At 42.0% G+C, this 57,671-nt stretch carries 47 protein-coding genes and 1 other RNA gene (1 of these 48 running past the window's edge); 24 read left to right on the forward strand and 24 right to left on the reverse strand.

Annotated features, from left to right (window positions below; all coding sequences use genetic code 11):
* Positions 1 to 171 precede the first annotated feature (171 nt).
* The 4 genes from AC5JMF_RS01620 to AC5JMF_RS01635 all read right to left on the reverse strand — a co-directional run bounded on the left by AC5JMF_RS01620 (position 172) and on the right by AC5JMF_RS01635 (position 6,527).
* Positions 172 to 1,500 carry a flotillin family protein gene (locus AC5JMF_RS01620; protein WP_495793975.1) on the reverse strand — a complete coding sequence of 443 codons (1,329 nt, stop codon included), beginning with the start codon at positions 1,498 to 1,500 and terminating at the stop codon, positions 172 to 174.
* A 112-nt stretch (positions 1,501 to 1,612) separates the two neighbouring features.
* Entirely contained in the window at positions 1,613 to 1,933 is a 321-nt protein-coding gene (locus tag AC5JMF_RS01625; protein WP_495793976.1) for an NfeD C-terminal domain-containing protein, read from the reverse strand.
* A 337-nt stretch (positions 1,934 to 2,270) separates the two neighbouring features.
* Positions 2,271 to 6,074 carry a CHAT domain-containing protein gene (locus tag AC5JMF_RS01630; RefSeq protein ID WP_495793977.1) on the reverse strand — a complete coding sequence of 1,268 codons (3,804 nt, stop codon included), beginning with the start codon at positions 6,072 to 6,074 and terminating at the stop codon, positions 2,271 to 2,273.
* A gap of 201 nt (positions 6,075 to 6,275) precedes the next feature.
* Positions 6,276 to 6,527 (reverse strand): hypothetical protein, encoded by a 252-nt coding sequence (locus AC5JMF_RS01635; protein WP_495793978.1) that lies wholly within the window; start codon positions 6,525 to 6,527, stop codon positions 6,276 to 6,278.
* Between the two features lie 200 nt (positions 6,528 to 6,727).
* On the opposite strand from AC5JMF_RS01635, the gene AC5JMF_RS01640 reads away from it, so the two are divergent.
* The 4 genes from AC5JMF_RS01640 (at position 6,728) to AC5JMF_RS01655 (ending at position 12,140) form a co-directional block, all read left to right on the forward strand.
* Entirely contained in the window at positions 6,728 to 7,465 is a 738-nt protein-coding gene (locus tag AC5JMF_RS01640; RefSeq protein WP_495794019.1) for a phycocyanobilin:ferredoxin oxidoreductase, read from the forward strand.
* A gap of 1,002 nt (positions 7,466 to 8,467) precedes the next feature.
* On the forward strand, positions 8,468 to 9,892 hold the full coding sequence (locus tag AC5JMF_RS01645) for an HlyD family secretion protein (RefSeq protein ID WP_495793979.1): 1,425 nt from the start codon (positions 8,468 to 8,470) through the stop codon (positions 9,890 to 9,892).
* A gap of 163 nt (positions 9,893 to 10,055) precedes the next feature.
* Positions 10,056 to 11,210, forward strand: coding sequence for an ABC transporter permease DevC (gene devC / locus AC5JMF_RS01650; RefSeq protein ID WP_495793980.1), 1,155 nt, complete (start codon positions 10,056 to 10,058; stop codon positions 11,208 to 11,210).
* 219 nt (positions 11,211 to 11,429) lie between these two features.
* Entirely contained in the window at positions 11,430 to 12,140 is a 711-nt protein-coding gene (locus tag AC5JMF_RS01655; protein ID WP_495793981.1) for a DevA family ABC transporter ATP-binding protein, read from the forward strand.
* A gap of 57 nt (positions 12,141 to 12,197) precedes the next feature.
* Here AC5JMF_RS01655 and AC5JMF_RS01660 read toward each other — a convergent pair whose 3' ends face one another.
* Positions 12,198 to 13,007 carry a hypothetical protein gene (locus AC5JMF_RS01660; protein ID WP_495793982.1) on the reverse strand — a complete coding sequence of 270 codons (810 nt, stop codon included), beginning with the start codon at positions 13,005 to 13,007 and terminating at the stop codon, positions 12,198 to 12,200.
* A gap of 99 nt (positions 13,008 to 13,106) precedes the next feature.
* Between AC5JMF_RS01660 and AC5JMF_RS01665 the strand changes: the two genes are divergently transcribed.
* The 5 genes from AC5JMF_RS01665 to AC5JMF_RS01685 all read left to right on the forward strand — a co-directional run bounded on the left by AC5JMF_RS01665 (position 13,107) and on the right by AC5JMF_RS01685 (position 17,334).
* The gene (locus AC5JMF_RS01665; protein WP_495793983.1) at positions 13,107 to 13,913 is read left to right on the forward strand and encodes an HAD-IIB family hydrolase; all 807 of its coding nucleotides are present in this window, start codon (positions 13,107 to 13,109) and stop codon (positions 13,911 to 13,913) included.
* 129 nt (positions 13,914 to 14,042) lie between these two features.
* Positions 14,043 to 14,783, forward strand: a complete 741-nt coding sequence (locus AC5JMF_RS01670) for a Uma2 family endonuclease (RefSeq protein WP_495793984.1) — start codon at positions 14,043 to 14,045, stop codon at positions 14,781 to 14,783.
* A gap of 846 nt (positions 14,784 to 15,629) precedes the next feature.
* Complete coding sequence (locus tag AC5JMF_RS01675; protein WP_495793985.1) at positions 15,630 to 15,989, forward strand: Mo-dependent nitrogenase C-terminal domain-containing protein; 360 nt, start codon at positions 15,630 to 15,632, stop codon at positions 15,987 to 15,989.
* 141 nt (positions 15,990 to 16,130) lie between these two features.
* Positions 16,131 to 16,238 (forward strand): cupin domain-containing protein, encoded by a 108-nt coding sequence (locus AC5JMF_RS01680; protein ID WP_495794020.1) that lies wholly within the window; start codon positions 16,131 to 16,133, stop codon positions 16,236 to 16,238.
* Between the two features lie 349 nt (positions 16,239 to 16,587).
* The gene (locus AC5JMF_RS01685) at positions 16,588 to 17,334 is read left to right on the forward strand and encodes a creatininase family protein (RefSeq protein ID WP_495793986.1); all 747 of its coding nucleotides are present in this window, start codon (positions 16,588 to 16,590) and stop codon (positions 17,332 to 17,334) included.
* 95 nt (positions 17,335 to 17,429) lie between these two features.
* Here the strand turns inward: AC5JMF_RS01685 and AC5JMF_RS01690 are convergent, their stop codons facing one another.
* Entirely contained in the window at positions 17,430 to 19,721 is a 2,292-nt protein-coding gene (locus AC5JMF_RS01690; RefSeq protein WP_495793987.1) for a metallophosphoesterase family protein, read from the reverse strand.
* Positions 19,722 to 19,926: 205 nt separating this feature from the next.
* Positions 19,927 to 21,318 carry a malic enzyme-like NAD(P)-binding protein gene (locus AC5JMF_RS01695; RefSeq protein WP_495793988.1) on the reverse strand — a complete coding sequence of 464 codons (1,392 nt, stop codon included), beginning with the start codon at positions 21,316 to 21,318 and terminating at the stop codon, positions 19,927 to 19,929.
* Between the two features lie 1,144 nt (positions 21,319 to 22,462).
* Here AC5JMF_RS01695 and AC5JMF_RS01700 point away from each other — a divergent pair.
* Entirely contained in the window at positions 22,463 to 24,418 is a 1,956-nt protein-coding gene (locus AC5JMF_RS01700; RefSeq protein ID WP_495793989.1) for a choice-of-anchor Q domain-containing protein, read from the forward strand.
* Between the two features lie 175 nt (positions 24,419 to 24,593).
* Here the strand turns inward: AC5JMF_RS01700 and AC5JMF_RS01705 are convergent, their stop codons facing one another.
* The 7 genes from AC5JMF_RS01705 to AC5JMF_RS01735 all read right to left on the reverse strand — a co-directional run bounded on the left by AC5JMF_RS01705 (position 24,594) and on the right by AC5JMF_RS01735 (position 28,810).
* Positions 24,594 to 25,145 (reverse strand): L,D-transpeptidase, encoded by a 552-nt coding sequence (locus AC5JMF_RS01705; protein ID WP_495793990.1) that lies wholly within the window; start codon positions 25,143 to 25,145, stop codon positions 24,594 to 24,596.
* A 453-nt stretch (positions 25,146 to 25,598) separates the two neighbouring features.
* Entirely contained in the window at positions 25,599 to 26,111 is a 513-nt protein-coding gene (locus AC5JMF_RS01710) for a L,D-transpeptidase (protein ID WP_495793991.1), read from the reverse strand.
* 46 nt (positions 26,112 to 26,157) lie between these two features.
* Entirely contained in the window at positions 26,158 to 26,790 is a 633-nt protein-coding gene (locus AC5JMF_RS01715) for a bifunctional 4-hydroxy-2-oxoglutarate aldolase/2-dehydro-3-deoxy-phosphogluconate aldolase (protein WP_495793992.1), read from the reverse strand.
* 29 nt (positions 26,791 to 26,819) lie between these two features.
* On the reverse strand, positions 26,820 to 27,095 hold the full coding sequence (locus AC5JMF_RS01720; RefSeq protein ID WP_495793993.1) for a hypothetical protein: 276 nt from the start codon (positions 27,093 to 27,095) through the stop codon (positions 26,820 to 26,822).
* A 63-nt stretch (positions 27,096 to 27,158) separates the two neighbouring features.
* The gene (locus AC5JMF_RS01725) at positions 27,159 to 27,707 is read right to left on the reverse strand and encodes an NUDIX hydrolase (protein ID WP_495793994.1); all 549 of its coding nucleotides are present in this window, start codon (positions 27,705 to 27,707) and stop codon (positions 27,159 to 27,161) included.
* Positions 27,708 to 27,839: 132 nt separating this feature from the next.
* A complete protein-coding gene (gene folK, locus AC5JMF_RS01730) occupies positions 27,840 to 28,328 on the reverse strand; it encodes a 2-amino-4-hydroxy-6-hydroxymethyldihydropteridine diphosphokinase (protein ID WP_495794021.1) in 489 nt (162 codons plus the stop codon).
* A gap of 314 nt (positions 28,329 to 28,642) precedes the next feature.
* Positions 28,643 to 28,810, reverse strand: coding sequence for a hypothetical protein (locus tag AC5JMF_RS01735; RefSeq protein ID WP_495793995.1), 168 nt, complete (start codon positions 28,808 to 28,810; stop codon positions 28,643 to 28,645).
* Between AC5JMF_RS01735 and AC5JMF_RS01740 the strand changes: the two genes are divergently transcribed.
* Together AC5JMF_RS01740 and psb35 are read left to right on the forward strand one after the other, a co-directional pair.
* Positions 28,795 to 31,059, forward strand: a complete 2,265-nt coding sequence (locus AC5JMF_RS01740) for a transglycosylase domain-containing protein (RefSeq protein ID WP_495793996.1) — start codon at positions 28,795 to 28,797, stop codon at positions 31,057 to 31,059. The genes AC5JMF_RS01735 and AC5JMF_RS01740 overlap by 16 nt on opposite strands.
* A gap of 164 nt (positions 31,060 to 31,223) precedes the next feature.
* Entirely contained in the window at positions 31,224 to 31,451 is a 228-nt protein-coding gene (gene psb35, locus AC5JMF_RS01745; RefSeq protein WP_495793997.1) for a photosystem II assembly protein Psb35, read from the forward strand.
* Between the two features lie 267 nt (positions 31,452 to 31,718).
* Here psb35 and AC5JMF_RS01750 read toward each other — a convergent pair whose 3' ends face one another.
* From AC5JMF_RS01750 to AC5JMF_RS01765, 4 genes are all read right to left on the reverse strand, one after another.
* Complete coding sequence (locus AC5JMF_RS01750) at positions 31,719 to 32,141, reverse strand: tellurite resistance TerB family protein (RefSeq protein WP_495793998.1); 423 nt, start codon at positions 32,139 to 32,141, stop codon at positions 31,719 to 31,721.
* 57 nt (positions 32,142 to 32,198) lie between these two features.
* The gene (locus AC5JMF_RS01755; protein ID WP_495793999.1) at positions 32,199 to 33,551 is read right to left on the reverse strand and encodes a 16S rRNA (cytosine(967)-C(5))-methyltransferase; all 1,353 of its coding nucleotides are present in this window, start codon (positions 33,549 to 33,551) and stop codon (positions 32,199 to 32,201) included.
* 83 nt (positions 33,552 to 33,634) lie between these two features.
* Positions 33,635 to 35,083 carry a glycoside hydrolase 100 family protein gene (locus AC5JMF_RS01760; protein WP_495794022.1) on the reverse strand — a complete coding sequence of 483 codons (1,449 nt, stop codon included), beginning with the start codon at positions 35,081 to 35,083 and terminating at the stop codon, positions 33,635 to 33,637.
* Positions 35,084 to 35,639: 556 nt separating this feature from the next.
* Positions 35,640 to 35,756, reverse strand: coding sequence for a type II toxin-antitoxin system HicB family antitoxin (locus tag AC5JMF_RS01765; protein ID WP_495794000.1), 117 nt, complete (start codon positions 35,754 to 35,756; stop codon positions 35,640 to 35,642).
* A 55-nt stretch (positions 35,757 to 35,811) separates the two neighbouring features.
* Between AC5JMF_RS01765 and AC5JMF_RS01770 the strand changes: the two genes are divergently transcribed.
* Entirely contained in the window at positions 35,812 to 37,011 is a 1,200-nt protein-coding gene (locus tag AC5JMF_RS01770; protein WP_495794001.1) for a Coenzyme F420 hydrogenase/dehydrogenase, beta subunit C-terminal domain, read from the forward strand.
* A 35-nt stretch (positions 37,012 to 37,046) separates the two neighbouring features.
* Here the strand turns inward: AC5JMF_RS01770 and AC5JMF_RS01775 are convergent, their stop codons facing one another.
* The gene (locus AC5JMF_RS01775) at positions 37,047 to 37,424 is read right to left on the reverse strand and encodes a GxxExxY protein (protein ID WP_495794002.1); all 378 of its coding nucleotides are present in this window, start codon (positions 37,422 to 37,424) and stop codon (positions 37,047 to 37,049) included.
* A gap of 38 nt (positions 37,425 to 37,462) precedes the next feature.
* Positions 37,463 to 38,707: a methionine gamma-lyase family protein gene (locus tag AC5JMF_RS01780; RefSeq protein WP_495794003.1), complete on the reverse strand. Its 1,245-nt coding sequence runs from the start codon at positions 38,705 to 38,707 to the stop codon at positions 37,463 to 37,465.
* Positions 38,708 to 38,793: 86 nt separating this feature from the next.
* Between AC5JMF_RS01780 and AC5JMF_RS01785 the strand changes: the two genes are divergently transcribed.
* From AC5JMF_RS01785 to AC5JMF_RS01795, 3 genes are all read left to right on the forward strand, one after another.
* A complete protein-coding gene (locus AC5JMF_RS01785; RefSeq protein WP_495794004.1) occupies positions 38,794 to 39,612 on the forward strand; it encodes an acyl-CoA desaturase in 819 nt (272 codons plus the stop codon).
* A 219-nt stretch (positions 39,613 to 39,831) separates the two neighbouring features.
* Entirely contained in the window at positions 39,832 to 40,893 is a 1,062-nt protein-coding gene (locus tag AC5JMF_RS01790) for a fatty acid desaturase (protein WP_495794005.1), read from the forward strand.
* A gap of 318 nt (positions 40,894 to 41,211) precedes the next feature.
* Positions 41,212 to 42,291 carry a fatty acid desaturase gene (locus AC5JMF_RS01795; protein ID WP_495794006.1) on the forward strand — a complete coding sequence of 360 codons (1,080 nt, stop codon included), beginning with the start codon at positions 41,212 to 41,214 and terminating at the stop codon, positions 42,289 to 42,291.
* 177 nt (positions 42,292 to 42,468) lie between these two features.
* Here the strand turns inward: AC5JMF_RS01795 and AC5JMF_RS01800 are convergent, their stop codons facing one another.
* Positions 42,469 to 42,666 (reverse strand): hypothetical protein, encoded by a 198-nt coding sequence (locus AC5JMF_RS01800; RefSeq protein WP_495794007.1) that lies wholly within the window; start codon positions 42,664 to 42,666, stop codon positions 42,469 to 42,471.
* A 65-nt stretch (positions 42,667 to 42,731) separates the two neighbouring features.
* Between AC5JMF_RS01800 and AC5JMF_RS01805 the strand changes: the two genes are divergently transcribed.
* On the forward strand, positions 42,732 to 43,358 hold the full coding sequence (locus AC5JMF_RS01805) for a Uma2 family endonuclease (RefSeq protein ID WP_495794008.1): 627 nt from the start codon (positions 42,732 to 42,734) through the stop codon (positions 43,356 to 43,358).
* 1,031 nt (positions 43,359 to 44,389) lie between these two features.
* Here AC5JMF_RS01805 and AC5JMF_RS01810 read toward each other — a convergent pair.
* Complete coding sequence (locus AC5JMF_RS01810) at positions 44,390 to 44,836, reverse strand: HetP family heterocyst commitment protein (RefSeq protein WP_495794023.1); 447 nt, start codon at positions 44,834 to 44,836, stop codon at positions 44,390 to 44,392.
* Positions 44,837 to 46,047: 1,211 nt separating this feature from the next.
* Positions 46,048 to 49,185 carry a cysteine peptidase family C39 domain-containing protein gene (locus tag AC5JMF_RS01815; protein ID WP_495794009.1) on the reverse strand — a complete coding sequence of 1,046 codons (3,138 nt, stop codon included), beginning with the start codon at positions 49,183 to 49,185 and terminating at the stop codon, positions 46,048 to 46,050.
* Positions 49,186 to 49,876: 691 nt separating this feature from the next.
* Here AC5JMF_RS01815 and AC5JMF_RS01820 point away from each other — a divergent pair.
* The 3 genes from AC5JMF_RS01820 (at position 49,877) to AC5JMF_RS01830 (ending at position 50,932) form a co-directional block, all read left to right on the forward strand.
* Positions 49,877 to 49,999, forward strand: a complete 123-nt coding sequence (locus AC5JMF_RS01820) for a hypothetical protein (RefSeq protein ID WP_495794010.1) — start codon at positions 49,877 to 49,879, stop codon at positions 49,997 to 49,999.
* Positions 50,000 to 50,439: 440 nt separating this feature from the next.
* Positions 50,440 to 50,670 (forward strand): hypothetical protein, encoded by a 231-nt coding sequence (locus AC5JMF_RS01825; protein ID WP_495794011.1) that lies wholly within the window; start codon positions 50,440 to 50,442, stop codon positions 50,668 to 50,670.
* Entirely contained in the window at positions 50,651 to 50,932 is a 282-nt protein-coding gene (locus AC5JMF_RS01830; RefSeq protein WP_495794024.1) for a type II toxin-antitoxin system RelE/ParE family toxin, read from the forward strand. The genes AC5JMF_RS01825 and AC5JMF_RS01830 overlap by 20 nt, the downstream gene beginning before the upstream one ends.
* Positions 50,933 to 51,046: 114 nt before the next feature.
* Here the strand turns inward: AC5JMF_RS01830 and AC5JMF_RS01835 are convergent, their stop codons facing one another.
* Positions 51,047 to 53,473, reverse strand: a complete 2,427-nt coding sequence (locus AC5JMF_RS01835; RefSeq protein WP_495794012.1) for a GH116 family glycosyl hydrolase — start codon at positions 53,471 to 53,473, stop codon at positions 51,047 to 51,049.
* 195 nt (positions 53,474 to 53,668) lie between these two features.
* Between AC5JMF_RS01835 and ssrS the strand changes: the two genes are divergently transcribed.
* The 4 genes from ssrS to AC5JMF_RS01855 form a co-directional block, all read left to right on the forward strand.
* Positions 53,669 to 53,852, forward strand: a non-coding RNA gene (gene ssrS / locus AC5JMF_RS01840) — 6S RNA.
* Positions 53,853 to 54,207: 355 nt separating this feature from the next.
* Entirely contained in the window at positions 54,208 to 55,449 is a 1,242-nt protein-coding gene (locus AC5JMF_RS01845) for a M16 family metallopeptidase (protein WP_495794025.1), read from the forward strand.
* 198 nt (positions 55,450 to 55,647) lie between these two features.
* Complete coding sequence (locus AC5JMF_RS01850) at positions 55,648 to 56,919, forward strand: M16 family metallopeptidase (RefSeq protein ID WP_495794013.1); 1,272 nt, start codon at positions 55,648 to 55,650, stop codon at positions 56,917 to 56,919.
* 91 nt (positions 56,920 to 57,010) lie between these two features.
* Positions 57,011 to 57,671: the 5' portion of a peptidoglycan-binding domain-containing protein gene (locus tag AC5JMF_RS01855; RefSeq protein ID WP_495794014.1), read on the forward strand. The gene runs 404 nt beyond the window's last position; only the first 661 of its 1,065 coding nucleotides appear in the window; its start codon is at positions 57,011 to 57,013; the stop codon falls past the right edge of the window.

A 57,671-nucleotide genomic window follows, 5' to 3' on the forward strand; every position in this document is an offset into this window, starting at 1 on the left:
GAACGAAAAAATAGGTTTTTTCAGACTGAATATGAAAAACCTACCCTTGAAAGGTGGGGAGTAGGGAGTAGGGAGTGGGGAGTAGGGAATTGGGAATTGGGAATTGTCATTTGTCATTTGTTATTATTCTCCGCGTCCCCCAGTCTCCGCGTCTCCCTCATCTCCAGTCGCTCATCCCCTAACATCAATCCCAAGGGTGCGGTTGACGTTTTCTAGGAACTGATGGATGATTTCGGGATAAACGTTGACTAAACTGGCTACAGATTTACCGTCGCCGTTGTCGATGACGTTGACTTTCTCTAGGTGAATGCGCTTGGGAATTTGCACTGCTTCTTGGAGTACGGTTTCGATTTGTTGAATTAAGAACAACTTAGAAGCGTCTGTTCCGGTTTGCTGCCAAATCTGGGAAAGAATATCGTTGACTAAAGCTGCTGCTTTGGCGTTTTCTTCTAGGTTGGCGGCTTCTCCCTTAGCACGTAGTTCTTGGGCTTGGCGTTGTGCTTCGGCTGGGAGAACTTCATCTGCTTGTAAGCGTAGCCGTTCTAATTCTGCTCGCAATGCTTGTAAGATTTGTTCGGCTTTGGCTTTCTTTTCTTGAGCTGCTGCTGTGGTAATTTCTTCTTCACAGCGGGCTGTTTGTTCTAGCTTGGCTTTAATTTTGCGGAGTTCGTTTTCTTTCTCCAGGACAATAATTTGGTCTTGAGTTTTGGCAACTTGAGCATGTTCTTCTGATTGAGCTTCTATTTGTTCTGCTTGAGTAATTGCATTAGATTCGGCAATTTCTGCATCTCGAATCACTAAAGCAATTTGCTTACGTCCCCAAGATTTGAGATAATCTACATCATCGGAAACGCTTTGAATTTTGAGAGTATCTAGTTGCAATCCCAGTTTGTTAAGGTCGCGGCTAACGTCAGAGGCAATACGTTGAGCAAAACTTAAACGGTCTTCGTTGAGTTCTTCGGGTGTGAGAGTGGCAACTACACCGCGCAGATATCCTTCAAGAGTTTCGCGAGAGACACGGGTTAATTCGGAGCGATCGCGATCTAAAAAACGTTCAATCGCATTACCCACAACAGCCGGATCTGTAGATATTTTCACATTGGCGATCGCTTGAATATTTAAAGGCGTTCCCCCTTTAGCGTAAGCGTTCCGCACCTCCACTCGTACAGGCATTGTCGTTACATCCATCCGCCTAATACTTTCCACAATGGGAATACGAATGGCACGTCCACCTACTAGCACTCGATAGCCTACTTCCTGTGCATCTTTAGTACGCCATTTCCGCCCCGAAAGAATTAAAATTTCGTTTGGCTTACAGATACACAAAAATGATTTCAAAAACCAGACAAATATAATGCTGCTAAAAATAAAAGCTGCAATCGGAATACTCGTCAACAGTAATCCTTCAATTGTATTGTTTTCCTCATTATTAACCCGCGTGTTGACATCAATCTGTGCTATCGTTACAGGCGCTACATTTTGTTGAAGAAATAATTTCATAGTTTGTTATTTGTCATTTGTCATTTGTCAAAAATCAAGAGTCAAAAGCTAAGAGTTATTCTCTTCCCCTGCTTCTTCATCTCCCTCATCCCCCTCATCCCCCTCATCTCTTCTACATCGCTACCACCCATACTTTATTGCCTTTGGTTCTGACAACAACGATGCGATCGCCTTGATTTAATTGTTGAGTTTCTTCTGTTAAAGCAATAAAATCTACTAGAGAACCTTTAAGATTAATACGCACTTTGCCCGGACTTTTATGATTTAAGGGAACTTCCACAGTTCCGAAACAGCCCACCACATTATTGACGCGTATAAGGCTATCTACTACTTGGCGTCGCCGTTGAAGATAAATCAATCCAACGATTAATACACCACCAAAAACACCTACAGCAACTGCAATCACAGCAATAATCAAGATTGGATTATTCATTGCCTCGCGCCCATATTGCAAATTTTTGCATCTAAAAAAATTCCTGAGTGCAGCAGAGTCCTATAAGTTATTCGATAGCAGCAGGACAAATTTCTCGATTTTGTTACAAATCGTTACTGAGGTTAGGGGAGTAGGGAGTGGGGAGTGGGGAGTAGGGGGAGATGAGGGAGATGAGGAGGCAGGGGGAGAATAAATAATTACGAATTACGTTAGCGCAGCGTTAGCGAGTCCTCGATAGCGTTAGCGAAGCGGTAGCGAGGTACGAGCGTCAGCGTAAAGCCTACGGCATAGCTTCGCTTAGAGCGACGCAGGAGCGTCGCTCTAAGCGAATTACGAATTAATTCGGCTTGCCTGCGATCGTAAAAGCTGCCCAATAATAAGGATGACTATAAAGCTTTTTATTTGGTTGCTGTTTAGTAGTTTTATACAGTTGAGCTTCTAAATAATTTTGAACTTCCAAGTTATCTAAATGTAAATTATTGAGTAAATCTTCATACCATTTTCTAAGTTCTTCAACAGTGAGTTCTTTTAGCCATGAGGTGGTTTCAGTTAAGGCTGTAGGTAATGATTGATTTTGTTGTAATCGCCGATAAAACTCTATCATTACCAAAGCATTAGCTGGTGATTCTACTATCCAGAGAGTACTTACTACATGGGGAACTCCCAAACTTAGAAAAGCAGTGGATAAATCTACATATTCAGTGCTGATAGAGTAGTTATTAGTAATAGAATTTTCACATGCAGGAAGAGTAATTAGGTTATAACTTGCCAGCGTGTTTTGACAAATTTGCTCTAAAGTAAGTTTGTCTTCACCTGTTAATACTAATTCTGTTTTTTCTGGTTCCAGTAAATTATTATTAACGTAACCTGTAAAATTGAATATATTGTAATCTTCTGATAAAGCTTTTTCTACAAAATTCTTCGTAGCTTGCGAGCCTGTTAATTGTTGGACATTATTAAACATTTGACTAATAATTTCCGACTCAAATTTAGCAAACTCTAGTTGAGAATAACCTCTACTTTTGGGATATTCTACACTCAGCAAAAACTGATTTTGCCACTGCCAAATACGTTCATTCTTGAGTGATAAACCTACTTGGACACTTGGTAAATAGATAATATTAAAATCCGATTCTCTATTTAGTAAATCTTCTCCAGTTGCAGAAGAGAGATTAAAAAGTACATGAATGGGTAATCTATATAAATCGCGATGCAGAATTAAAATTAGTTGAGTGATACCTTCCAATTCCTGAGCGATGGTGGAAATATTTAAGATTTTTTTGAGTTGTAGCAACTTTTGTTCCATATCCTTTCGCCAAGAGTGTTGCTCTTGACTGTTGCTACGATATTCTTGATATTGTTGATGCCAATCTTCTAACCAATCTTCAAATTTGTTGAGACGGCGCACTGCTTCAGGTAAAGGTAATTCATGTAGACGTGTAACTGTTTCTTCTGAAGATATCACTCCGATATCTTGTATGGGTGTAAACAGTAAAATAGGTGATGGTGCTTGGTCTTTAAGAATAAAAGTTTGTAAGGCAACTGGGCTAATGTGCCAATAAACGATCGCAGTTGTGGGATTAAGCAGTTTTTGCACTGCATCATAATAAGGTGAGTAAATCTCTTGATTCCAACCAAAAAGCAACAAGTTTAAACAAGCGTTTTTACCTTGTTCGGCAATTTCCCAAGCTTCCACCAAATCACCAGATTCTACAGCTAAATCAACTGCCAATTGATTCAAGCCTGCAAATTTCAAAGCTAGCTGTTTTTTATTTTCATCGGTGCGGGTAGTTTCACTAAGCAATTGATGTAACAAATCTATACCGCGTTGCTGCAATTCCTGTACTTGTGTTGTTTGTCCTAAACCCACAAAGGTTTTGACGAGACATTGCAAAATTTCTAAGTGCAAGAGAGCAAAATCTTCCGATGTCAAAGTTAACAGCGCTTGATGGTATCCAGCTACGGCTTTACGCCAATAATCGCGGGGTTTGGGTTGTTTTTTGCCTTGTTCGTAGTAAGTATTACCGATCGCAAAATGTAATCTTCCCCATCCTTCCGGGTGGGTGTCGGAACGCAGATATTTTAAACCTTCCTCATAACTAGCTAATTTTCCGGCATAACCTATCTGTTTGAGGGCAGGATTTTTCTTGACTATGCTGCTTGACAAACTCAGCAAGGTATCAGCATCAACTACATGTCCAGCGGTGTTTCCACGACTAATCCAAGCTTCCCAATAGTCTTGCTTGATTTCTATAGCTCGATCATAGCAAGCGATCGCTTCAGTGAATTGTTCTAAATAAAACAAAGCAGTTGCCTGATTATACCAAGCCAAATGGAAATCAGGTTTAATATTTATGGCTCGGCGATAGGAAGCGATCGCTTCTTCCCGGCGTCCCAAATTATCTAAAGCTATACCCCGGTTATACCAAGCCAAGTAAAAATCAGATTGAATTGATAATGCATGATCCCAAGAGGCGATCGCTTCTGACCACTGTTTTAAATTAAACAGCACTACACCCCGGTCTATCCAAACTTCGTAATAATCGGGTTGAATTTCTAATGCTTGATCATAAGAGGCGATCGCTTCTGTATACTGCTCACTGACAGCCAGTGCAATACCTCGGTAATACCAGTTTTCTTGGTCTTCTGGTTGCAGATTTAGCGCTTGTTCGTAACTAGAAATTGCCTCACTCAGCCATCCTAACTTGAGCATCGCCCAACCGCGACTAGACCAAGCTTCGTGTTCATCAGGCTTAATTTGTATGGCTTGATCAAAAGAAGCGATCGCTTCTTCAAAATTGCCTAATTCTCCCAAGGTTCCACCCCGTTTGTACCAAGCTTTGTAGTAGTCGGGTTTGAGTTCAATGGCTTGATTATAAGATGCGATCGCCTCGGTAAACCGCTTTAAGTGAAACAACGTCAAACCGCGATTAAACCAATATTCTGAGATATCGGGTTGAAGTTCTACAGCTAAATCATAAGAGGCGATCGCTTCAAACAAATTACCACTTTTCGCTTGCTGAAGACCTTGATAAAATAATGCTTGTGCTTGATTAATCCGATTTAAATGATGGGTGTGTTCCTCAATCACATTTGGGTAATTACCGGTTGAAACTGCCAAATTAGTTACAATTTGTTGCACTAAATTTGCACTTTGATCCAACCTCACCCACAATTCATCTAAAGCATACGCGACATTTGGGTCTGCATTTGCCAGAGAGTTATCTAAGATTTCTTCTGTGGTGCTGTTGCTGTGAGTAACGAAACTTGCTGATGGTGTTTGAGCTTTCTCTGTAGTGCTGTTGCTGTGAGTAACGAAACTTACTGATGGTGTTTGAACTTCCTCTTCATAGTCCCACCTCAGTTCTGTTAGGCTAGTGATTGAATCTTCTTTTGCAGGGATCAGCAGATTTGCCGCTGTTGTTTGTATATCTTCTGCTTCATGCTGCAATACATATTCCCTTGAGTTATCTGTTAAAGTTTCGTCCACAGGGGTGTTCGGGGGTGCTGATGTTCTTGTTTGTGCCTCTGGCTCATCATGTTCCCATAACTGTTCACCTAAGTTACGGATCAACTCTTGTCCAGGAGATGTTGATGTAATTTCTTGTGGTTCATCTTCATCATATTTCCATAACTGTTCGCTTAAGTTATGGATCAACTCTTGCCCATTAGAAGTTGGTGTTACTGTTGATGTTGCAGTTCCAATATCATTGGCTACTTGATTTTCCTCATGCTCTGTAGTTGGATTTTGCATTAACAGTTGTGTACCAATGTCATAGGAAATATCTCCTATGATGCCAATATCCAGTTCTCCCAACTGTACCAACCGTGTTGCTACTTGATGATTTGGTGCAGGTGAAGTGAGCAACCTCTCACCATACATTAGCAGCCAATCTAGCCAGCGCTCAGTCGGAACGTAAATTTCTATCCGCTGTAAATACCTGAGTACCCATTCTTGCCCTCGTCCTTGATGCACGCCTTCCAGCAAACGAGCAAACAGACGTTCCAGCTCTGCGTTAGACAGTTCTGGTAATGATCCTACTTGCTGGTATTGCCTTGCATCCCTTGGAGAACTAATTTGTTTACTGCCAAAGACATGCGTCAAGAACCGACTAAGCCACTGCAACAGCCACCTGAGCATCTGCCCCACTCTTGGATTTTATATTTTTTAGATTGTAGCCATCGTTGTGTGCAAAAGGTCACGATTTAAGTAAATACACACTATAGCAGAAGGTGGGGGGCAGGGGAATCTTTTATGAGTAGGTTTTTTAGATTTCGCGTTTTGGTTGACGCTTAAGCAAGCTATGCACAGCATCACCTAGAGGGAGAAAGCATCACCCCGTTACATAAACTCTCTCGTGTGTAAAATTACTTCCCCATGATCAGGAATCCAGGCTAGCCACTTATCTGCTGATACTGGACACAATAACAGTGCTTCATCAAAACTAAATGGGCTTGGAAGCTCCAAAAGCTTTACCCAATCAGCAGGAGGGAAACTCTGTGCTAACTGTTTAGTATAAAACTGGCTTAACAAATCCAGATTTTGCTTTGTTTGGGCTAATGCAAAACCCGGTTTTTCAGAATCTAGTTTCATAACCCGATACTAGCCATTATGAATGGGCTAATCTAAAATTATTTCTGTATCTTAGACTACAAAAATTTAATCATTTTTAAAAGCAAATTTCTTATAACTTTACTTTCGCTGAGTGCAACTGTTTGCATATATTGCGAAGTAGAACAGGTGTGGCGCGGCTAGTTGTAGACTGGCCACTAGATAGCATTTCTAACGAGAACATGTCATTTACTTCCATTCCCTCGCTACGTGAAAGACAACATCCCCTAGTTCGTCGGCTAGCTGATTGTATTGAGGCAGCATGGCATAAGCACCTAGAACTGTCGCCCTACCAATTGCCTGTTGAGTTAGGGTATGTAGAAGGTAAATTAGAGGGTGAAAAACTGACGATTGAAAACCGTTGCTATCAAACACCCCAGTTCCGAAAAATGCACTTAGAACTGGCCAAAATAGGAAATATGCTGGATATTTTGCACTGTGTCATGTTTCCTCGTCCAGAATATAATTTACCGATGTTTGGTTGTGATTTAGTTGGGGGTAGGGGTCAAATTAGTGCTGCGATCGCAGACCTTTCTCCTGTCAACTTAGAGCGTACCTTGCCAGAATCTTATGCTTTAGAACTAGCAGAGCTACCAGTGCTGGAATTTTCGCAACCCCGCGAGTTACCCGATTGGGCAAATATTTTCTCAGATTTCTGCATCTTTGTTCGTCCCAATTCTCCAGAAGAAGAAACAATGTTTCTCTCCCGCGTCCAGGATTTTTTAGAGATTCATTGTACCCAAGCGATCGCATCTAGTCCTGTTTCACCCGAACAAGTCACACAAATTATCGCCGGACAACACAACTACTGCACCAAACAGCAGCAAAACGACAAAACCCGTCGCGTACTAGAAAAAGCCTTCGGCTCAGCCTGGGCAGAAAATTACATGACCACAGTTTTATTCGATCTGCCAAGCTAAATTTGGGGGAATTGGGAATGGGGAATTGGGAATGGTCATGACGCGACGCTCCTGTGTCGCTCTAAGCGAAGCTATGCCGTAGGCTTTACGCTGACGCTCGATGACTCGCTCTAAGCGAAGCTATGCCGCAGGCTTTACGCTACGCTATCGCTACCGCTACGCTAACGTCATTTGTTATTAATTATTCTCCGCGTCCCCGTGTCCCCGCGTCCCCGCGTCTCCCTCATCCCCCTCATCCCCCTCATCTCCCTCATCTCCCTCATCCCCCTCATCCCCCATCTGTAGGTTCTGCTACGTTTTCTGGCAACTGATAAATGTAGAATTCATTCAACGATAGTTTGATAGAGTGCCAAAGCAACAAAGTCTTTGTAGTAAATATTCAAAGATAGTTGATTGCTTTGCTAAAACATCTAGCGTTGCACATTCAGTGTAAGGGTTGTTGACTACCGAAATGTCAAGTCGCTACGCTCCAATTCGTAATTATTACCCCATGATTCCAATCGGGGGCTTGAAACCAGAAATTACGAATTACGAATTATTTGGTCAACTGCGAAGACTGAAACTGTCTTGGGTGCATCTCGAAGTATTCATATAATCTCGTACCAAAACACATACCAATTCTCTAAAAGAAAACTACAGATTAAAACCTGGAAAACTAGATTACATGTGACGATTCTCTTAATTACAAATTACGAATTGGTATCAAAATATCTAGACGGCGAGCGATCGCCTGCTCTGTCCTGTCTTGAAAATAGGGGACTAGGGGCTAGGGATTGGGGAGAGGGATTTTCATGCGATCGTTGTGTGATTTCTTACATGGGCATCTAGCTTGAACTCACAACACCCTATTACTAGGAAGCCCCACGCCTTCAGGTTTCTGAAAAATGGCTCTGGGGTGTGTTGGCTATTGTTTTTACTAAAAACCCTTTTTGGCTAATCTAACTGCACCTAACTAACTTTTTTACTGACATCAGCACAATTTAGAAAAGCAGGCAACATACCATGTCAAGGGTGACTGAGAAGCCAAAACCAAGCGAGCAGACACTTACTCGTGAACAACCTAAAATTTGGTGGAGCATCGCTATGGCCCTGCCAGTATTAATTGCTGCTGGGGTACTAGGTACAGCCAAAATCGAGCAGTTGAAAAAACTAACTACATCTGTACCCATAGCGCCGGTTACTAACAGTGTTAGTGCCGTGGGGCGTCTAGAACCACGAGGCGAAGTTGTTAAACTATCTGCTCCTGCTTCAGGATTGGCAACAGGATCGCGAATTCAGCAACTGTTCATTAGAGAAGGAGAACGGGTAAGACAAGGCCAAGTAGTTGCGATATTAGACAGCCGTGATACCCAAACAGCAAACGTAGAAGAAGCCAAAGCCAAACTGCAAGAAGCTCGTGCCAATTTAGCGCAAGTCAGAGCCGGATCACCGAGAGACGTTCAAGCTCAAAGAGCAGTTGTTGCTCGCTTACAAGCTCAGTTACTTGGTGAGCGGGACGCAATGCAAGCGATGATCGCTCGAATTGCAGCCCAATTAAACGGAGAAAAACTTGCTCAACAAGCAACAGTCAATCGCCTAGAAGCGGAACTGAGTGGTCAAACAGATGCTTTAAGAGCCACATTAGCGCGTATCAAAGCAGAGCAACGCAATGCTCAAGTCGATGCTGGACGCTATGAGTTTTTATACCGAGAAGGTGCAATTTCGCAGCAGGAACGAGATAAAAGACGCTTGAGTGCAATCACCTCTAATCAGCAAGTAGTCGAAAGCCAAGCCACCCTCAGACAAACACTAGCAACCTTACGACAGCAACTAGCCGAAGCCAGAGCCAACCAGGTAAAAAACATAGCAATTTTACAGCAGCAACTTGTTGAAGCCAGAGTTAACCGGGACAAAACCGTAGCAACATTACAAAGACAAATTGACGAAGAAAAAGCCAAACTGAGTCGAATTTTAGAAGTTCGTCCTTCTGATGTACAAATGGCCCAGGCTCAAGTTAGCAATGCGATCGCTCTTGTGAGAAAAGCAGAAGCAGAACTTAGGCTAAGCTACGTTCAAGCACCAATCTCTGGCGAAATTTTAAAAGTTTACACCAAATCCGGCGAAGTTATCAGTCAAAATGGCATTGCCGAAATTGGGCAAACCGATCAGATGTTTGTGATTGCTGAAGTCACCGAAGACAGTATCGGTAGAGTGCGTATTGGTCAAAAAGCCACAGTCACCAGCGATAACGGAGCCTTTAACGGAGAACTCCAAGGAACCGTCACCGAAATTGGCAGAAAAATTGGTAAAAAAGACGTACTCAACACAGATCCAGCCGCAGATGTAGACGCCAGAGTTGTAGAAGTAAAAATTGCTCTATCACCAGAAGATAGCCAGCGAGTTTCCGGCCTAACTTACGCCAAAGTTATCGTCGAAATCAACAACTAATACCAATTCGTAATTCGTAATGACGCTCGCGGACTCGCTACCGCTGCGCTAACGTAATTCGTAATTAAAATATGGTTTGAAAAATTGGTATATAAGTCTCTTGTTACTCTCTGCGCTTCTGCGTGCAAAACAAAATCCTTATAACTGCTGAAAATCTTCAATAATGAATCAAAGAATCCCTCTGTCGTGGCTACAACTGACAAGAGAAAAAACTCGTCTAGCCGTGGCTCTGGCAGGAATTGCCTTTGCTGATATTTTGATGTTTATGCAACTCGGTTTTCGAGATGCTCTGTATTATAGTAACGTGCGATTCCATACCAGCTTACAGGGGGATATTGTTTTAATAAATCGTCAATCTAACGCTGTATTAGCAATGAAAAGCTTTTCTGGGCGACGATTATATAAAGCTTTAGAGTTACCCGCAGTCCAATCAGTACATCCCATATATTTAGACTACACAAGCTGGAAAAACCCCGTCACCGGTCGCCCTCGTAATATCCTTGTCTTTGCCATGAACCCAGAAGTTAACCTATTAAACTTACCTGGAGTTCAGGAAAACCTAGATAAACTGAAACTGCCTGATGTGGTTTTATTTGACCGTTCTTCTAGATTAGAATATGGGCCTATTGCTGCTAGTTTTGGTCAAGGTCAAACTGTAACAGCAGAAGTAAGAAGAAGACGCATCAAAGTAGGAGGACTATTTACTTTAGGTGCATCCTTTGGAGCAGATGGAAATTTAATTACCAGCGATGTTAACTTTTTGCGGATATTCGCCAATAGACAACGTGGATTAATTGATATTGGTTTAATTAGATTAAAACCAGGAGTAAACTCTAAAGTTGTTGCCCAAAACTTACGAAATTATTTACCTCAAGATGTCAATGTTTTAACCAAGCAAGAATTTATTGATTTTGAGCGAGATTATTGGGCAAGTGGTACAGCGATCGGGTTTATCTTCACATTAGGAACAGTCATGGGTTTTATTGTAGGAACTGTGATTGTTTATCAAATACTTTATACAGAAGTCACAGACCACTTAGCAGAGTATGCCACTCTCAAAGCAATAGGTTATACGCAAAAATATTTATTAATCGTCATTTTACAAGAAGCCTTACTATTAGCAGTTTTAGGTTATCTCCCTGGCATTGCTTTCGCTCTATTTATGTATCAAAGAGCTAGAGAAGCAACACTATTACCAGTTTTCATGAGTTTTGATCGGGCAATAATGGTGCTAATTTTAACTATAATAATGTGCTTTATTTCTGGTGTAATTGCTGTACGTAAATTACGTTCCGCAGATCCAGCAGATATTTTCTAGTGAATTTAATTGAATATAAATTCAACGTTAAGCCTGATCAATTATTAATTAAAAATATTTTATAATTGAAGCAGAGCCATCGATTTCAATCATTACATTTATTCTCTGCAAAATTCTTGGTATCAAATTGATAAAGAATGTAGTTTTTGAAAAAATCGATTAATGTGTTGTCAAAAAACTATAGCAATCTTTATCTGTGTATCTTAATTAAGAATTAACATGAAGCAAAAACCTGTAATTGCCATTAAAAAGCTTAACCATTACTACGGTAGAGGCGCATTAAGAAGACAAATTTTATTTGATATTAACCTGGAAATTTATCCAGGGGAAATTGTAATTATGACTGGGCCATCAGGGTCGGGTAAAACCACATTACTCAGCTTAATTGGTGGTTTGCGGTCTGTACAAGAGGGAAGTTTAAAATTTTTAGGTCAAGAACTATTTGGTGTCAATCAGAATCAGCTAGTGCAGATACGACGTAACATAGGTTACATTTTTCAAGCTCACAACTTGCTGGGTTTTTTGACTGCTAGGCAAAATGTACAAATGGCCGTGGAATTGAATGAGGCGATTTCTCACCTACAAGCGGTGACTAAATCAGAAGCCATGCTCAAAGCCGTTGGATTACAGGAACGAATTGACTACTATCCAGATAATCTTTCAGGTGGACAAAAACAAAGGATAGCGATCGCCCGCGCCCTAGTCAATCGTCCCCCACTAGTACTAGCAGACGAACCCACAGCAGCCTTAGATAAACAATCGGGACGCGATGTTGTAGAAATCATGCAGAGTCTTGCCAAAGAGCAGGGAACCGCCATACTGTTGGTAACACACGACAACCGCATTTTAGATATAGCCGATCGCATAGTAGAAATGGAAGATGGACTTCTCGCCCGCGATTCTCAAAGTATAGTTATGGTTCCAGAGTGATATTGGAGAGTGGGGAGTGGGGAGTAGGGAGTGGGGAGTAGGGAAAGATTTATTAGCCTAGCCAAGTTTTTTTATCCCATCTGGCTTTGATTGAGCTATGGCATTTGGCTGGCGACTAGTGCGAAAAGTGACATTCACGCCTTCATTCGATTGCTCTAGCACCAGCAGCGGCGTAGGCTTAGCCTTCTGATCCCAATGCATATAAGCAATACGACCTTGAATAGTCGGTTGCCAAGTATCTTCGTCTTCCATGGGGCTAAGATAAGTTTCAATACAATCAATAATTTGACTAATAGTTGCAGAAGTTGCTTGCGTCGGTAACTTCATCAACCTGATTTGAATCCGAAACAATACTCGCTTAGCAATATTTGGTGGAGTACCACTTTCATACTCTACATCAAAAATTTCATCCACCTGCCGTCCAGCGCTATTGGCAATTCCCACAGTCCCTTGTTGGGCTTGATTGGGACGCAAAGCTTGAGAAATTTTATCTTTGACCTTGATTTTGACTTGATTCAGGATCGCAAAATGAAACACCTCTTCTGACATCCGCATCCGTAGATAATCCAGATTAAAGTCCCGTGAGTTGACCAAATCGGGATTAGTTTCCATTTTGCGAATTGTTTCCAGTGCCAGCTTAAACTTTTTTTCTAGTTCGCGAGCGCGAAATTTTTCAAACTTGAGTTTTTTCTCCAGTTGATTCAGCTGGAGCTTACTATAGACAATTAAAGCAATCACCGCTAAAGCCAATCCTCCAGAACTAGCCACCAAGAATGGTGGTATTTGAGGAGCATTTATTGGCACTTCCTGAAATGCCTTTTTAGGTTTTGACCCTGGAGATTGGGCAATAAACATCGAAGAAAGCATATTGGGCAAACTAAAAAATTTGACTATTGATTTTTAGGATGCCCAAATCTTCAATATCATCTTGCTGTATTATTAGTATTCTTTGCAGCTTCTTTTATAATGGTCGTCTCTGCTGGATATCTCACAAACCCCAGACCACTATCTGAGATTTCATTGACTTGCTTGAGTAATATTCGCCTCATAGCTACAGATATGGATGGCACATTGACTATGCAAGGAAAATTTACCCCCGCATTGCTGCAAGCATTAGAAGATCTAGCCGCAGCTAACATTCAGGTATTAATTGTAACAGGACGTTCATCTGGGTGGGTGAGTGGGCTAAGTAGCTTGATGCCCATTACTGGCGCTATGGCAGAAAATGGTGGTTTATTCTTTCCACCTGAAAACCAAAAACCGATAGTTTTAACACCCATTGCCGACTTAGCTAACCACCGCCGAGATTTAGCAGCAGTTTTTGAGCAATTACAAAGTAAATTTCCCCAAATAGAGGAATCTATTGATAATCGCTTTCGTCTTACCGATTGGACTTTTGACGTAGCTTCTTTGAGTTTAGATGAGCTAAAGCTTCTAGCTGAACTCTGTCAACAAATGGGTTGGGGATTCACTTATAGCAACGTGCAGTGTCATATAAAACCCCAAGGACAAGATAAGGCTGTTGGATTATTGCAAGTAATGCGCGAATACTTACCACAGTACTCACCAGAACAAGTTCTGACTGTTGGTGATAGCCCCAATGATGAAAGTTTATTTAATCGGCGTTATTTTCCCGTTTCTGTAGGTGTAGCCAACGTACTAGACTATACGCATCAATTACAGCATCAACCTGCTTACGTCACAACTGCCGCCGAAGGTGAAGGATTTTGTGAGCTATCTAATTATTTGTTGAAAAGTCTAAAAATATCATAAGTTAAAACCAGCCAGAACAGGGGGATGAAAAGAGCGATCGCAGGGTACGCTCAGTACAAGTTCCCCAGTACCCCAATTCCCAAAACAAATTTGCTCTAGAATAGGGTTGGTAGCAATGAGTTTCAAACTATGACAGCTACTCTAGGAGTCAACACCGAGTCTGATATCTTCTACCCCAGCGCTGATGGCGAACCAGTGGCAGAAACATACGACCATCTTTATGCTTTACTCACCACTCTGGAAGTGCTAAAACAGTACCTGGCAGATCGTCAGGCGACGGTATTAGGTAATCAATTTCTTTACTATGCACAAGGTTTTCCCAAGTTACGGGTTGCTCCAGATGTGATGGTAATTTTTGATGTCGCACCAGGCGGTCGAGACAACTACAAAATTTGGGAGGAAGGTCAAGTACCTACGGTTATTTTTGAAATGACATCCTTTGGAACTAAGGAGAAGGACGAAATCTTTAAAAAGATTCTGTATGAGCAGCTAGGTGTCAAGGAATACTGGCAGTTTGATCCTAAAGGCGAATGGGTAGAACAACAGCTACGCGGTTATCGCCTCAGAGGAGAAACTTACGAACTCATTCAAGATAGCCGCTGTGAACCCCTAAAGCTGCGCTTGATAGTTGAGGGACGCCTGATTGCGTTTTATCGGGAGGATACAGGTGAAAAGCTATTGATCCCCGATGAACTCACAGAGGCTTTAAAGCAAGAGGTTTTAGCAAGACAGCAAGCAGAAGAACGAGCTGAACAGGAACGTCAACGAGCTGAACAGGAACGTCAACGAGCTGAACAAGCAGAATTGCAAGTAGAACAATTAAAGGCAAGGTTGCGTTCGCTTGGTGTAGACAATGATCCCCATATTTAAAAGGACAATTCAATAGCTATGCAACCATAAAATGGTATCTGCAATAGCAAAAGATTTAAACTAAAAATGTGAGCGCGATCGCACAACGTCTTCAAGGAAAAATCGCCTGTTATCCCTCATCTCAAGCAGAATAGCCAAAAACTATCTCATAAACGTTTCTTGATAAATTAGCATTTTGTAGGAACATACACAGTGGGTATTTTGTCAATAGATATTAGTGAACCGATGGTCTATTTACCTTTATAGATTTCGGTACTATTTGGGGACAAAATAAGTATTCGTCCTGCGTTAAGTTAGCCTATTTGTTCTGAATTTTATAAGTTACCCGAGCGAGAACATTAGGTTCTACTTATCAAAGATATTTTGCTAGTTGTTAGATAAAAATTAGGTTAAGTTATGTAACATCTATAACATCTTTTGTGTATTTCCTGATCGAAAATTAACTGTTATTGCTGGTTCATCCTAGCGAAATCTAGCTGTAGTGAGAGGTAAACTATGCTTGTGTCTACAAAAGTCCATCTCAAGGTACTGTGTAGTTTCCAAACCAGGCATTTATATTAGAAATATGAGAATGCTATCTGCAATATCAGCAATTAATAAGTTTTGGGAATACCATTTTTATAATTTCTTTGTTATTTTGTATTTAACGGGACAGTTCTTCATCATTTGGTGGGTTTAAATAACAATTAGTTAAACCGTTCTTCCCCGAAAACCCATGTAAATTCTTGTATTTGCGCTTGTTTTCCTTCAATTTAGAAGTGTAATGCAAATAGCAGAAATCAACTGCATGGTAATACTCCAAACTGGCAAATAGTTTATCCAAACAAGGAAATCTGGCTTACTACTATGGTTAAAACAAATAATCAGCAAATCATCATGCCTGCTTTTATTAAACCTATGGAGACAACCCATCAAATAGCAAGTAAAAACCCCTTTGCTCTACCTAAATGGGATTTACTACAACCATTACGCCAATGGCTTGATGAACTCGAAATTCAGAATCGCAAATTAGCCAAATTTATTGCTAAGCTAATTCCTGCTCAGTGTCCTTTCGAGCGCGATATCATGCTATTTGGTCGTACAGTAGCTCATATTCCTCCAATGTGTAAGCTGAATCCTCTTTATGAGCAACTTGTGGGCTTACGTTTTCGTGCTTTGTGTTATTTAGTAGATCAATGTGGAGAAGATATTCAATCATACTGCTAAACGCAACCGAAGTAAACGCAACATCGAAATTAAAATTGAGCATTAACCCATTCAAGAATGTTTCAATGAGTTGGGGTGTCCAAAAAGGCAATTTGGTAACATGAAGTATCTAAATTTCCTGGGACTTATGATACTCAAGAAATATGTGATTTATTAGCAGATAATGTGATAGGTACGCCCAATGATGGGCAATCATTGCAAACAAGGCAAGGAGATCTAGTTACTTTTGCCGCTGGAATATCCTGGTAGGTGGGAAATTATAAGCGACGGCACTAAACATTATTACTTTGATTAATAGAGATAAGTCAGTCAACCAATTTTCGATTTTGGATTGATCTCACTGATGAATCCGCTTTCTTGGAAGTTTTGGATTTATTGCATGGCAAGTGGGAAATTTAAAATCTTTCGAGATTTTGAATGATTCAATGCCAAATCTGTCTGATTCGTTTAAACGCAAACATCTCATTTCTTAAATGGATGGTAGGGAGATAGAGGTTAACAACGATGTCATAGGATAGAGTAGCAGAGTCAGGAAATTGCTGATATCCGCATCTGACAGAATTCTTTGTGATCCCATCTCCTAGACAATATTTGTACGATGTTATTGCATTTAAGTACTTGGCAGGAAGTTGAAGCTTATCTTAAGCAGTCCCAGGGGATTATTTTCCCTATTGGTTCTACAGAACAACATGGGCCTACAGGATTAATTGGTACTGACGCTATTTGTGCAGAAGCGATCGCTCATGCTGTAGGTGAAGCAACCCAAGCAATAGTTGGCCCTACAATCAATGTGGGAATGGCATTACACCATACCGCCTTTCCCGGCACAATCAGTCTGCGTCCCAGCACTTTAATTCAAGTGGTGCGAGACTATTTAACTAGTTTAGTCAAAGCTGGTTTTACCAAGTTCTACTTTATTAACGGCCACGGTGGAAACATTGCCACTCTTAAAGCTGCTTTCTCTGAAACTTATGCTCATTTAGAAGATTTGCAAATTAGCAATGCCCAATTAGTGCAATGTCAAGTAGCAAACTGGTTCATGTGCAGTTCAGTTTATCAGCTAGCCAAAGAATTATACGGGGATCAAGAAGGTTCTCATGCAACTCCAAGTGAAGTAGCACTCACCCAATACGTTTATCCAGAAGCGATTAAGCAAGCACCCTTCTCACCAGAAGTAGGAACAGGACACAAGATTTATAGTGCAGCTGACTTTCGCGTGCGTTACCCAGATGGACGCATGGGTTCCAACCCCGCCTTAGCAACGCCAGAACACGGTAAGCAGTTTTATGAATTAGCTGTCAAAGAACTTAGCAATGGGTATTTAGAATTTTTGAATGCCGAGTGATAGGGAGTAGGGAGTGGGGAGTAGGCGACTGAAATCGCTATATCCCTTTTCTGTTCCCTGTTCCCTTACCTAAATAGATAATTTATTTTGCACAACTACTTGTCATTTAACAACGATTGATTAGGTGTTAACTGAGTCTCAAAACGGCTATACACAATTTGGGTTGGATACCAGCAAGAAAGCCAATACACATCTTGAATAACTTGGCAAGAGCTATTTTCATCAATCCTCTCAAACTGAACCAAGGCTAAGTTATTCATTCCAACCACTTCTCGTCCTTGTTGAAACCAGCGAGATTTCCAAAACATTAACGGCTGTAACCATTGCCATTTAGCATTTTCTGCGCGTTTCCAGGGTGGTATTAAACTTGATATATCGTTGGCGATGCTATTAGTTTGAGTACTGTGTCGTGGAATCCACTCTAATAAGCAATACCAGTCGGGGTTGACGAGTGGGCGATCGCTATCTTGTTGTTTTGCTGAAAGTTCTTGCATATTGGTTGGATGATTCCACCCAATCCACCGCCGTACCTTTTCTGGTAATAAAAAATCTTTTAATCGTGTATGGATAATTCTGGTTAAAGTTTCTTCGTTTTTCAATGCACTAGAGGTTAGCTGTACCAAGACAGACTGCGATTGATCATTACGTGCATGAGACAAGCGAGTCACATAACTGTAGTGAATGTCCCCAGACAGAACAATGATTTGCTGACGTTGCTCAAACAAGATGGAGAGAAACTTTGCTAGTGCTTCAGTGTTGATGTTCCAGGCATCACCAACATCCGTGGAAAAAACTTTGTCGCGTCGCAAATGCCAGTGATGAATCCAATCAATTACTTGTAATCCAAATAGATTAGTAGGCGCAATCACAAACGTAGCTGGAATGTTAGTCTGTGCTGTTTGTTGTAAAGGTAGGAGTATTTGTTGCTGCAAAGCTTGGGGACATAGCAGCATCGGCGGCGCGATTGGTTTTTGGTCGGCAGGGTAGCCACGCCAAGTGCGTGTATCTAGCACAATGACTTCATGACAATCACTCCGAACTGTGTAGTGCCATGTGAGTGTCTGCGGATATCGAGCCAGAATCAACACTTCCTCATTTTGGGCAAAAGTGGGTAAGTCTGTGCGGGGATCGCTGGGTGGTATGCCAACATAACGAGCGATCGCTTCATAGGCAGCTGTATCTGTCCCTTGGGAAGTTGACCAAGCTTGTGCAGCAGCTAGCAGTTTCTCACCAGGTTGATTGGCTGTAAATTGCTCAGGTGTATTGCCCCAGGCTTGATATACTGCATAGGCTAACATGGCATTCTGAACTATCCGCCGCCCTAGAGGACGACCCAACACTCGTAAACACCAAGCTTGATTGAGGTTCCAATCATCACTGACATCATGGTCATCAAAAATGGTGTAAACGGGAATATTGGCAAGGGCGCGGCGCACTTTCCACAGTGTATGGATAAATTGCCGTAAATTACGCACTGAGCGATCCCAGTTTTGGCTAGCTTGGCGATCGCTTGTTACTTGGTGTCCTCGTGGAAAGGAAGTCGGCCAGCACACCGGAGACCAAGTTAGTAAATAACTAGCGTAATACTCTCCCAAACTCAGAAGATGGCTAGCAACTTTGTCCTGTTTATTGTGTAATCCCGCAGTCAAGCCGGCTTGAATCGTCGCTACTCCAGCTCGCTGTCCGGGAGGCAGCTGTTTGGGCGTACAATACACTACGTTATCAACTGGTTTCTTTTGACCCACAGGCAGCTGTTCTTCCCAACCCAGCAGCGCATCACCAAGATTACTAGCCACCCACAACGACGGATGTGCAACATCGTCTCCGTAAATTTGGTCTCCGGTTAGGAACAACTGATGAGGACGGCGGCGGGGCTGATTTGCTGCTGCCTCAATCAAGCAGTCGAGAATTGGTAGGGCATCAAATCCTTGACCATGAGGCTTGCGACAGGAAGCATGGATAATTTGCAAGTCTTGGAGACGGTTGGGTGGTAAGACAAAAGTTGGCTGCTGATGTTCAAAGTAGCTAATACAGTTTGAGTTTAATGCTTGTTGTAAAGTTTGGACAGTTCCATCAGTAGCTGTGAATTGGAGGTCATATGCATAGATGCGATCGCTACTTAAACGATACCCAACTTGAGACCTAGCTGTGACAGCAACCACATGCAGATACTTGCCCAAAGCAACAGTAGAACGTTGTCCTTCCCACAAAAAATCTCCCAAGGTTTCACCATGATTCGTTGTTTCGTAAACCTTGAGTTTGGCTTGGCAAGACTGTTTTAGTGCAACCCAAACCGTCACTGAATCCGGTTCAATCTTTTTGAGAATTGGCCCGGCTAAAATCAGCGGCAGTTCTTGAAAAAATTCGCCCCCAGCTTGATAATTCATTGCAAATAGGGAATGGGGAATGGGGAATGGGGAATGGGGAATGGGGAATGGGGAACTCGTGGCTCGCACGTTAGCGAAGCGGGGCGAAGCCCAGTGGGGATTAGGGGAATGGGGAGTTGTAATTATCTTTCTCCCCCAGCCTCCCCAACTTCCTCAGTTCCCCCAGCTTTCTTACTCCCTCATCTCACCAGTCCCCAGCCCCTAACTAATTCCGAGCGATACCTTCTTCACGCGCGGCTCGTTGGACGGCGGCAGCGACGGCGGTAACGACTCGCTCATCAAAAACCGAAGGAATGATGTGTTCTCGATCTAAATCTGAAGGTTTGACTAAAGAGGCGATCGCGCTTGCTGCTTCTAAGTACATGGTAGTGGTAATTGTCTGGGAGCGACAATCCAAGGCACCACGAAATACTCCAGGAAAAGCTAACACGTTGTTGATTTGATTTGGGTAGTCACTGCGGCCTGTGGCGATGACAGCCACATATTTATTTACTAATTCTGGCTGAATTTCTGGAATGGGATTGGCCATTGCAAACACAATTGGATCTTTTCCCATTGATTGCACCATTTCTGGTGTTAAAACTCCTGGAACGCTGACACCGATAAATACGTCTGCTCCTTGCATTGCGCCGGCGAGAGTACCTTGGGCTTTCACAACAAATTCGCGTTTTTCTTCAGTTAAATCAGTGCGACTCGTGGAGATAATTCCTTTAGAGTCGCACATCCAAATTTTTTCTGCTCCAGCTTTTTTGAGTAAGCGGGCAATCGCCACTCCAGCTGCCCCAGCACCATTAATCACGATGCGGATTTCTGCAATGGTTTTATGTACTAGCTTTAAAGCATTAAACAAAGCTGCCAAGGTGACAATGGCTGTACCATGTTGGTCGTCATGAAAAACGGGGATATCTAACTCTTTTCGCAATCTCTGCTCAATTTCAAAACATCGTGGTGCAGCAATATCTTCTAGATTTATACCACCAAAAACTGGAGCTAAATTCTTCACTGTCCGCACAATTTCATCTGTATCTTGGGTAGCAAGACAGATGGGGAAAGCATCAATTCCAGCAAATTCTTTGAACAGCATTGCTTTACCTTCCATTACAGGTAAAGCAGCGGCTGGGCCCAAGTTACCTAACCCCAAAACAGCACTCCCATCAGTCACAATGGCAACAGTGTTTTGTTTGATGGTTAAATTATAAACTTCTTCTGGTTTTTGGGCGATCGCATTACAAATTCGACCAACTCCCGGTGTGTAAGCCATGGCTAAGTCGGAAACACTTTTGAGGGGAATTCTACTGGTAATGCTGATTTTGCCACCACGATGCAAATTAAAGGTGCGATCATAAACATTCAGCACCGTAATGTCTGGTAATGCTTTGATTGCTTGCACAATTGTTTCGGCGTGTTCGGTGCTAGCAGCATCAACTGTAATATCACGAGTGGATTCTTTGCGGGTTTGCTCAATTAAATCAATTTGTCCCAGATTACCACCATTGATGGCGATCGCCTGCGTTACTGAGGCTAACATCCCCACGCGATTAGGAATCTGCAAACGCAGTGTCAAACTAAAACTAGAATTTGGAGTTAGGTCTGCCATTGTGATTCTCAATTTTAAGTTTTAGATCTTACTATTGAATTGATTGGTAAAGATCTAGACAAAAGCTAAAATCTGAAATCGGCAAGTTTTGTGTTGGGGTCTGTCTAACAAAGTTGAGGCAGTTGTTCATGGGGGTTTCCCCCATGAACAACTGCCGTCAGAGCGCAGGTTTCCCCTGGTGACTTTGCGCTAAATCCCCATTACAAAACTTAATTACGTTAGCGAAGCGGTAGCGAGTCCTCGAGCGTCATTACGAATTACGAATTATTTAATTACTTCTCTCCCTGCCCCTCTTCCTCTTCCTGATAAGCGATCGCACTTAACACTACTTCAGGAGGGCATTATATTTTATCATTCTTCGAGCAAGCCGATAGGTAGTGTTCGATAAAACTTTCTGATGTAGCTTGTTGACACTATTATCAACTACTTGGGTTTTGCAAATCAGCATGAGTTCACATAAATCTGCGATTGAGTATTAGAAGTTTTGCAGATTGTGATCAGTCAAACCAGATGAACAGAGCCATTAAATAATTCGTAATTCGTAATTCGTAATGACGCGACGCTCCTGTGTCGCTCTAAGCGAAGCTATGCCGTAGGCTTTACGCTGACGCTATCGAGGACTCGCTCTAAGCGAAGCTATGCCGCAGGCTTTACGCTACGAAGTGCGTAATTAAGTTTTGTAATGGGGATTTGATCCCAACACAAAACTTGCCGGTTCTATAACCGGGGGACTTAAACCCACGGAACTTGTTAGTCATCACAATATAAAGTCTCTATCAAGCAAATAGGCGTAAATCTTTATGTTCATGTAAAGAAATATAAACTTTTAGGTAAATTAGGAAGCTGAGTTTGGTAAATTTTACAAAAATTCACTCACTTGTGTCTAATTATGCCTACTTTCTTAACAAAAGCTTGACAATCAAGATTCAGCTAGATGACAACGAATAGCCAGAGAACGGAAGCGTCATTTGCAAAAATTTCTAGCTTCCATCCAGACAAGTCTAAGTTTTATGGGGAATAGAGCCAAGACATAGCACTAAAGTGCTTTGAATCACTCTTCCCCGCAGCGAAAGGTAAGTGATTTCTGCTTGATGCTTAATTAGCAAGAAACGTTTGGTAAAGCACAATTTTGGAGGAATACTAAATGTCCATCATCACTGTCACCAGCGCCAACAATAGTGGTTCTGGTTCTTTGAGAGAGACAATTGCTCGGGCTAAAGCAGGTGACACAATTAAATTTGCAGCTAATCTGGCTAACAAAACGATTACCCTCACCAGTGGTCAAATAGAGCTGAATAAGAATCTCATTATTGATGGTTCTGGTGCAGCAAATATTACTATCAGTGGCAACAAAGCCAGTCGGATTTTTAATACAACGCAGGGAATCAGGTTAACTCTAAAAAGCTTAAACTTTGTCAATGGTAGAGCAGTAAGTAGTGATCCCAAGTCTGAGATTAGAGGCGGTGCGATTAATCTCAATAACTTCAGTAGATTAACGGTATCTGATTGTAAGTTTGAGGACAACGTTTCTAATCGGGGTGGAGCTATTCATGTTGGCCGTTCTTGTGTTGTCAAAGTATCGGATAGCACCTTTGACAACAACGATGGCAGCGTCGCTAATAATGGCTTTAGTGCAGGTGCGATCGCGGCTGGAAGCACTGGATTATTATCGATCAAAAGTAGTCGATTCACCAACAATCGTGGCGTTTCAGGTGGAGCGATTTATAAGCTTTTAGGCCCCTTAGTAGTAGAAGATTCCGTTTTCCTCAAGAACAAATCCTCTTACGGAGGTGGTGCAATTTATACAGACGGTGCAAATATTGATGGCCCCAAAAATGACTCAGAAACAGTGGGTGGCACAATTAGAATTAGTGGGAGTCGATTTGAAGGCAATGAAAGCAGAAGGGATGGGGGAGCGATCAATCTTTATATCTACTATCCAGATAAGGCGATTATTGAAGATAGCATAATTATCAACAACAAAGTCAAACCCGACTCCAAAGGAATTGCTTTGGGGGGAGGAGTAAGAGCTAATGGGAATATCACAATCCGCAATGTCACCTTTGCCAACAATATTGCCGAAGGACAAGGCGGTGGATTGTGGCTAGATGGGTATGTAAATTCTAAAAATGCTCGCGCTACTGTTGAAAACAGTACTTTTTCTGGAAACAAAGCAAGTAGTACCAAAGGTTATGGTGGAGCAATCACCATCAATCCTAGTGCATCCGCCAATATCGACATCACCAACTCTACAGTTGTCGATAACTATGCTCAAACCTATGGAGGAGCTTTTTGGATTGTTGGTAAGCAAATAGCCACACTCACCAATTCAATAGTTGCCAATAACAAAGCAAACAACTCTTCAGGACTTGCTCAGCAGGTTGCATTTCAGTTACGGGATGGTGGCGGTAATATTGAGTTTCCTTCCCCAGTCAATAGCAAGAATAAAAAAGTAACTGCTGGTTCTCTGATTGCTAATCCCAAACTTGGTTCTTTGCAAACTATAAATGGTGTACTGGTGCGTCCGATATTAGCGGGAAGTCCTGCTATTGATGAGGGTGTGACAACAAAGGCACCAAAAACCGATATCCGAGGCTTTAATCGTGACAGTCAACCTGATGTTGGAGCATATGAGTATGGTGCAAAAGCGGCCAGCAGCCTCACAAGTACAGCCACACAGGCAACTACTACCAGTTCAACTAGTAGCCTGAAAAAAGCAACTTCTGGTAATGATGTGATTATTGGCACATCAGTTAGCGATCGCATTATCGGCTTAGCAGGTGCAGATAAACTCACTGGTCGTGAAGGTAATGACCAATTTGTCTACACTAATATTAGCGATCGGGGCGATACAATCACTGACTTTGAGATTGGTAAAGACAAAATAGTCTTTACCCAGTTGCTCGATAGCCTCAGCTACACCGGTACTAATGCCATAGCCGATGGCTATGTCAAAATCATACAAGGCAATATTTCTAACAACTTCAGCGTGCAAATTGATGTGGATGGTTCCACAGGCAATGAAAGCTTCAGTCCTTTTATTACGGTGGATGTAAAAGGTACAGGCACCCTAAATAACGCTAGCAACTTTGTGTTTTAAAGCTGAAGTGTCAATTTTGATCAGTTCTCCTTCTTTACCTTTATCAATTATTGAAAGGGGAACAGAAAACACGTCATTCCTCGCTATTGCCTGTTTCCTGTTCCCTGTTCCCTTCGTATTGAACTTATGAAGTGATTCTTGGGAATCCCCGTACCTTTTAGGTTAACGGAGGATGTCAACGACGTACTACAACTAAAGTTCCTGTTGAAGTCCAGTTATACAGCTTGCGGGCTTGTTGGACTGGCAAATTTATGCAACCATGGCTGACTGGAGTACCAAAACGGTTATGCCAAAAAGCTCCGTGAATCGCATAGCCTTTGTAAAAATACATCGTGTAAGGCACATTGGGAATGTTGTAGCCTCTACCTCGCATTCGATGAGTGCGATATTTAGAATTAATCCGAAACCTACCTATAGGTGTGGGGGTCGAACGCTTACCTGTAGAAATTCGGTATGAATGAACAAGTTTTTTGCCTTCCCAGGCAGATAACCGTTGCTCGGACAGGTCAATTTCAATCCAGCGGGGTCGAGTCGTTTGCCGGACATCAGATACATTAATGCTGTCGTTATTAAATACTGCAAAGTTGCGTTCAGATATTCTATGCGATGTAGCTCTAGCTATAGCTGAGTTGGAATTAGCCGTGGTGGATGACAAAGACAAGAAAGTCGCTAGTACCAGCGTCACACCAGTACAAAAAGTTCCGCAGCAACGAATCCAAGTTTGCATGATGCATCACCTTGATAAGACCGTTTCACTTTGAGGAGTAGGGGCATGAGGGGGACGCGGAGAATAACCAATTCCCCGTAGGCTAAGCGAAGTCGTACCCTGCGGGATCTTGCTAGCAAGAGCGTCTCCGACAGGAGAAGCCAATTCCCAACTCTATGCAATCAATCACATAGATATGTTCCCACTATTCTTTAGCGGATATACGCAACTCTTCCATGAATACTGCTAAACAAAATTCAAAATTACTCTCTTAATTTTTTTTGAATTTTGAATTGAAAAATGTCAGGACTTACGCTTATTTCTTGAGAGCAAACTATGTGAGTGCCTTCTTCTATATACTGTTTCTTGTTCAGTTATCTCCAGTCCGGAGATTCCCAGCAGAAAATACTGCTGAGAACCACTGATTTGTCTTGTTTTATAGATATTTCTACTCTTGCTCAAATTACCTTTTCATTATCTATGAATGACTACTGGAGTCCCTATTGAGGCCCAATTGAATAGCCATTTCGCATGTTTGGGTGCGAGATTTACACAGCCGTGGCTGACTGGAGTCCCAAACTTGCGATGCCAATATGCGCCGTGAATGCCGTAATTTCCCTGATAAAACATTGCATAAGGAACATTAGGAACGTCATAATTCCTACCCTGCATTCGAGTAGATTTGAATTTGGATTGAATTCTAAAACTACCAATCCGCGTGGGGGTAGAGTTTTTACCAGAAGAAATCGCTGCACCATAAACAACCCTATCACCCTGCCAGGCGATTAAACGTTGCTTTGCTAAATTAATCTGAATCCAGCGCCGCTCAGATTGTTGTAATGTCTGAATTGTTTGAGCAATTATCTTATTTTGAGGCTTTGCCCACACCTGAGCTGAACCAGTAGTTACCAAACTACAAGAAAGTACTGTACTAACAAGGAGTATTTTTAAGCGACGCACCCAATTAGGATAAATTAGGCTTTTCATAGTAAATACACTCAAATGACCAAGTTTTTGATGATTTTATCCTAGACTAATGTAACTTTTGTATCAAAAATTTGGCGTTTTGAGCGATCGCTTGCCAATTTCTTGTTTCTACTAGTTCTTTGGGGAATAATTGGCTACTCAAACCCACAGCAATTGCACCTGCTTGCAAAAATTGTTTGGCATTTTCTGGAGTGACGCCGCCAGTGGGAATTAAGGGAATTTGACTTAATGGCCCTTGCAGATTTTTGATATACTGAACTCCACCTAATGCTTCTACGGGAAACACTTTGACGCAGCTTGCACCTATATTCCAAGCATTAACGATTTCTGTAGGAGTCAACGCTCCTGGGATGATGGGTATATCTTGCGCTACTGCTAGTTGAATCATTGCAGCATCAACATGGGGTGTGAAGAGGAATTGTGCCCCAGATGTAATTGCTGCTTGTAGTTGCTTTACATTGAATAATGTACCTGTACCAATAGTACAGTTAGGTAATTTTAAGCGGAGTTGACTAATTAATTCTGCGGCGCGATCGCTATTCCAAGTAATTTCGATGAGCTGCATTCCTTGAGAGGCTACAGCCATTGCCATTTGCTGTCCCCACTCGATTTTGGGAGCGCGAATAACGGCCACTGCTCTATGTTTTTGTAATTGCGATAACCAAACTTGATTTGACATTTTGATTACCAATTTTAATCAAAATGTCGTTATGAGCGCTGCAATATTTCGTTAATTGAACTAATATTCTGTTGAATTTGTTCTGATAGATACGTTTTTAATGAATCAAGTGTTTCTAAAGGTAAATTTCCTAAACCCACAGCAAACACTAAGCTGAGAGTACCAAGGGTTAAAGCTAATAACCTACCAAAACAACCCGGATTAATTTCGACAAAACCTAATTTAGAGTTACCAATAACAGCAATTATTAAACAAACAATTCCTGCTATTAATAAAATATTGGTTAATTGAGAATTAATAATCATATTTTTTGTAATCAAGAGTTGTAGAGACGAGCCATGGTGCGTCTCTATCAACAGTTTTGTTGTTTAAACTAACAAAGGACGTGCCAACATAAAGCTGGCAATTGATTTGGCATCTACTAGTTCCCCGTGGAGAATAGCTTGCTCGAATTCTTCAGGAGTTAATAATACTGTTTCGATATCTTCATCTTCCTCTGGCGCTGGGGGTGTATCTAGCTTTTCTAAATCTTGAGCGAGGAAGGCATAAATAATCTCATCTGAATAACCAGGAGCGAGGAAAAACTCTCCTAATTTTTCCCACTTTTGAGCGCGGTAGCCAGTTTCTTCTTCAATCTCGCGCTGTACTGTTTCTAAAGGTTCTTCACTTGGTTCTATAGTCCCGGCGGGAAATTCTAAGATCCGCCCTTGAATTGCAAAACGATATTGACGAACGAGTACAAGTTTTCCTTCATTAGTCACGGGTACAGCTAAAGCGCCGCCTGGGTGGCGAATACATTCCCATTCCCCCTCTGATTTGTTCGGTAAACGCAAGCGATTGACTTCAAAATCAAACTTGCGTCCTTTGTGGAACAAGCGCTGTCTCAGCAGCTGTGGTAATTCTCTACCTAATGGCATAGTAAAATTTGTTTGTCTGTAACTACAGATATAAACACTAGCGTCTATTTTGACACTTCCACGCATGAATGACGGGGGATATAAGCATCACGTCTCATAAAGTTACTATTTTGTTGTTTTGAGATGGTGGTGTTAATTGCCCATCAATAAATATACATCACAACAGTCTACCTCTTTCAGGAGTTCTTTAATTACCAATCCAGAGATGGGTTCTACCCAATCTGGGGCAATTTCTGCAAGTGGGGCTAAAACAAAAGCTCGCTCCCGCATTCGGGGGTGGGGAATTTGCAGAGTTGGTGTATTGATGATTAAGTCATCATATAATAACAAATCTAAATCCAGAGTTCGCGGCCCCCAGCGTTCTTGGCGGACGCGTCCAAATTTTTGTTCAATTGCTAACAGAGTTTCTAATAGTTGTTGGGGTAAGATTTCTACCTGCAAGACGACACAGCCGTTTAAATAGTCTGGCTGTGGTGGCCCTACGGCTTTGGTTGTGTACCAACTGGATTTAGCTTTGATGCTGATTTTGGGTGTTTGGGCTAAGGTTGCGATCGCCGCTTCTAAAATTGCCTGGGAATCGCCCATATTCCCGCCAAGGGCTACTGCACTGAACTTGAGCAAGTTATTAGGGGTTAGGGACTGGGGATTGGGTACTGGGTATTGGGGACTGGGGACTGGGAAATAATTTTCTTGAGCCGAATTTACATTATTCAATTCCCAATCCCCAATAATTATGTAATGCAGTATCTTTTTTTACTGTACTGGATTAACGAGTTTTCCCAAACATTATTTGATAATGGTGAATTTAGTCAATTGTTTATGGGCTATTATACTAACACAAACGTGGTGTGCTAATCCTAGACTTCTCTGATGGCGGTCAAGTTTTTATTACTTCTTTGAGCGAGGAACGAACGTGGGGAAGCTTACCTCCTGGTTCAAACAAAAGCCAACAAAGTTGAGCGACTCTGATAAAGAGAAACTGCGATTGCCGCCTGGTAATCATCATGAACACGAGGAATCTGAGGAATCCACAGATGAGAATTCACCACCAACACATCTGGTGCAGGCGAGGCAATTACTGAACCGTATGAAAAGCTTACCATCTGTGACTTTGCCCAAACTTCCTTTGGGAAATAAACCGCTTTATCGTCGCCCATGGTTCTGGGTTGGCTTGGGTGTAAGTGGTGGTATCGTGGCGGTAATCTACGGTATCAACTCAATAGACCGCTCTTTGCCAGATAAAGAGCTGCTAAGTGCTGTGCAAAGAGAGCAGACACTGACAATCAAAGCTGCTGACGGTACTATATTACAACAACAAGGAGAAGCGACTAGAGAGCAATTAAAGCTGGAGCAAATACCTGATCAGCTCAAAGGGGCTTTCATCGCTTCTGAAGATAGAAGATTTGAGAAACACAATGGGGTTGATGCACAGGGAATTGTTAGAGCAGTTTTGAATAACTTGCGATCGCAAAATGTCGTAGAAGGTGGTAGCACAATCACGCAACAGCTAACGCGAATTCTCTTTCTCAAACAAGAGCGAACAATCTGGCGCAAACTTAAAGAGGTGCGTTTAGCACAAAAAATGGAGCAAGTATTGACCAAAGATCAGATTTTAGAACGTTATCTGAATTTGGTCTATTTGGGAGCTGGGGCTTATGGAGTGGCAGACGCCTCGTGGGTGTATTTTAGTAAAACGCCAGATCAACTCTCTTTATCACAGATGGCAACAATTGCTGGATTAGCCCCGGCTCCTAGCTTATACTCTCCAGACAAAAATCCAGAAATGGCTAAAGCGCGGCGCAATCTGGTACTACAGCGGATGCAAGAAGATGGAGTGATCACAGCAGCCGAAAAACAAGCCGCAACTCAAGAACCAATAAACCTTAAAACCAGTCCTCCCAAGCGATTGCAAGTAGAATCCCCCTACTTTACTAGCTATATCCAGAATGAATTGCCCAAGTACGTTTCCCCAGATGTGTTGGCTGGTGGGGGTTTAGTAGTAGAAACTAGCTTAAACCCGGCTTGGCAGAAGGTAGCAGAAGCAGCGGTTGCGAAAACGCTGCGAAATCAGGGTACTTGGGAAAACTTTAAAGAAGCAGCTTTAGTAGCTATTGATCCTCGCAGTGGTGAAATTCAAGCCATGGTTGGCGGCAAAGATTTTAGCAAAAATCAGTTTAATCGGGTAACTCAAGCACAGCGTCAGCCAGGCTCAACATTTAAGGGATTTGTGTATGCGACTGCTATAGCTACTGGTAAAAGTCCTTACGATACCTACTTGGATGCACCCTTGGTAGTAGATGGCTACGAACCAAAGAATTTTGGGGAAAACTTTCATGGTTGGATGAGTATGCGAGATGCTCTCACCAGTTCTATCAATATAATTGCGGTTAAGGTATTGATGGATGTGGGATATGAGCCAACGATTAAAGTCGCTCATAAGATGGGGATTAAATCGGAACTCAGACCCACTTATTCCCTAGCCCTTGGCTCAAATGAAGTCAATCTGCTGGAGTTGACTAGCGCTTACGGCAGTTTCGCAACCCAAGGATTGCACGCAGAAGCCCACGGGATTCGCCGTATACTTAACCGTCAAGGCAAGGTGATCTGGTCTGCTGATTTCAAATCACAGCAAGCTCTAGATCAAGATAGCGCTGCGATTATGACTTGGATGCTACGCAACGTTGTTCGTGCTGGGACTGGTACCGCTGCCCAATTAAATGATCGACCTGTTGCTGGGAAAACTGGTACTTCTGATAAAGCCCGCGACTTGTGGTTTATCGGCTACATTCCGCAATTGGTGACAGGAGTTTGGCTAGGCAACGATGATAACCGCCCTACTTATGGCGGTAGTAGCAGTGCTGCCTACACCTGGCACGAATTTATGGAAGAAGCAGTAGAAGGAATGCCTGTCGAAAAGTTTCCCGAAAGACCCAAGTTAGATGGTCGTAAAGGCACAATCAAAGCACAGCGCATCAAGCCAGGAAGAATTATTAATCGTGCTATTGCCTCTAAGGAATCAGATGAAGATGAGGATAACGTAAGAAATTCTGATGATAGCAGCTCATCTAGAAGACGCCGGGGTAGACGACGCTATTATCAAGAAGCGCAGCAGCAATCAGATAATGATGATACTCCAAGACGCAGACGTCGCCGCGATCGCACCAGTGAAGCCTCAACTTCCACTAGTGACTCCTCAGAATCATCTCGTCCCCGGCGGCGATACAGAAGATCACAATCAGATTCTTCACCTTCAACGCCTGTAAGACGAAGGCGTTCATTCTCTGGAAATAATTCTGATTCTTCCGGTTCATCACCTTCTTGGCGCGATCGACTCAGACCTTCTTCGCAGTGAGATGAGGGATTGGGGAGGTGGGGACGCAAAAACGTGGAGAATAAACAATTCCCCATTTCCTACTCCCAACGAATATCAACTTGCTCAACTACAGGGGGATGTTAGGTGATACGCTCATTCTATAGTGTGTTAAGTAGTGTTACCTAAATGAGGAGAATATACTCATGCATGTATTGATGCAAGCAGCTGATTCTGTTGCCACAGGCGGTGGTCAATTTCCTTTGGCTTTTACTTTGGTGTACGTTGTTGGCTTTATTGCTGCTGTCACCATTGGCTCGATTGCTTGGTACAACTCCAAACGCCCTGCGGGTTGGGAAAGCAAAGAGCGTCCTGATTTTGTACCTAAAATTGAAAAAGAAGAAACTCCGGGTCTGGGTGAACCGAAGTCTTAATGAGTTAAGGGGAGCCAGCGCGGTCTTCTCCTATAAGGAGAGGCTAACGCTAAGGGGTTTCCCACATGAGCGACTGGTGTTTAAGAGTCAAGAGGAGTCAGCGCAGTCTTTCCCTTGAGGGAAAGACTGCGCCAAGAGGGTTGCCACGCTACCCTCCGGGTGTCTGCTAGGAAACCCTAGTCGAGCAGAGGCTCATTATAAGCATGAGCAACTGGCGTTCAATAATCAAACACTTATGGACTTTTGACTCTGGACTTCTGACTAAAATTAATTTTGAACTTCAACCCAACGACGGTACAGCTTTTGGATTTGTTTAAGAAGCAAAGTATGTGCTGGTTGATTAGACTCATTCGGCTTGGTAATATCTTGTAACTTGGTTAGAAGTCTTGCTTCTTCAGTTGCAACCTCACCATCGCTATAAATTAACCCACTGATAGCTTCAATCAAGTTTTCGCAATCTTCCAAACTAGGGCGATCGCCTAAATACTCCTTCACCCACTCATAGCATTCTTGTGGCTGTACGGGAACTAATTCGTAGAGCCACGGCTTAATGTCTGGATCGCTAGCCAAACCTTTGGCTTGAGCTATTTCACGTAGGTATTGCCGCTCTTCTGGCTGGATTCTTCCATCAATCCAAGCAGCACCAATCAGGATTTTAACTAAATTTTTGACATTGGAATGAGTAACCATTGCTGCCTCCTCTAGGAGATTCGGGCCTCCATCAAATCGTACAATCTCAAACAGTATTCATTCGGAATCGTTGGTTTTTCTTAAGCGCACCATGAAAAAGCCATCCATGTCCTGTTGATGGGGCCAAACTTGCAGCCAGCCTGGAAACTGAAAATAGCTGTAAGTGGTTGAATCAGCTTTGGGTGGCTCTATTTGCCAATTAGGATACTCTGCTAAAAATGCTGAAATTACTTCTGCGTTTTCTGCTGGATGCAGTGTACAAGTGGCATAAACTAAGATACCACCAGCCTTGACAAAAGTTGATGTATGTGATATTAACTGTTTTTGAAGGATTGAGAGTTCCTGGATAGATTCTGGTGTTTGACGCCAACGAGCATCTGCATGACGGTGTAGCGTTCCTAAACCAGAACAGGGGGCATCTAACAGTACGCGGTCTGCGATATTTTGGAATTGGGTAAAGTGGCGACTGTCGCCAGTGCAAATTTGCACAGATTGTAGATTCAGCCTTTGAACATTTTCTTGGAGTTTACGCAGCCGAGATGGAGTGCGATCGCAGGCCCATATTTTACCTTGGTCTTGCATTAACTCAGCGATGTGAGTAGTTTTTCCCCCTGGTGCAGCACAGGCATCAATAATCACTTCACCTGGTTGTGGGTCAAGCAAATGACCAACTAATTGGGCACTACTATCTTGTACAGTCCACCAACCTTCACTAAAACCGGGTAAATTTTGAATTGACCCAGTGCTACCAATCAATCTTAAAGCTTGGGGTAAATGAGGAACACGCCTTACCAAAACACCAGCGGCTTGCAACGCCGCCTCAGCTGTCTCAATTGATGTGCGAAGCGGGTTAACCCGCAAGTCAATTGTTGGTGATTGGTTCATCCATTCAGATAATTGTTCTGTTTGGGTTGAACCTATCTGTTCCCACCAAATTTGAATAATCCAGTCAGGAAAGCTGTGTAAAATACCCAAGCGTGTTACTGGATTTTCTGGCAATTGTAATGGATCTGCTTGTTTTTCCTCTGCCAGACGTATGTACTGTCGTAACAGACCATTCACAAAACCCGTAAGTCCAGAGAAACCGTTTTCTTTAGCGAGTTGGACAGTTGTATTTACAGCCGCCGAGGAGGGGATACGCTCTTGGTAACGTAATTGATAGAAGCCCAGATGTAAGATAGTGCGGAGGTCTTTGGGTTGTTGATGAGATTTCTTTTTAGCGAGTTGGTCAATAATGGCGTCAAGGGTGCGTTGCCTTCTGACACTGCCATAAACTAACTCTGTCACCAAACGGCGATCGCGATCGGGCAAATTAACTTTTTGCAGCACTCTATCAAGGGCAACATCAGCATAAGCCCCTTTGTGAACATCTCGCAAGACGATAAAAGCTAGTTGACGGCTATTGATCATGGAATCATACTAAAAGCCCCTTGTAATTCCAAGGGGCCGCCCAAACAAATTTTTCTCTGAGGAATCGTCTTACTTTAACAGATTTACCGAGGTATATAATTATCGACGCTGGCGATTTCAAACTCACAAGCCCTAGAAACTACTTCTGGTGGTAATTTTCCAAAGCTGATTAGTGGTAAATAATCGGGGTTATCCATCAGTTCCTTAGCTAACAGGAACCCGGCAATTGTCCATGTTTGGTATTTTCTAGCTTGTTTACCAATCAATCGCCCCTTCTTACCATCATAATATTCTGGCCATTCATCTTCACACAGACGTGATTGAGCGATTTCAATTGCCCTTTTCGCCATACTTGTTTTGCCTGTTTTTAAAGCTGTCGCTGCTAACATCCACATTAAGACAGGCCAGCTACCAGCATTATGATATGACCAGGGAATATTTTTCGGATCACAGCCGGTGACAATTCTGTATTCTTCATGTTCCAAAGCTGGGAAACAGATTTTCATCGGCATGTCTCCCACTAAATCATCCCATCGTTCTTCGATGAGATTCATGATCGCTTGTGACTGTTCTTCAGTAGCGAGATCTGAAATAATCGCCATCAAGTTTCCTAGCGAAAAGAAACGAGTATCTAGCTGCGATGGGCCAACATTACCGGCTAAATAACCACCTTTTTTTGTTAGCCACTTGTCTAATTCATAATAGGGCACAGAATCTACATATATATTGAATAAATTCACAGCGGCCTTGCCATATTCTTCGCTTTTGAAGCGATAAATTGCATTTAGACGATTAATATCTATCCAATAATGCTGGCGAATATGAGCGCATAAAAGAGGTAAACGATTATCTATAGCTGCAACAATATCTTGATTGCCTTTGCAAATTAGCAATTCACGAGCCGCACGTAATGCCGTGTAAAATAGCACTTGAATTTCTAGGGGATGACCATATATACCCATACGGCGGTCAATCATACAAGCGCCGTCTGGAACTAATAGCGTTGGGTACATATCAAAACGATTAGCTAGACAGATTTCCATAATTAACCTGATACCGTTTTGAAATTCAGGTTGATAAGCTATGGAATAATCTTTAGTAGCAACTATATAAGCGCGTAATAATATTATCCACCACAGGCAAGAATCGACTGGTGTGACTCTGGCGATCGCATGTTCCCCAAAGTCTGCTTCTAAATATTCTTCCCCGTTATTTGAGATAACTTTAAAGCTGGCTGGTATCAAACCTCTTCCAGGTTTATAGGCATCTAATGCTCTTTCTTTAGGTTGTAACTTGAGAGTTTCTTCTAGGAAATTACGAACAATATCTGTTCTGCCTTTGATTAAGAAAATTAAGGCTGAAGAGACAAAATCTCGAATAAAACATTGGTCATAATTTAGTGCTTCTTGTGATCCATCATAGGCAGCTACTGTACCAACTGGACGCCCTTGATAATAAAGGATAGAATTTTCTAGTGCTTTCCAGGCAATTTCTTCTACATTTTCAGTAGCTTCTAATTTTTCTACTTGCATTGCCATAATAACTCCATTTAGGTCGTGATTTTGTGTGAGATGCACCTTCTTTGATTATTTTCATCAAAAAAATGACGATTTTTTGAATAGTAAACTATATGCAAAAAATCAGTCTATCAACAACAGCCAAAGCTGTAATTTTTATGAAACTTAATTAATGGCTTTTTGGCGAGTTATATTTATATTTTTTCGCCTCAAGCGCTGATATAGTTGCTAACAACAGCCCACTAGATACATTTTTAGATTGTTAGTGGTTCCGTTTACATGACCTAAATCTTTGCTTCACCAAACAAAAACACATCTTGAGCGCTGTTTAAGATTTGTGTGAAGTTACAAATGCTGACAGTATGTTTACTCAGATTTGACACTAGAAGTTAAATTATTCCCCTATAACTTAATAATTTATAACGTTTTTTCAGAATATGCAATATAAATGTTGGAAAACTTCAGATGTCAATACTTCCAAAGAGTTGTATGTATTATCCTAATGGCGGGATAAAAATCAAAAAAACAAATTATACAGGCGTAAGATGAGGTAATTGCTGTGTATTTTGCGCTAACTAGCAACTGCTTCTTCTGGTGTCTGTCCATAAGCCAGCACGCCGGGAAAATCGATCACTTCAGCTAGAAAGCGTCCATCCTCTTCTTGCTCAATCTCTATTGTGAAGTTCATAACCTATGGCGGTATTGTAGTAAAAGCTGTGCCTGAATAAGATAAATAATTTATTATGACCTCAGTTAATTCTAGCAAGCATAAAAAAGCCAAAGCTTTAAAACCTACCAGTCGTCGCCCTGCCAAAGAACTGTGTAGCGAGTGCGGACTGTGTGATACATATTATATACACTATGTCAAGGAAGCTTGCGCCTTTCTTAACCAGCAGATAAGCGAACTTGAAGAACAAGCACATAAGCGATCGCGTCATCTCGACAATGCCGATGAACTGTACTTTGGTGTTCATCAAGACATGATAGCAGCACGCAAACAGCAGCCGATTCCTGGTGCCCAATGGACAGGGATTGTTAGTACTATCGCCATTGAAATGCTGAATCGTGGCTTAGTAGAAGGAGTTGTTTGTGTACAAAACACCAAAGAAGACCGCTTTCAACCTAGACCAGTAATTGCCCGTACCCCAGAAGAAATACTTGCAGCCAGGGTAAACAAACCAACACTGTCACCCAACCTTTCCGTACTCGAACAGATAGAAACATCGGGAATGAAGCGCTTATTAGTGATAGGTGTTGGTTGCCAAATTCAGGCATTACGAGCCGTAGAAAAACAACTGGGTTTAGAGAAATTGTATGTCTTAGGCACGCCTTGTGTAGATAATGTCAACCGCGCTGGACTGCAAAAATTCTTAGAAACCACTAGTCGTTCGCCTAGCACAGTAGTACATTATGAGTTCATGCAAGACTTCCGAGTTCACTTCAAACATGAGGATGGTTCAACAGAAACCGTACCTTTCTTTGGTTTGAAAACCAATCAACTCAAAGATGTCTTCGCCCCTTCTTGTATGAGTTGTTTTGATTACGTCAACTCATTAGCAGATTTAGTTGTGGGTTACATGGGCGCACCTTTTGGTTGGCAATGGATTGTGGTGAGAAATGATACAGGCCAGGAAATGCTTGATTTGGTGAAAGGGCAGTTAGATACCCAGCCTGTGATGTCTAAAGGCGATCGCAAAGAGGCTGTACAACAAAGTATTCCTGCTTATGATCGGGGCGTGACTTTGCCGATGTGGGCTGCAAAATTGATGGGTGTTGTGATTGAAAGGATTGGCCCTAAAGGGTTGGAGTATGGGCGATTTTCGATTGATTCTCACTTTACTCGCAATTATTTGTATGTAAAGCGGAATTATCCGCAAAAGTTGGAGGCGCATGTGCCGGAGTATGCTAAGCGGATCGTTGGGCAGTATAAGTTACCGGAGTGATGTCTCACGCAGAGACGCGGAGGCGCAGAGAGGATTTAGAGGTTATTGACTACCCGCGAGATACCGTCTTTGATGAGCGAGACGTTGAAGTTGATTAGCAATCCAACTCGCTTATCAGCAAGGCGTAGGTAGGTTAATAGCTGCTTTTTGTGTACTGGATGAATAACTTCTACTGATTTGAGTTCAACAATTACCCTATCTTCAACAATCAAATCAGCACGGAAGCCTTCTTCCAAAAGTACACCCTCATAGAACACTGGAATCATTACCTGTCTTCTAACCCGTAGCTTTCGCCTCCGTAACTCAAAATCCATAACTGTTTCATAAACCGATTCCAGCAAACCAGGCCCCAATTGCGTGTGAACCTTATAAGCAGCATCCACAACAGCACCCGAAATCTCATTCTCAATCATAAACTCTCTGCGTCTTTGCGCCTCTGCGTGAGACAATCCTAACCCATGTAATTTGTAGCACCACCCACTGCTTTGATCGCCGCCTCCAAAGCGATCGCCACATGAGTCCAATGAGTCCCACCCTGGCAATAAACCACATAAGGTTCCCGCAACGGCCCATCCGCTGAAAACTCCAAGGTACTACCCTCAATAAATGTCCCTCCAGCCATCACTACTTGGCTCTCATACCCCGGCATTTCATCAGGAACGGGGTCAAGATAGGAACCAATAGGAGAGTTATGTTGTATGGCTTTACAGAAGGCAATTAGCTTGGCAGCAGAACCGAGTTTAATAGCTTGAATCACATCTCGACGGGGGGCTAGGGGTGCAGGATTAACTGGATAACCAAGTTTGTCAAATACGTAACCAGTCAGATGAGTCCCTTTCATCGCCTCTCCTACCATCTGGGGTGCTAAAAATAAACCTTGGAATAACAGACGATTTTGGTCAAAAGTAGCACCACCATAACTACCGATGCCAGGAGCAGTCAAGCGACAGGCGGCGGCTTCTACTAAGTCGGCACGACCGGCAATATAACCACCAGCGTTGACAATTGTCCCCCCAGGATTTTTAATCAATGACCCTGCGATTAAATCTGCACCAATGGCAGTGGGTTCTTGGGTTTCGATGAATTCGCCGTAGCAGTTATCTACGAAGCAAACTGTGTTGGGGTTTTGTTGTTTAACTATATGAATGATTTTTTCAATGTCGGCAATTGAGAGGCCCGGACGCCAAGAATAGCCACAAGAGCGTTGAATTAACACTAAACGTGTGTTATCAGCCACGCTATTACTTAAAGCTTGCCAATGGATAGTTCCTTCGGGGGTTAGCTCTAATTGGCGGTAATTTATGCCAAACTCGATAAGGGAGCCTTGACCTTGACCTCGTAAACCGATCACTTCTTCTAGCGTATCGTAAGGAGAACCTACTACTGCTAACATCTCATCTCCAGGACGGAGTACACCAAATAAGGCACAAGCGATCGCGTGAGTTCCTGAAACAAACTGTACACGGACTGCCGCGGCTTGGGCCCCCATCACTTGGGCGAAAACTTTATCTAAGGTTTCTCGTCCTAAATCATCATGACCGTAACCAGATACACCCGCAAAATGGTGTGCGCCTACACGGTGATGTCGAAAAGCATCCAGCACTCGTTGAAGATTACGCTTGACCTGAGCGTCAATTCCAGAAAAAATTTCTAACAGTGCCTGTTCTGCTTGCAGCAGCTGTTCCAAGCTGTTCATTACTTCCTCGTTTACAAAAAATTATAGATATGCGGATTTTCGGATCTCGCTTTCTTCGGCTGAACACTTCCAATTCAGGTTTCTGCATGACAATCGCTACCTCAACCAAACCTCAAATTAACTGGGTTAATACCCTGTTTTTCGCTGGTCTACACATCGGCGCTCTGTTTGCTTTTTTCCCTGGTAACTTTAACTGGAGGGCAGTTGGTGTAGCTTTACTGCTGTACTGGGTAACTGGTGGTTTAGGTGTCACCCTGGGATTCCACCGCCTTGTCACTCATCGCAGTTTTCAAACTCCCAAGTGGTTAGAGTATATCCTAGTTTTTTTCGGAACTCTCGCCTGTCAAGGAGGGCCAATTGAGTGGGTAGGGACACATCGCATTCATCATTTACATTCTGATACTGCTCCCGATCCCCATGACTCTAACAAGGGCTTTTGGTGGAGTCACATGGGTTGGCTGATTTATCGATGTCCGGCTCAAGCTGATATTCCTCGCTTTACCAAAGATATTGCCGAAGACCCAGTTTATCAGTTTTTACAAAAATATTTCATTTTGATCCAGGTGGCCCTGGGTTTATTACTCTTATTTCTGGGCGGTTGGCCTTTTGTTGTTTGGGGAATTTTTGTTCGCATTGTCTGGGTTTACCACTGCACTTGGTTGGTGAACAGCGCCACTCATAAGTTTGGCTATCAAAGCCATGATTCTGGTGATAGATCAACTAACTGCTGGTGGGTAGCTTTACTAGTATTTGGTGAAGGCTGGCACAATAACCACCATGCTTATCAATACTCAGCTCGTCACGGGCTGGAATGGTGGGAAATTGATTTAACTTGGATGACGATTCAATTGCTGCAAGTATTTGGTCTGGCTACTAATGTGAAGCTGGCGCCAACAAAACAGTAAGTCGTTTCCCCTTTGTCATTAGTCGTTTACTAAGGACAAATGACTAATGACAAAGGATTTTTGACTTTTCGCTGATTTTGTAATGGTATTAATCAGCTGTTTACTGGTGCGTTAGGGTAACTTAGATTGCTATAATCCGAGACGCTAATGTTAAGAAGCTTTGTGGCAAGTTACTTTTTGAGTGACTTGGTGGAGGAGTTTGTTGTTTTTCAGGTTTTCATGACTACATCAATAATTAACAGCCAAAAACTAGATGATGACCTTGGTAATTCCGACCTGAGGCTAAAAGATATTGTTAAATCTCTACCAAGGGAATGTTTTGAGAAAAATCGGCGCAAAGCTTGGACACGAGTGATAGTCAGTGTCTTGATGGTTTGCTTGGGTTATTACAGCTTGACGATTACTCCTTGGTTTCTCTTGCCCTTGGCTTGGATTTTTACAGGCACTGCTTTAACAGGTTTTTTTGTAATTGCTCATGATTGTGGTCATCGGTCGTTTGCCAAACGTCGCTGGGTAAATGATTTGGTGGGACATGTGTTTTTAATACCGTTAATTTATCCCTTCCATAGTTGGCGGATTAAGCATAATTATCATCACACCCATACCAACAAGCTAGACGAAGATAATGCTTGGCATCCCATTAGACCAGAAGTTTTTGAAGGTTGGGATAAAACCCGGCAGTCTGCTTTTGAGGTGTTTATGCGTAAACGCCTCTGGTGGGTGGGTTCAATTGGACATTGGGCGGTTGTACATTTTGATTGGCGCAAATTTGCCACTAAAGACCAATCTAGTATTAAACTTTCTGTAGCTGTTGTTGTATTATCTGCGGCGATCGCTTTCCCGATCTTGCTCGCTACAACAGGTATTTGGGGATTTGTCAAGTTTTGGCTAGTACCCTGGCTGGTTTACCACTTCTGGATGAGTACCTTTACTATTGTTCACCACACTGCCGCAGATGTTCCTTTTGTGGCAACTAACAAGTGGAACGAAGCTTTAGCGCAACTATTTGGTACTGTTCATTGTGATTATCCCCGTTGGGTAGAATTCCTCTGCCACGATATCAATGTTCACGTTCCTCATCATATTTCGACTGCAATTCCTTCTTACAATTTGCGATTAGCTTACAACAGCATCAAAGCAAATTGGAGGCCTTATCTGCATGATGAATGTCAGTTTTCTTGGTCTTTGATGAAGCAGATCACAGATCAATGTCATCTGTACACAATTGATGTAGGCTATGAGTCTTTCAACGAGTACTATTCAAAGCGATATGAAGTATAAAAGATGAGGGATAAATGCTTCTGCAATTTTTCCCTTTATCCTTCATTCTTTAATTATCTGCTGGCAATTCTCTATACAAAAGTTTTCTTGTAGGGAAATTGCTAATTCTGCCTGCTTGCAAGTTAGTGAAAGCTAAACTTGCTGCAAAAAATAAATTTCTTGTAAGAAAAAATTCAGAATTTCAGAAATAAGAATTAGAATATTCTGATTTCTGGTGCCTGAACTGCTAAATCCATAAATTTTGCCAGAAATTTATTTTAGAGGTTAAATTAAATAGCCTCAAACTAAAGTCCGACTCATATCCAACAAAATAATCTAGTGCAATCCAATACTATCAAGTTAGACAATTCTTATAGCTCCAAATCATCTGAGGATGCATCTCAACTACCCTTCACCCTTCAGGATTTAAAAGCTGCAATACCTGCGGAATGCTTTCAACCAAATGTCACAAAATCTCTCTATTATTTCTGGCGTGACATCTTGATTATTACTCTGCTTTATGCTGTTGCTCATTACTTAGATTCTTGGTATTTCTGGCCAATTTTCTGGCTAGCGCAAGGTACGATGTTTTGGGCTTTATTTGTAGTAGGACATGACTGCGGACACCAATCTTTTTCTAAGCATAAATGGCTGAATGGTTTGATTGGGCATCTTTCCCACACACCAATACTCGTTCCATATCACGGTTGGCGCATTAGCCACAGAACTCACCACAAAAATACTGGTCATCTAGATAATGATGAAAGCTGGTATCCTGTGACAGAATCACAGTACAAGGAGATGCCTTTAGTACAAAAGATCGGTCGATATTATGTTTTCTTATTGGCTTATCCAGTGTATTTGTTTAAGCGTTCTCCTAATAAGGAAGGTTCCCATTTTTTACCCAATAGCTCACTTTTTAAACCATCAGAAAAATGGGATGTTATTACCAGTACTATACTTTGTACTTTGATGGTTGGTTTGTTGGGTTTTCTGACCTATCAATGGGGATGGATGTGGTTACTGAAATACTACGCTGCACCCTATATTGTGTTTATTATTTGGCTAGATTTGGTGACGTTTTTACATCACACCGAGCCAGATCTTCCTTGGTATCGTGGTGAAGATTGGACTTTTTTAAAAGGTGCAATTTCTAGTATTGACCGCGATTATGGTTTGATCAATCACATCCATCATGACATTGGTACTCATGTTGCTCATCATATATTCCTCAACATTCCTCACTACAATTTGCTGAAGGCGACTGAGGCAATTAAACCGATTATGGGTGAATACTTCCGCAAATCTGAGGAACCTATTTGGAGGTCTTTGTGGCGTTCCTGCATCAGTTGTCATTTTGTCCCTGATGCTGGCAGCAAGGTTTACTACACATCTAATAACAAGTTAGCTAAAGGCTAATTTATTAGCTGAGTTAACTAACATAAGAGACGCTAGATTTAGCGTCTCTATTTTATTGAGAGGTAAATAAAAATCTTCATAATTATTAAGTAAATATAAGGTGCTTAGTATTTTAACTGGTAACAATTATATTAATCTTGGTTAGTGTTCAGTAATAAACCTGGGTATATTCAACATTTAATATTTTACTGTAATAATATCCGCAGGTAAACAAAGACGAGTAGCCCCTATATCAACTAAAACGTTGTTGAGAGTTATTGAGCGAATCTGGTCATTTTGAATAAATCCTCGTTCTGCTAAAATCTCATTAACTAAATTCGATACGATAATTGTAGTAGTAACAATTCCCATTTCTTGAGTACGTATTGTAGTCATATAGAGATTTTTTGAGGCGATCGCACTCAGAATACATGTAAAAAATCAAACTTGCCAGGTTACTTATGACTCAACTGCAATCAGCAATAAAACTAATAACCTTTGATGAATTTATTCAAGGGTATCCAGAAAATTCGCCAGTACGTTACGAATTACATAATGGAGTAATTATTGAGATGACACCACCAGTAGGGAAGCATGAAGAAATCAAAGGGTTTTTGACTGTTGAGATTGCCGTCCAAATCAAAGTGTTAAATCTACCTTATTTTATACCCAATCAAGCAATAGTAAAACCTCCTGAAGGTGAATCTGGCTACTTCCCAGATGTTTTAATCTTGAATCGTCCTAGTTTAGCTTCAGAACCTCTTTGGACAAAATCCTCAACTGTAACTCAGGGAAATTCAATTCCTTTGGTAATTGAAGTTGTTAGCCAAAATTGGCGAGATGATTACTACAAAAAGCTTGCTGATTATGAAGAGATGGGTATCCCAGAATATTGGATTGCTGATTATGCTGCATTAGGTGCTAGGAAATTCATCGGTAATCCTAAAGTTCCTACCTTCTCAATTTATCAATTAGTAGATGGAGAATATCAGGTTAGCCAATTTCGAGATAACGACTACATTATATCTCCAACTTTTCCCGATTTGAAAATCACAGCTAACCAAATTTTTCAAGCTGGACAAGTATAGAGCAACTTCAAAGTTCCAACTGATGGTTGTAATATCGTAAAAAGCTAAATCAGGATAGGCAGCATAAAAATTTCAAGGTGGCAAGTTACTATCGCTGCTTGTCGTCTGGGGAATCGCCCTGAAAAAATTGTCGCGATCGGGCGATTTGGGATAGCGAATAATTACTTACTTGAAAATAGACAAAATCCTCGACTTTTGAAATAAATCGAGGATCTGTGGATTCATTGCTATATAAATTGCAAGTTTACAAAGCAAAGGTAAGTAATCCTAGATTGGGAGAAATCAGGATTACAATAATCACAAAAGAAGCGTAAATAGTTATTAGTTCTACCAGCCACAATCACGATTTCACCGTAGCTTTTCTATTTCTGTTCCTCACGCTGATGCTAAACCTGAGTTTTGGAAGCTCAAGCAACACCAACATTAGGACATAAAGCTTTAACAGCATAGCTTACGCTGCCTGCAGAATCAGCAAAAACTCTGCAAAGATGAGATTGGGGGAATCCACCGCTCTAAATTCTCCTTGCTAAAACTTTCTCAGAAATAGAACCACCAGTAGCATTGGTTAAATCGTTAATTTTGGTGTACAGAGTTATTTAATTCGTGAAACATCAACTGTCAGCAAGCAGTTGATATTTTTCATGAGCATAACTAAGCTGTTCCACATAAAAGTTGCATATTTAATCGTATAAATAGTTGACTGCTGACTGTTGTCTGTCATCCGTCAATGACACTTACGAGTGACTGTGTAACTTTAGATGGGTTTTCGCTTAATTATTGATTTTAGGCTAGAAAAGGAATTGACCTAGTAATCACCTCTGTTATTTTTTTTAAGTTGCTGTTTTTAATTTATACAATTTTGTGTGTATATATTTGCCATTTTGGCAGATTATTCCCAACTTTAATGTGAGGAGTGGGGGAGATCTATTTTTATCCCTTGTTGTGGGTTATTGTTTATGGGAATCTAGCTTGAAATGCTGTTAGCAAATAGGGGGTAATACCCCCTACGCGACCAAATAAGCATGGACTTTTTAATTAAAGTCACAGAATCTTTCTGGTTGTGATTTGGGTGATTGATATTCGTGAATTTGCTGGGTTAACCACTGCTGTTGACTACCACCACGAACTTCTGTTGTTTGCTTTCCACCTACTACTTCTAAGTAAGCTAGGTCTTTTATTTTGCTTAAGCAGCTTGGTGAAACATTACCCTCAGATCTTTGATCATGAGAATGTTTGAGTGTGTTGATATTGTCATTATGCTGCTGGTTTGACCTATTAGCTTGAGAGTTTTCTTTGATTAATCTGTTGTATGTGCGGTAAGGAATGTAATGTAGGGGATTGTAACCAGCAAATCGTAGCATTAAAACACATGCCCAGGAATACTTGCCAGCGAGAATTGCTTCGACTACTTTATCAAATTGTTGATTCTTCATTGTTTTGTCTAAGTTGCTACTAATGCTAGAAATGTTTTGATTCATCATGTTGAGTTCTATGGGATTTAGTAAAGTAGTCTTGTTTGGCGATCGCTTGTGTTTATATTGAGGTTGAAGAATGGCTTTAACCTGCTTATATTTGCTTACTGAAGGCGCAAATTACTTCTATACGCGCCCAAGTTATCACAATCGCAAAAAGAAGCTCAGTTGTCTCACAAAAATCGGTAGACAAGCACGAAGGATTACTATTGAAGAATATTTGTAATTCCTACCTACCTGAGAAATAATATCTATGGCAGTTACCCTTTGTATAGATATTTTTGGTAAATTCGCCCTAGTGCTAAGGATTATACGTTTGTAAATGTAAATTAGACTTCTTGCCGCTTGCAAAAATTTATTGATGTGATTCTCGGTAGATGGAGTTTTGTCCTCTTTGGTTTTCTTAACTCCTAATTTAGTGGCTTTTTCTAGTTCAATAATTGTATAGATTATGACTAAATAATTAGGAGGTTTGCAGTAAAGTCCCATAGGCTTTAGGTTGCTAGAGAAAAACTATTCATCTTTAATCACCAACACTAACATTCGTATTTATACTATTTTTTTCTGTTATTGTCATCTGCTATTCATGCAGATTTGTAAGTTAAATTTACTGAATCTATTTTGATGTTTCTTGTGTATTGTGCAACTTTGCATTTTGTCCTCTTTTCGATGTTTTGTGAGGGGTGATACCCCTCATCTAGTACTCATTTGAGCTTTTAACTTTCTTGAGTGTACCAGGAAATTTTACCACTAAATATAGTGTGGAACAAATTATAAATTTGGTAGTGTAGTTATCATGAAAAAACTATTTTTAACTCCAGTTATTGAAAATCATTTTTAATTTTTAGCAATTATCGATATTTATACACTTAGATAAAACCTGTTTCGCAACAAGGGTTTAACTCATGTAGTGTCAAACAATTTTGCAGAATTTGATTGTAAAAATTGTATAAATACCAGTCAGCCATCACAGATAAAAAGTTGTGAAAAATACAGATTTATGGTAATATATATAGACTCAATTAATTCTGATTTAACTAAAAATAGAAGAATATCTATAAAGGTAAAATCTAGTAGTAAAAATATCAAAATTTCAAGCTGTATAACCTGATTTTACTGAGGAACAGGAAAAGCCTCTTTGCAAAATCAGATTGCTTGATGAATTCAGTAATAATTTATATGGATATTCAGGTATAACTGCTCTAGATAAATTGAGATTACATATTTAATTGCAATTGAGCTAAGTGGTAATAAAGTCCACCGATCGCTAATAGTTCTTGATGAGTGCCTTGTTCTGTGAGGATACCTCTGTCTAGAACGAGAATACAGTCGGCATGACGAACGCTAGAAAGCCGATGAGAAACAATAAAAGTGGTACGAGATTGACTAATTTGGATTAAATTTTGTTGAAATAAGCGTTCCGACTCAACATCTAAAGCACTAGTAGCCTCATCGAAAATCAGGATACTGGGATTCCTGATTAAGGCACGAGCGATCGCAATTCTTTGTCGCTGTCCACCAGAGAGCATTAAACCACGTTCTCCGACAACGGTGTTGTAGCCTAAAGGCAACTCCTGAATCGAGTCGTGTGCCTGTGCTAAGTTGGCAGCTGCGATCGCTTCTTCTAAAGTAAATTCCGAGCTATGCAGGGTGATATTTTCTAATATGGTTCCCGCAAACAAAAAACAATCTTGCGACACCAAGCCTAAGCGACTGCGTAATGATTGCGGTGAAACAAGAGAAATATCATGCCCATCAATCAAAATCTTGCCCAGCTTGGGACGATACAAACCAGCCAGCAAATTGACTAAAGTACTTTTACCCGAACCACTCTGACCAATAATGCCAATAGTTTGTCCAGCTTTAACTGCAAAAGATATATTCTGTAAGGTGTTGCGATCCTCATCTTGGTTGTAACGAAAACTGACATTCTCAAAATCCACATCACCACGAATTGCTGGGATTACCATTAATGGTTTTTGGGGATTTTCTTCTGGTTGAGCTGCCAAAACATCGTTGAGCCTTTCTACCGAAATCTGCACTTCTTGAAACTTATCCCACAGTTCTATCAATCCCAAAACGGGGTTGACAACATTGACAGCAAGCATATTAAAAGCCACAAAATGTCCCAGCGACATCTGTTGTCGCATTACCAAAGTTGCCCCTAACCACAACACAACTGTGCTACCAAGGTGATTAATCAAACTCCTCAGCGTTTGCACATTTGTCGCTAACTTCTGTCCCCGAAAACGCACCTTCACCATATTCATAAACAGTTCTTGCCAACGCCGTTGCACCGGACGCTCAGCTGCGGCAGTTTTGACTGTGGTAACGCCAGCAACGATCTCAACTAATGAAGAGTTTTGCCGTGCCGATTCCTGAAAGATTTCCCGTGACACTTTTTTCAGCATTGGACTCGTCCCCACAGTCAAGAAAACGCCAGGGAGAATCATCGCCAGCACCAATAAAGTCAGTTGCAAGTTGTAATAAACCATCAATCCCAAGTAAATCAATACCATCACAGCATCTAACGCAGCACTGATAACTTGACGGGTAAGAAACATCTGGATTTTGCGGTTTTCTTGAACGCGGCTAGTGATGTCTTCCACTTGACGCGAGGCAAAAAACTGCAACGGCAACTGCAATATATGGTGAATAAAACTGCTAATTAAGGTCAAATCGATGCGGTTAGCAAAATAATCTAGTAAGTATTGACGCTGTGCTGTCAGGATGATGCGCCAAATACCCAAAATTAAAAAGCCTGTGGCAAAGACATTTAAGTTCAAGAAGTTTTTGACAGACATAACTCGGTCGAGAACGACTTGAGCTAGTAGAGGAGTTGTCAGCCCAAAAACTTGCACCAGCACCGAGGCCAGAATGATCCGCCTGAGTAATTTTCGGTGATGTAACAATGTCTGCCAGTAGCGACTCCAGGAAAGTTTCTCACTCTTGACAGCATCCAAACGCTCTGTAGAGTCCAACAGCAATGCATATCCTGTCCAGCTAGCTGCAAACTCTCGGCGTGAAAGCGATCGCTTGCCTATGGCTGGATCGGAAACTAATATGCGATCGCCCTTGACTCGCCAAACAACTACATAATGATTTCCTTGCCAATGAGCTATCCATGGGTTATAATATAAATCCAACTTCTCAAAACTTGCCCTAATTAACAGCACCTCATAGCCTAAGGTTTGAGCCGCTTCCGCCAAACCCTGGAGAGACGCACCTACACGGTTGATCCGCGCTAGGTCACGCAGTGTATTGATACTCAAGCGTTTGCCCCAGTACTGGCTAATCATCGCTAAACACGCCGCCCCACAATCCGATGAACTTTGCTGCTGAATAAAAGGGTAGGGACGCCTTAACCTAGTTGATGGTTGAGGTCGAGGAAAGCTAATTTCTGGTGCAGCCCGAACTGCAACCGGACTGTCTAACCTGGGTTTACGGGGTGGCAGTTCAATTAGTTTGGGAATATATTTTGGTTCGTGGGTGGTTTGTAGTTTACTCTCTAAATGGCTATCTGAACTGTTGTGAGATGCCTGTTGGATTTCTGGTTTGTGCTGATTGGGAAATAAATGGGGTGCGATCGCTCTGGCTGACTCCCAGTATTCAAAAGGTAGATGGTAAACTAGCAAATCCGTTTGAGCCGCAACTTGGGGAGTGACACCGGGGTATCCCCAGCTTTTGCCCAAATCGGGTGATGAGTTGTCAATTTTACCACTCACCAGCCAAAAGCGCCCCTTGGATGCGGGTGTCGCTTCTGTTAAAGATGAGCCAGCACTGATGTGAGTTTTGATTAACAAAGGTAATAACTGTCGAAGTGTGAGGCTAGTTAGTGAGCGTAATTCAGTACAACTTTTAAAGAAAATTAGTGCTTGTCGCTCAACAGCAAACCGTTGTAAATAATTTTCTAGGCTTGGTAAGTGTTGCAACCAGCGTTTGAGTTCAGAAATCTTAATTCGAGCTATTAAACCTGCACTCGCTGCGATCGCTCGATATGGTAGAGGTTGTTTGTAAAATAAATGATCTGCACCAAAAGTTTGCTCAGTTGTGATCAACTGGGTTGAAACTTCTCGCTCAATAGTTGCGTCATATGTGAGTAATCGGACTCGCCCTTGGCAAACTAAATATAAAGAATTACTATCATCCGCTGTTTCCTGATCTAGTCCGTAACTAGTCAGCTCATCACCTAGTTGAAATTCACGGATCACCCAAACTTGGCTAAAGTCCGATCCTATACTTGTATCTCCTGCGACTAACCTCAAAAGATTGAGGATAGCAGCTTTGAGAGTGGGAGAATTCTGGTTAACATATTTCAGATCTCCCTGAACTCTTAACGAAGAAGAGGAGTTCATGGCTTGATTTCGATTATTTGGGTAAGCTTAATTAACTATTGCGAGGCGAGCAATTACGGGGTAGAAAAGCTGATAATTCTTGTCAATCTTGGGTTTTGCATTATTTTAACAGCCTCTGTAAAACGCAATTATTTGTATTTTTAATTACCCATTGCTGAGGGATCATTTTTCAGTGGCTTTTTGTTAATGAAAAGTTAAGAAAACAATGTTCTATTAGCAAAACCGCGCTGATTTTGCTGCCAATCTCTTGAGAATTTTTTTGCCTGAAAATAGTCAATTGAGAACATAATCTGAGAAATATTACTAATATCTATGGTTAAAGCTGGTGATATTTGCATTTTTTTTAACATTAGTCTGGGGTTCTAAGTCAATCAACTCTTACCATTACTTAAATTTTCTTTCGTTTCCGGAAACACCAGGAAAATAAAATCACAGATGTAGACTCTGCTGGCTCAGACGAAAGTGGTGTAAATTTGAAAACGCATATATTAAAATATATATGTGCATAGATTTGTATCTAAAGTTGCAAATTTTCAATTAGGTTATTGGGCGTTGCTGAATTCGGGTATGAATTTATCGGGCTACGCTAACACGCAGAGACAAGGCAGCGCGTTGCGGAGCGAGTGTGGTCTTGGGGAGCCACCCCCGTGGGCGGGTTTCCCGACTTGAGGGGAGTGGCGTGGTTTCCCCCATGAACAACTCGCGTCGGGGTTTCCCCCGTTGTAGCGACTGCCGCGCACCAGACGCAGAGAGTGAGAGTTTTCACCAACGCCGATTATTGATTGATGCGATCGCGCTGATTACAAAGAGTTAGTTTAAGAAGTCGCGCTGATTTCACAGCATTGGTAGGCTATTTCGTGAATCCGGTTGTGTTGCGGGCAAATTTTGCTCACAACCCAACTTTTGATGAGTTTTTATAGCAAGTGCGATCGCGTGTGCTGGATGCCTTCAATCACCAAGATTACCCTGAAAGTAGATTAATTCTGGAGTGACACTTAAAATATGCGGTTCACTCTTGAGGATTTGTTCTCGTTTTTCTGATTTGCCAAAGTAAATTTTCACCTATAACCTTCAGCATAGAGCAACAGTAAAAAAGCCCATACAAAACGAGTTTCTAGCCAAGGGGCTATCACACTTCAAAATTGCATGAGCTTCTACTAAAGATATCTTAACATAATGTAAGAGACTGAGGCTTTAGATTTAGAGATTAAAGTAGAGTTAGTAAAGGTAGAGTTTGCTGAATTGGAAGGTTCTATGATGACTTTACAAGAAATTATTAATTCTATTGAAAGTTTGTCCATAGAAGAGCGAGAGTATTTATTTGAGTTTCTTCGCCAGCAGCGAATTGAGAATCGGCGGGTTGAAATTTTGGCTAATGCTCAGGAAGTGATGCAGGCTTTTAAGGATGGGACAGCTCATAGGGGAAGCGTTGATGATTTGATCGCTGATTTACTAGGAAATGATGATGGAAGTTGTCTGGAGTAGTGGATTTAAGCGGTCTTTTAGGAAGATTACAAAGAAAAACCCGCAATTAAAGAATAAAATTGTTAATGTATTAAGGCTTTTGGCAGATGATCCATTTACACCGTCTTTGAAGTCTCATAAGTTAACAGGAAATTTAGCGGGGTTATGGTCTTGTTCTGTTGCTTCTGATTGTAGAATCATCTTTAATTTTTCTGAAGATGATAAGTTGTTAGAAATGGTTATTTTATTGATTGATATTGGCAGCCATGATGAAGTTTATTAAATGGTAAAAGCCCACTTCTTGACTATAGATGATTGCCTCTGAGGAAAAAATTAACAGAATTGATCACCCATCTTGTTAATAGAGACGTGCCATAGTACGTCTCTAGAAATCCTATTACAGCGTCTCCACTAGATAAACAGCCCAAATAGCCATAGCCCGGAGATAAGTGCTAGCACGAAAAGTACCTGCGGCAGTGATAGCTTCAGGCGTGCGGAATTGCAACCCGTTGTCATAAATTTGTTGCACCACAGCCTTTGTTAAACGAAATGCTTCATCCTTCATCCCCATTTGCAGGAGAAATGCCGCTAGCCCAAAGTTAATTCCCGTCCAAACTTCTAGAGGATGAGTGGCTTGAGGGTTTTCGGGTGAACCGTCGGGACGAACACCGTTAGCAGCCCCGAATTGACCATCATAAAACTTGAGAAAGCAAGCATCGTAAATGGTTTTGAGGGCACAGAGGGCGCGATCGCTCGGTACAATATCTGGTAATTTCAAGAGACGGGCGTAAAATTGTCCACACAGTTGATCTGCCATGACGACATCGGAACCGCTTTCACTGTCGAGTTGGTAATATTGCCCATTCCAGAGTTTTTGGTCGTAGATGGGGCGAGACTGGGCTAACCAAGATTCGTAGGTGGATTTTTGCATTGCTATGGTGTCAAGGTCGCCAAGGTTTTTTTGTAATAAAATTTCGCTAATTGCGATCGCTGCTTCTAGAGATGCTAGCCATAAGCCACCACAGTAAGCGCTTATACCTTGTAATCGCCAATCATCGAAGGTTTGATCGGGTGCGCCGGAATTTTCGGGAATGCAGTCGCCGTCTTTGTCGAAGGTTTTGAGGTAGTTGAGGGTTTGGGCGATCGCATCCCAGCAGTCTGCTAAAAATTTGACATCGTTAGCACCTGTGAGGAGGAAATCACGGTATACTTGCAAAACAAAGTCACTGCCTAGATCTTTCCATAAATTGCAGTCTTGATAGCTGGTATAGTTGGTTTTTTCCCAGACGTGTTCGTTGGGTGCGCCTAAATCGTGGGGCGTTGCACCTGCGACTTTACGCACAGCAATGGGACTTTCTGCTTTGATTGTTAAGTAGTAGCCGATAATCCGGGGAGTATCGTCACCTTGAGGAATTGCCCTGGCAAAGGCCCGCATTACCGACTTTTCCAGTTCTGGAAACAGCATTAATAAAGCAAAAGAACCATATAACCTGACATCGAGACTTTCGTACCAGCGGTAATCTAAGCATTCCAACACTGCAAACTGACCGATGGGGTCGAGTTTGGAAGCTGCACTCCAAAGAGTACCACCACTGGTGAGGTCATAAAGCTCGTTAAATAGAGCCATTTTGAACCAAGAGGGTAAATCTTCCCGTTCAATAATGGGTTGCTGCCAACTTTGAATTTGCGATCGCCAACTTTGGTATTGTTCTAAAGCAGTCGAGGCGATCGTCCAGGCATGATTACCATTTTTACCAAAAAAATCTGTATATCTGCGGTAATAATTAACTCCAGCAGCAAATTCTGTTACTGGGAAGTCCCACGCCACAACGAAGGGAATTTCTAGAGTTTCTCCTGGTTGTAAGGTGAAACGGAGTGCGATCGCAGCTGCTATCTGTGTATTTTTTGCTGCTGGGCTTGCGTCTAGATAATTAGGCAAAGAGCCATCTTCAGCGAAACTTTGCCACACCTCCTCACCTGTACCATCTGGATTCCAACCAGTATGATAAGATACTTCAAGTTGGGGACGTTTGATCGTCGCAATGCACCAACTTCCATCTCCTTCTTGCACAACTTCTTCGTTACCAACCCGACTTAAAACACAGCCTAAATATTGTGTATTTTCAACTATCTGATTGTAATTGCCTACACTTTCTCTCCACCGTGGCTGATACTCGTAAACTGGACTACCATCATCGCGCACTTGCACTTGGGGAGATTTGAGCGCATTAGTAAACCAGCCCACCGTATTTTGCCAGGTAAGCATAATGCTGAGCGTAATCGGTGCATTTGTAGGATTGTAAGCATTCCAAAGAAACACTGCTACTGGGTAACTAGTTTCTTGATAGTTATTTGCCCAGATGGGAGAAAACTGTTCACAGGTTAGCTGTGCTTGAAATACATTTTCATATATAAACCAGCTGCGCGGGTAGAGAGCATGATAAGTACCTGTATCTTGTGGAGTGGGCATCTTATCCGCTGGGGTAGGTGGATACCATTGCCACGCTTGCAGAGTATCATCTTCTGGTGACTGTGTACACAAAGCGTAGGCACTAGAAGACGTGCCATTAGACTCAAACACACTAAATTGACAAGCGGGTATATTTTTAAACACATGCTCACCGCCATCAATATGCCAGAGATTAAAGTCTCCCCGCGAAGAACGACCAATACAACCTGCACCAAAGCCACCTAAAGGCATACCATGCCAAGGGCCATCATCGATATTGCTAGCGTAGCGGACAGTATAGGGTTTATCCCAGCCTAAACCGATGGGACGATTCCAAGTGCAAGCAGGAATTTTGGGGAAGAGTTGATTTGTCATCACCTGATGTTACAGCGTGTTGTTACGTCCATGAAGACTAACGCGATGTGCGATTTTTCTCAAGTTGATCCGGTTAAGGATTGGGGACTGGGTACAGACTCTTGCCGTAGACAATTGGTACGTTGGTCTTCAGGGATTTTTCAGAAATTCCAGTATTAGACACACAACATGTTTTTGAAAGTTATAATGGGTTGAGTTGCACTACGACGTTGGTGACTGCCATCAAGTTTTTTGATCTATGCCTTTAAAGAAAAGGGAGTCAAACGGTTCTCGTGGCAGTAGACCGGGCATGTACCCGGAAACTTTAAACGAGGAATTTAGATTCCCACCTGGTTTAACCAGGTCATAAACTTAGGTAAAACGGCGTCGCGGTGAACTTAAAATTTTTAGCTCCCAAGTTTAGTTAAATCTGGGAGCTTTAATTATTTGAATGGAGAGTGGGGAGTAGGGACTAGGGAGAAGCCGCAACTCACCAACCAACAATATGGTTCGACTTAGCGTTAGTTGAGCGTTCGCGTAGCGTCTCCGACAGGAGAAGCCGAAACTCACTAACCAAAAGATGAGGGAGAAATTTTCTCCGCGTCCCCGCGTCCCCGTGTCCCCATGTCCTCTTCCCAATTCCCAATTCTGTATAAATTGATTCTAATTTAGGTACCATTCAGAGTTATGATAACTGGATCGCGTTAAATTGTGGTTAAAACTACAAAAAATTGTCACAACAACTATTTAATACCGTGTTTCCGGCCTCGGTTTTCCAACTAGACAATGGTTTAACGTTTATTCATCAAGAAATTCCCACTACCCCTGTAGTTGTGGCGGATGTTTGGGTGAGAGCTGGAGCAAGCCTAGAACCAAAACCGTGGTTCGGTATGGCACATTTTTTAGAACATATGATTTTTAAAGGAACAGCGACGCTACCCCCTGGAATGTTTGATTACGCTATTGAAAACAGGGGTGGCGTGAGCAATGCGGCTACAAGCCATGATTATGCTCATTACTCGCTCACTACAGGTGCCTCTTGCCTCGAAGATATTCTGCCCTATTTGGGAGAACTACTGCTCAATGCAGCAATTCCAGAGGATGAATTTATCCGTGAACGAGATGTAGTCTTAGAGGAAATCCGTTCTTGTTATGATGATCCTGACTGGATAGGATTTCAATCTCTTTTAAATAATGTTTATCAGTGCCATCCTTATGGGCGTTCAGTGCTAGGTACTGAACAAGAGCTAATGCAGCAATCACCAGAAGCAATGCGCTGTTTTCACCGCACGCATTACCAGCCAGAAAATATGACAGTCGTGATTGTGGGTGGTATTGCTCAACAACCTGCATGGGAACTAGTTAATCACACTTTTGCAGATTTTGCCAAACGTGCCGATTGTCCTCAATCTGAAAAGATTTTCGAGCCGAGAATAGCAGAAGTTCGTCGTCAAGAACTGTGCTTACCGCGCATCGAGCAAGCACGGCTAATCATGGCGTGGCTAGTTCCAGGTGTAGAGCAACTCGGCACTGCTTATGGATTAGATTTGCTCTCGGTATTGCTAGCAGAAGGACGAACTTCACGCCTAGTACGCGATTTACGCGAAGATTTGCAATTGGTGCAAGGAATTTGCAGTAATTTTTCTCTCCAGCGAGAATCGAGTTTATTTACTATTACTGCCTGGTTGGAACCGGAAAACTTAGAGCAGGTAGAATCTTTGATTTGCGAGCATTTAGATGATTTGCAGACTCAGGGAATTACCGAACAAGAACTTGCACGTACGCAGAGACTGTTGTGTAACGAGTATGCATTCTCTACTGAAACACCAAATCAGCTGACTGGACTTTACGGTTATTACAATACCATCGCCCAAGCTGAATTAGCGGTGACTTATCCTCAGCAGATTCAATCTTTTGATACACAACAACTGCAAAAATTAGCTAAACAATATCTGTCACTACAGCATTACGCGGTGACTGTACTTAAACCCTGTTAGTCATTGGTCATTAGTCATTAGTCATTGGTCATTGGTTAGTAGTCAACAAGTCATCACCATTAAACCTCTTGCATAAATCTTTTTTTGTCTCACGCAGAGGCGCAGAGGCGCAGAGAAGAGAACGCAAAGAGGAACTTTTGCAAGAGGTCTATTCATTAAGGAAAAGATAATTAACAAATGACAAAGGACAAACAACAAATGACAACCTTGCTAGAAAAATCTCCTATTCACCGCATCGTGTTGAATAATGGCATTGTATTGCTGGTGTCGGAAAATCCGGTTGCGGATATTATCGCGGGGCGGATTTTTGTGCGTGCTGGTAGTTGTCACGAAAACCGAGAACTGGCGGGGTTGGCTCATTTGCTGTCAGCAGTGATGACGAAAGGTTGCGATGGACTCTCTAGCTTAGAAATTGCTGAAAAAGTCGAGTCTGTGGGAGCGAGTTTGAGCGCAGATGCGGCAACTGATTACTTTCTCTTATCTTTTAAGACAGTAACTTCAGATTTTGCAGAAATTTTAGCATTGGCGGGGCAACTTTTGCGATCGCCAACATTTCCCGAAGTGCAAGTAGAATTAGAACGGCGTCTAGCATTACAAGATATTCGCTCGCAAAAAGAGCAACCCTTCAATGTCGCTTTTGAACAAATGCGACAGGCAATGTACCAAAATCATCCCTATGCAGCTTCGGTACTAGGTGATGAAACAACTATGGGCCGATTAACTCGCGCAGACTTAGCAGAGTATCACCGAACTTATTTCCGTCCAGATAATATAGTAGTTAGTGTTGCTGGTCGAATCACACCCGAAGATGTAGTCAAGTTAGTAACAGAAGTTTTTGGTGATTGGCAAGTTCCAGCACCAGCATTACCAAAGCTGCATTTACCAGATGTTAAGGTGCAACCACAGTCAAGGCTAAAGCCTATAGATACACAGCAATCAATCGTCATGCTAGGTTATTTAGGCCCATCGGTCAGTTCTAGCGACTACGCCCCACTGAAATTGCTGTCTACGTATCTAGGAAATGGTCTTTCTAGCCGTCTATTTGTCGAATTGCGAGAAAAACGGGGTCTGGCTTACGAAGTGTCCGCTTTTTACTCAACCAGGCTGTTTCCAGCATCATTTGTGGTGTACATGGGTACAGCACCAGAAAATACTAGCATCGCTTTGCAAGGACTACAAAAAGAAGTATATCTGTTGCGTACCACCGAAGTATCTCCAAGCGAACTGCAAGCAGCTAAAAACAAAATCTTGGGACAGTATGCTTTAGGTAAACAAACAAACGGACAAATTGCTCAGATATATGGTTGGTATGAAATTTTGGGTTTAGGAATTGAGTTTGACCAAGAGTTTCAAGAAATGATTGCGGCTGTGAGTGCCAAAGATGCGATCGCTGTGGCTCAAAAGTACCTAGAGGAACCTTATCTGTCTTTGGTTGGTCAAGAGGAAGCAATTAACGGCGCGATCGCCTAATCTAAAATTGGATGCGATCGCCATCATCCCAGCTGCTTTCTCAACCAAGCGGCTGTAATATTAGCATCAGAAGATTCCGAGGGTAATTTCTATGAAAGGCAGCCTGACAGCATGTATCTTGAACTACCTGCAATCAATAGACATCAATATAAATCGCTCTCAATCTAAGTCTCTATTAGGAATTAAAATCCTCTTATTCGCCTCTGTGCCTCTGCTAGTTGGTTCCCAGATGATAGCAGCGATCGCTTCCCCAGCAGCAATTGCCCAAGTAACCACCGGCAGCGGTATTAATCGTCCTACTCTCAAAGTCGGTAGCCAAGGAGAACGTGTATCTGAACTGCAAGCAGCTCTAAAACTTTTAGGTTTTTACTCAGGTACAGTAGACGGCATTTATAACGAAAATACAGCTAGTGCTGTCTCTCGCTTTCAGCAAGCAGCAGGTTTGAACCCCGATGGCATTGTTGATACCAACACTTGGCAGCGACTTTTCCCCAACGGGCCAATGATGGCATCCACTGTCTCTTCACCTCAACCGCCATCCAACTCAACAAACTTCCCTGTTCCCACTCAAACTAACAACGTCACTAGAGTCGCAAATACTACTTCTGAACCCAAACCCACCAACCCTAAACCAGCCGCCACCCAAGTTGTCAATACCCGTCCCCAGCCCAAACCCACCAATCCCAAACCAGCCCAAACCCCAGTCTCGAATACGCGTCCTCAACCCAAACCTAACACTCCTAAAAAAGCTA

This window comes from Desmonostoc vinosum, assembly GCF_059505385.1.

Excerpts from the sequence above, each read along its gene's own strand:
- AC5JMF_RS01620 (WP_495793975.1), bottom strand. The coding sequence starts at position 1,500 with ATGAAATTATTTCTTCAACAAAATGTAGCGCCTGTAACGATAGCACAG.
- AC5JMF_RS01625 (WP_495793976.1), bottom strand. The coding sequence starts at position 1,933 with ATGAATAATCCAATCTTGATTATTGCTGTGATTGCAGTTGCTGTAGGT.
- AC5JMF_RS01630 (WP_495793977.1), bottom strand. The coding sequence starts at position 6,074 with ATGCTCAGGTGGCTGTTGCAGTGGCTTAGTCGGTTCTTGACGCATGTC.
- AC5JMF_RS01635 (WP_495793978.1), bottom strand. The coding sequence starts at position 6,527 with ATGAAACTAGATTCTGAAAAACCGGGTTTTGCATTAGCCCAAACAAAG.
- AC5JMF_RS01640 (WP_495794019.1), top strand. The coding sequence starts at position 6,728 with ATGTCATTTACTTCCATTCCCTCGCTACGTGAAAGACAACATCCCCTA.
- AC5JMF_RS01645 (WP_495793979.1), top strand. The coding sequence starts at position 8,468 with ATGTCAAGGGTGACTGAGAAGCCAAAACCAAGCGAGCAGACACTTACT.
- devC (WP_495793980.1), top strand. The coding sequence starts at position 10,056 with ATGAATCAAAGAATCCCTCTGTCGTGGCTACAACTGACAAGAGAAAAA.
- AC5JMF_RS01655 (WP_495793981.1), top strand. The coding sequence starts at position 11,430 with ATGAAGCAAAAACCTGTAATTGCCATTAAAAAGCTTAACCATTACTAC.
- AC5JMF_RS01660 (WP_495793982.1), bottom strand. The coding sequence starts at position 13,007 with ATGCTTTCTTCGATGTTTATTGCCCAATCTCCAGGGTCAAAACCTAAA.
- AC5JMF_RS01665 (WP_495793983.1), top strand. The coding sequence starts at position 13,107 with ATGGTCGTCTCTGCTGGATATCTCACAAACCCCAGACCACTATCTGAG.
- AC5JMF_RS01670 (WP_495793984.1), top strand. The coding sequence starts at position 14,043 with ATGACAGCTACTCTAGGAGTCAACACCGAGTCTGATATCTTCTACCCC.
- AC5JMF_RS01675 (WP_495793985.1), top strand. The coding sequence starts at position 15,630 with ATGGTTAAAACAAATAATCAGCAAATCATCATGCCTGCTTTTATTAAA.
- AC5JMF_RS01685 (WP_495793986.1), top strand. The coding sequence starts at position 16,588 with ATGTTATTGCATTTAAGTACTTGGCAGGAAGTTGAAGCTTATCTTAAG.
- AC5JMF_RS01690 (WP_495793987.1), bottom strand. The coding sequence starts at position 19,721 with ATGAATTATCAAGCTGGGGGCGAATTTTTTCAAGAACTGCCGCTGATT.
- AC5JMF_RS01695 (WP_495793988.1), bottom strand. The coding sequence starts at position 21,318 with ATGGCAGACCTAACTCCAAATTCTAGTTTTAGTTTGACACTGCGTTTG.
- AC5JMF_RS01700 (WP_495793989.1), top strand. The coding sequence starts at position 22,463 with ATGTCCATCATCACTGTCACCAGCGCCAACAATAGTGGTTCTGGTTCT.
- AC5JMF_RS01705 (WP_495793990.1), bottom strand. The coding sequence starts at position 25,145 with ATGCAAACTTGGATTCGTTGCTGCGGAACTTTTTGTACTGGTGTGACG.
- AC5JMF_RS01710 (WP_495793991.1), bottom strand. The coding sequence starts at position 26,111 with ATGAAAAGCCTAATTTATCCTAATTGGGTGCGTCGCTTAAAAATACTC.
- AC5JMF_RS01715 (WP_495793992.1), bottom strand. The coding sequence starts at position 26,790 with ATGTCAAATCAAGTTTGGTTATCGCAATTACAAAAACATAGAGCAGTG.
- AC5JMF_RS01720 (WP_495793993.1), bottom strand. The coding sequence starts at position 27,095 with ATGATTATTAATTCTCAATTAACCAATATTTTATTAATAGCAGGAATT.
- AC5JMF_RS01725 (WP_495793994.1), bottom strand. The coding sequence starts at position 27,707 with ATGCCATTAGGTAGAGAATTACCACAGCTGCTGAGACAGCGCTTGTTC.
- AC5JMF_RS01740 (WP_495793996.1), top strand. The coding sequence starts at position 28,795 with ATGAAAAGCTTACCATCTGTGACTTTGCCCAAACTTCCTTTGGGAAAT.
- AC5JMF_RS01735 (WP_495793995.1), bottom strand. The coding sequence starts at position 28,810 with ATGGTAAGCTTTTCATACGGTTCAGTAATTGCCTCGCCTGCACCAGAT.
- psb35 (WP_495793997.1), top strand. The coding sequence starts at position 31,224 with ATGCATGTATTGATGCAAGCAGCTGATTCTGTTGCCACAGGCGGTGGT.
- AC5JMF_RS01750 (WP_495793998.1), bottom strand. The coding sequence starts at position 32,141 with ATGGTTACTCATTCCAATGTCAAAAATTTAGTTAAAATCCTGATTGGT.
- AC5JMF_RS01755 (WP_495793999.1), bottom strand. The coding sequence starts at position 33,551 with ATGATCAATAGCCGTCAACTAGCTTTTATCGTCTTGCGAGATGTTCAC.
- AC5JMF_RS01760 (WP_495794022.1), bottom strand. The coding sequence starts at position 35,083 with ATGCAAGTAGAAAAATTAGAAGCTACTGAAAATGTAGAAGAAATTGCC.
- AC5JMF_RS01765 (WP_495794000.1), bottom strand. The coding sequence starts at position 35,756 with ATGAACTTCACAATAGAGATTGAGCAAGAAGAGGATGGACGCTTTCTA.
- AC5JMF_RS01770 (WP_495794001.1), top strand. The coding sequence starts at position 35,812 with ATGACCTCAGTTAATTCTAGCAAGCATAAAAAAGCCAAAGCTTTAAAA.
- AC5JMF_RS01775 (WP_495794002.1), bottom strand. The coding sequence starts at position 37,424 with ATGATTGAGAATGAGATTTCGGGTGCTGTTGTGGATGCTGCTTATAAG.
- AC5JMF_RS01780 (WP_495794003.1), bottom strand. The coding sequence starts at position 38,707 with ATGAACAGCTTGGAACAGCTGCTGCAAGCAGAACAGGCACTGTTAGAA.
- AC5JMF_RS01785 (WP_495794004.1), top strand. The coding sequence starts at position 38,794 with ATGACAATCGCTACCTCAACCAAACCTCAAATTAACTGGGTTAATACC.
- AC5JMF_RS01790 (WP_495794005.1), top strand. The coding sequence starts at position 39,832 with ATGACTACATCAATAATTAACAGCCAAAAACTAGATGATGACCTTGGT.
- AC5JMF_RS01800 (WP_495794007.1), bottom strand. The coding sequence starts at position 42,666 with ATGACTACAATACGTACTCAAGAAATGGGAATTGTTACTACTACAATT.
- AC5JMF_RS01805 (WP_495794008.1), top strand. The coding sequence starts at position 42,732 with ATGACTCAACTGCAATCAGCAATAAAACTAATAACCTTTGATGAATTT.
- AC5JMF_RS01810 (WP_495794023.1), bottom strand. The coding sequence starts at position 44,836 with ATGAATCAAAACATTTCTAGCATTAGTAGCAACTTAGACAAAACAATG.
- AC5JMF_RS01815 (WP_495794009.1), bottom strand. The coding sequence starts at position 49,185 with ATGAACTCCTCTTCTTCGTTAAGAGTTCAGGGAGATCTGAAATATGTT.
- AC5JMF_RS01820 (WP_495794010.1), top strand. The coding sequence starts at position 49,877 with ATGAACAACTCGCGTCGGGGTTTCCCCCGTTGTAGCGACTGCCGCGCA.
- AC5JMF_RS01825 (WP_495794011.1), top strand. The coding sequence starts at position 50,440 with ATGATGACTTTACAAGAAATTATTAATTCTATTGAAAGTTTGTCCATA.
- AC5JMF_RS01830 (WP_495794024.1), top strand. The coding sequence starts at position 50,651 with ATGGAAGTTGTCTGGAGTAGTGGATTTAAGCGGTCTTTTAGGAAGATT.
- AC5JMF_RS01835 (WP_495794012.1), bottom strand. The coding sequence starts at position 53,473 with ATGACAAATCAACTCTTCCCCAAAATTCCTGCTTGCACTTGGAATCGT.
- AC5JMF_RS01850 (WP_495794013.1), top strand. The coding sequence starts at position 55,648 with ATGACAACCTTGCTAGAAAAATCTCCTATTCACCGCATCGTGTTGAAT.